This window comes from Caldicellulosiruptor naganoensis, assembly GCF_026914285.1.
Lineage (GTDB): Bacteria > Bacillota > Thermoanaerobacteria > Caldicellulosiruptorales > Caldicellulosiruptoraceae > Caldicellulosiruptor > Caldicellulosiruptor naganoensis.
This window is the reverse complement of record NZ_CP113864.1, coordinates 924214-981884: the sequence shown is the minus strand read 5'-3', so window position 1 is coordinate 981884 and position 57671 is coordinate 924214. Positions and strand designations below refer to the sequence as shown.

At 36.6% G+C, this 57671-nt stretch carries 47 protein-coding genes and 1 riboswitch (2 of these 48 only partly in view); of the genes, 18 read left to right on the top strand and 29 right to left on the bottom strand.

The features are described 5' to 3' along the window. The 13 genes from OTJ99_RS04515 to OTJ99_RS04455 all read right to left on the bottom strand — a co-directional run. On the bottom strand, window positions 1-1617 hold the start of the coding sequence (locus OTJ99_RS04515) for a PolC-type DNA polymerase III (RefSeq protein WP_045165060.1). Its footprint begins 2592 nt before the window's first position; 1617 of the gene's 4209 nt are visible here — the first part of the coding sequence; the start codon lies at window positions 1615-1617; its stop codon lies off the left edge, out of view. Next, window positions 1614-2282, bottom strand: coding sequence for a glycosyltransferase family 2 protein (locus OTJ99_RS04510; RefSeq protein ID WP_045165061.1), 669 nt, complete (start codon window positions 2280-2282; stop codon window positions 1614-1616). The genes OTJ99_RS04515 and OTJ99_RS04510 overlap by 4 nt, the downstream gene beginning before the upstream one ends. Before the next feature lie 10 nt (window positions 2283-2292). Continuing rightward, window positions 2293-3345, bottom strand: a complete 1053-nt coding sequence (gene ispG / locus OTJ99_RS04505; protein ID WP_045165062.1) for a flavodoxin-dependent (E)-4-hydroxy-3-methylbut-2-enyl-diphosphate synthase — start codon at window positions 3343-3345, stop codon at window positions 2293-2295. Next, window positions 3342-4394, bottom strand: a complete 1053-nt coding sequence (rseP, locus tag OTJ99_RS04500; RefSeq protein WP_235374625.1) for an RIP metalloprotease RseP — start codon at window positions 4392-4394, stop codon at window positions 3342-3344. The genes ispG and rseP overlap by 4 nt, the downstream gene beginning before the upstream one ends. Next, a complete protein-coding gene (locus OTJ99_RS04495) occupies window positions 4394-5557 on the bottom strand; it encodes a 1-deoxy-D-xylulose-5-phosphate reductoisomerase (RefSeq protein ID WP_045165063.1) in 1164 nt (387 codons plus the stop codon). Before OTJ99_RS04495 ends, rseP begins: the two co-directional genes overlap by 1 nt. Window positions 5558-5588: 31 nt before the next feature. Beyond that, window positions 5589-6374, bottom strand: coding sequence for a phosphatidate cytidylyltransferase (locus OTJ99_RS04490; RefSeq protein WP_045165064.1), 786 nt, complete (start codon window positions 6372-6374; stop codon window positions 5589-5591). An 18-nt stretch (window positions 6375-6392) separates the two neighbouring features. Continuing rightward, window positions 6393-7139 (bottom strand): isoprenyl transferase, encoded by a 747-nt coding sequence (locus tag OTJ99_RS04485; protein ID WP_045165065.1) that lies wholly within the window; start codon window positions 7137-7139, stop codon window positions 6393-6395. Window positions 7140-7236: 97 nt separating this feature from the next. After that, a complete protein-coding gene (frr, locus tag OTJ99_RS04480) occupies window positions 7237-7791 on the bottom strand; it encodes a ribosome recycling factor (protein WP_045165066.1) in 555 nt (184 codons plus the stop codon). Between the two features lies 1 nt (window position 7792). Beyond that, complete coding sequence (gene pyrH, locus OTJ99_RS04475) at window positions 7793-8512, bottom strand: UMP kinase (RefSeq protein WP_045165067.1); 720 nt, start codon at window positions 8510-8512, stop codon at window positions 7793-7795. Window positions 8513-8640: 128 nt separating this feature from the next. After that, entirely contained in the window at window positions 8641-9255 is a 615-nt protein-coding gene (gene tsf / locus OTJ99_RS04470; RefSeq protein ID WP_045165068.1) for a translation elongation factor Ts, read from the bottom strand. A gap of 52 nt (window positions 9256-9307) precedes the next feature. Beyond that, window positions 9308-10090, bottom strand: coding sequence for a 30S ribosomal protein S2 (gene rpsB / locus OTJ99_RS04465; RefSeq protein ID WP_045165554.1), 783 nt, complete (start codon window positions 10088-10090; stop codon window positions 9308-9310). Between the two features lie 256 nt (window positions 10091-10346). Beyond that, a complete protein-coding gene (locus tag OTJ99_RS04460; protein WP_045165069.1) occupies window positions 10347-11627 on the bottom strand; it encodes a nucleotide sugar dehydrogenase in 1281 nt (426 codons plus the stop codon). Then, a complete protein-coding gene (locus OTJ99_RS04455) occupies window positions 11620-12786 on the bottom strand; it encodes a glycosyltransferase (protein ID WP_045165070.1) in 1167 nt (388 codons plus the stop codon). Before OTJ99_RS04455 ends, OTJ99_RS04460 begins: the two co-directional genes overlap by 8 nt. Window positions 12787-12940: 154 nt before the next feature. On the opposite strand from OTJ99_RS04455, the gene OTJ99_RS04450 reads away from it, so the two are divergent. The 5 genes from OTJ99_RS04450 (at window position 12941) to OTJ99_RS04430 (ending at window position 18472) form a co-directional block, all read left to right on the top strand. Then, a complete protein-coding gene (locus OTJ99_RS04450; protein WP_045165071.1) occupies window positions 12941-13459 on the top strand; it encodes a DUF4330 domain-containing protein in 519 nt (172 codons plus the stop codon). A gap of 12 nt (window positions 13460-13471) precedes the next feature. Next, on the top strand, window positions 13472-13981 hold the full coding sequence (locus tag OTJ99_RS04445; RefSeq protein WP_045165072.1) for a hypothetical protein: 510 nt from the start codon (window positions 13472-13474) through the stop codon (window positions 13979-13981). Window positions 13982-14009: 28 nt separating this feature from the next. Continuing rightward, window positions 14010-15383 (top strand): O-antigen ligase family protein, encoded by a 1374-nt coding sequence (locus tag OTJ99_RS04440; RefSeq protein ID WP_045165073.1) that lies wholly within the window; start codon window positions 14010-14012, stop codon window positions 15381-15383. Window positions 15384-15400: 17 nt separating this feature from the next. Beyond that, window positions 15401-17158 (top strand): Rqc2 family fibronectin-binding protein, encoded by a 1758-nt coding sequence (locus tag OTJ99_RS04435; protein ID WP_045165074.1) that lies wholly within the window; start codon window positions 15401-15403, stop codon window positions 17156-17158. A gap of 66 nt (window positions 17159-17224) precedes the next feature. Beyond that, window positions 17225-18472, top strand: coding sequence for a 6-phosphofructokinase (locus OTJ99_RS04430; RefSeq protein ID WP_045165075.1), 1248 nt, complete (start codon window positions 17225-17227; stop codon window positions 18470-18472). 75 nt (window positions 18473-18547) lie between these two features. Here the strand turns inward: OTJ99_RS04430 and OTJ99_RS04425 are convergent, their stop codons facing one another. From OTJ99_RS04425 to OTJ99_RS04410, 4 genes are read right to left on the bottom strand one after another with little or no spacing between them, the layout of a single operon-like run. After that, window positions 18548-21040 (bottom strand): ATP-dependent Clp protease ATP-binding subunit, encoded by a 2493-nt coding sequence (locus OTJ99_RS04425; protein ID WP_045165076.1) that lies wholly within the window; start codon window positions 21038-21040, stop codon window positions 18548-18550. A 15-nt stretch (window positions 21041-21055) separates the two neighbouring features. After that, window positions 21056-22042, bottom strand: a complete 987-nt coding sequence (locus tag OTJ99_RS04420; RefSeq protein WP_045165077.1) for a protein arginine kinase — start codon at window positions 22040-22042, stop codon at window positions 21056-21058. Window positions 22043-22050: 8 nt separating this feature from the next. Beyond that, window positions 22051-22563, bottom strand: coding sequence for a UvrB/UvrC motif-containing protein (locus OTJ99_RS04415; protein WP_045165078.1), 513 nt, complete (start codon window positions 22561-22563; stop codon window positions 22051-22053). A 44-nt stretch (window positions 22564-22607) separates the two neighbouring features. After that, a complete protein-coding gene (locus OTJ99_RS04410; protein WP_045165079.1) occupies window positions 22608-23066 on the bottom strand; it encodes a CtsR family transcriptional regulator in 459 nt (152 codons plus the stop codon). Window positions 23067-23235: 169 nt separating this feature from the next. Between OTJ99_RS04410 and OTJ99_RS04405 the strand changes: the two genes are divergently transcribed. Continuing rightward, window positions 23236-24156, top strand: coding sequence for a polysaccharide deacetylase family protein (locus tag OTJ99_RS04405; RefSeq protein WP_052671490.1), 921 nt, complete (start codon window positions 23236-23238; stop codon window positions 24154-24156). A gap of 41 nt (window positions 24157-24197) precedes the next feature. On the opposite strand, the gene OTJ99_RS04400 is transcribed toward OTJ99_RS04405, so the two are convergent. Further along, the gene (locus OTJ99_RS04400) at window positions 24198-24494 is read right to left on the bottom strand and encodes a zinc-ribbon domain containing protein (RefSeq protein WP_045165080.1); all 297 of its coding nucleotides are present in this window, start codon (window positions 24492-24494) and stop codon (window positions 24198-24200) included. 125 nt (window positions 24495-24619) lie between these two features. Beyond that, entirely contained in the window at window positions 24620-26701 is a 2082-nt protein-coding gene (gene fusA, locus OTJ99_RS04395) for an elongation factor G (protein WP_045165081.1), read from the bottom strand. Between the two features lie 258 nt (window positions 26702-26959). Here fusA and OTJ99_RS04390 point away from each other — a divergent pair, with 258 nt between their 5' ends. Then, window positions 26960-28012, top strand: a complete 1053-nt coding sequence (locus tag OTJ99_RS04390; protein WP_045165082.1) for an HD-GYP domain-containing protein — start codon at window positions 26960-26962, stop codon at window positions 28010-28012. 23 nt (window positions 28013-28035) lie between these two features. On the opposite strand, the gene tsaD is transcribed toward OTJ99_RS04390, so the two are convergent. Next, entirely contained in the window at window positions 28036-29046 is a 1011-nt protein-coding gene (gene tsaD, locus OTJ99_RS04385; protein ID WP_045165083.1) for a tRNA (adenosine(37)-N6)-threonylcarbamoyltransferase complex transferase subunit TsaD, read from the bottom strand. A gap of 143 nt (window positions 29047-29189) precedes the next feature. On the opposite strand from tsaD, the gene uppP reads away from it, so the two are divergent. Then, the gene (gene uppP, locus OTJ99_RS04380) at window positions 29190-29984 is read left to right on the top strand and encodes an undecaprenyl-diphosphatase UppP (protein ID WP_045165084.1); all 795 of its coding nucleotides are present in this window, start codon (window positions 29190-29192) and stop codon (window positions 29982-29984) included. A gap of 482 nt (window positions 29985-30466) precedes the next feature. Here uppP and OTJ99_RS12470 read toward each other — a convergent pair whose 3' ends face one another. Then, window positions 30467-30805 (bottom strand): hypothetical protein, encoded by a 339-nt coding sequence (locus OTJ99_RS12470; protein WP_307188743.1) that lies wholly within the window; start codon window positions 30803-30805, stop codon window positions 30467-30469. 213 nt (window positions 30806-31018) lie between these two features. Between OTJ99_RS12470 and OTJ99_RS04370 the strand changes: the two genes are divergently transcribed. The 3 genes from OTJ99_RS04370 to OTJ99_RS04360 are packed head-to-tail and all read left to right on the top strand — an operon-like array spanning window position 31019 to window position 33440. Then, window positions 31019-31645, top strand: coding sequence for a DedA family protein (locus OTJ99_RS04370; protein ID WP_045165085.1), 627 nt, complete (start codon window positions 31019-31021; stop codon window positions 31643-31645). 54 nt (window positions 31646-31699) lie between these two features. Next, window positions 31700-32905 carry an aspartate aminotransferase family protein gene (locus OTJ99_RS04365; protein ID WP_045165086.1) on the top strand — a complete coding sequence of 402 codons (1206 nt, stop codon included), beginning with the start codon at window positions 31700-31702 and terminating at the stop codon, window positions 32903-32905. Next, window positions 32883-33440 carry a uracil-DNA glycosylase gene (locus OTJ99_RS04360; protein WP_045165087.1) on the top strand — a complete coding sequence of 186 codons (558 nt, stop codon included), beginning with the start codon at window positions 32883-32885 and terminating at the stop codon, window positions 33438-33440. The genes OTJ99_RS04365 and OTJ99_RS04360 overlap by 23 nt, the downstream gene beginning before the upstream one ends. Window positions 33441-33501: 61 nt before the next feature. On the opposite strand, the gene OTJ99_RS04355 is transcribed toward OTJ99_RS04360, so the two are convergent. Next, window positions 33502-35232, bottom strand: coding sequence for an S-layer homology domain-containing protein (locus tag OTJ99_RS04355; RefSeq protein WP_045165088.1), 1731 nt, complete (start codon window positions 35230-35232; stop codon window positions 33502-33504). Window positions 35233-35427: 195 nt separating this feature from the next. On the opposite strand from OTJ99_RS04355, the gene OTJ99_RS04350 reads away from it, so the two are divergent. Genes OTJ99_RS04350 through OTJ99_RS04340 form a run of 3 tightly spaced genes read left to right on the top strand, consistent with a single transcriptional unit; the run spans window position 35428 to window position 38541 of the window. Beyond that, window positions 35428-36573 (top strand): GAF domain-containing protein, encoded by a 1146-nt coding sequence (locus OTJ99_RS04350; RefSeq protein WP_045165089.1) that lies wholly within the window; start codon window positions 35428-35430, stop codon window positions 36571-36573. A gap of 46 nt (window positions 36574-36619) precedes the next feature. Continuing rightward, complete coding sequence (locus tag OTJ99_RS04345; protein ID WP_045165090.1) at window positions 36620-37351, top strand: MBL fold metallo-hydrolase; 732 nt, start codon at window positions 36620-36622, stop codon at window positions 37349-37351. Then, window positions 37348-38541 carry a sensor domain-containing diguanylate cyclase gene (locus OTJ99_RS04340; RefSeq protein ID WP_045165091.1) on the top strand — a complete coding sequence of 398 codons (1194 nt, stop codon included), beginning with the start codon at window positions 37348-37350 and terminating at the stop codon, window positions 38539-38541. Before OTJ99_RS04345 ends, OTJ99_RS04340 begins: the two co-directional genes overlap by 4 nt. A 74-nt stretch (window positions 38542-38615) precedes the next feature. On the opposite strand, the gene OTJ99_RS04335 is transcribed toward OTJ99_RS04340, so the two are convergent. Both OTJ99_RS04335 and OTJ99_RS04330 read right to left on the bottom strand, forming a co-directional pair. Continuing rightward, window positions 38616-38786: a hypothetical protein gene (locus tag OTJ99_RS04335; RefSeq protein WP_235374626.1), complete on the bottom strand. Its 171-nt coding sequence runs from the start codon at window positions 38784-38786 to the stop codon at window positions 38616-38618. A gap of 112 nt (window positions 38787-38898) precedes the next feature. Then, a complete protein-coding gene (locus OTJ99_RS04330) occupies window positions 38899-39036 on the bottom strand; it encodes a hypothetical protein (RefSeq protein ID WP_235374627.1) in 138 nt (45 codons plus the stop codon). A 137-nt stretch (window positions 39037-39173) separates the two neighbouring features. After that, window positions 39174-39270, bottom strand: a riboswitch (cyclic di-GMP riboswitch). A gap of 208 nt (window positions 39271-39478) precedes the next feature. Here OTJ99_RS04330 and OTJ99_RS04325 point away from each other — a divergent pair. From OTJ99_RS04325 to OTJ99_RS04310, 4 genes are all read left to right on the top strand, one after another. Further along, a complete protein-coding gene (locus OTJ99_RS04325) occupies window positions 39479-40831 on the top strand; it encodes an adenylate/guanylate cyclase domain-containing protein (protein WP_269015424.1) in 1353 nt (450 codons plus the stop codon). Next, complete coding sequence (locus OTJ99_RS04320; protein WP_235374629.1) at window positions 40792-41292, top strand: hypothetical protein; 501 nt, start codon at window positions 40792-40794, stop codon at window positions 41290-41292. The genes OTJ99_RS04325 and OTJ99_RS04320 overlap by 40 nt, the downstream gene beginning before the upstream one ends. Before the next feature lie 163 nt (window positions 41293-41455). After that, a complete protein-coding gene (locus OTJ99_RS04315) occupies window positions 41456-42562 on the top strand; it encodes a tetratricopeptide repeat protein (protein ID WP_269015423.1) in 1107 nt (368 codons plus the stop codon). Next, window positions 42511-42873, top strand: a complete 363-nt coding sequence (locus tag OTJ99_RS04310; RefSeq protein ID WP_235374631.1) for a tetratricopeptide repeat protein — start codon at window positions 42511-42513, stop codon at window positions 42871-42873. The genes OTJ99_RS04315 and OTJ99_RS04310 overlap by 52 nt, the downstream gene beginning before the upstream one ends. A gap of 472 nt (window positions 42874-43345) precedes the next feature. Here OTJ99_RS04310 and OTJ99_RS04305 read toward each other — a convergent pair whose 3' ends face one another. The 5 genes from OTJ99_RS04305 to OTJ99_RS04280 all read right to left on the bottom strand — a co-directional run. After that, window positions 43346-45049, bottom strand: coding sequence for an IS1634 family transposase (locus OTJ99_RS04305; protein ID WP_013431836.1), 1704 nt, complete (start codon window positions 45047-45049; stop codon window positions 43346-43348). Window positions 45050-45453: 404 nt separating this feature from the next. After that, a complete protein-coding gene (locus OTJ99_RS04295; RefSeq protein ID WP_045165092.1) occupies window positions 45454-47928 on the bottom strand; it encodes a rhamnogalacturonan lyase family protein in 2475 nt (824 codons plus the stop codon). Window positions 47929-48116: 188 nt separating this feature from the next. Next, window positions 48117-49460: a pectate lyase gene (locus OTJ99_RS04290; protein WP_045165556.1), complete on the bottom strand. Its 1344-nt coding sequence runs from the start codon at window positions 49458-49460 to the stop codon at window positions 48117-48119. Between the two features lie 95 nt (window positions 49461-49555). Then, window positions 49556-53086, bottom strand: a complete 3531-nt coding sequence (locus tag OTJ99_RS04285; protein ID WP_045165557.1) for a cellulose binding domain-containing protein — start codon at window positions 53084-53086, stop codon at window positions 49556-49558. A gap of 154 nt (window positions 53087-53240) precedes the next feature. Further along, window positions 53241-57671, bottom strand: the 3' portion of a protein-coding gene (locus OTJ99_RS04280) for a glycoside hydrolase family 48 protein (protein WP_045165093.1). The gene runs 1194 nt beyond the window's last position; the window shows 4431 of its 5625 coding nt (coding positions 1195-5625); its start codon lies off the right edge, out of view; its stop codon occupies window positions 53241-53243.

Sequence of the window (57671 nt, the reverse complement as noted above, 5' to 3'; positions counted from 1 at the left end):
TTCTGCATCAGAATCTGCCCTATGATGAGATTTGAGCTGGATATTCAAAAAATCTGCTACTTTGCTTAACTTATGGGAAGACAACTCGGTAAGTACTCTTCTTGAAAGCTCTAATGTATCAACGTATGTATAGTCAAAGATAAGACCACATTCCTGATAAGCTCTTTTCAAAAATCCAATGTCAAACTGAGCATTGTGTGCAACTAAAATACTGCCACTGCAGAACTTTTCAAATTCTAATATAGCATCTGCAAGCTTTGGTGCACTATCTACCATATCTTGGTGAATACCTGTCAGCTCAGAGATTCTGACAGGAATCTTTCCTTGTGGGTCTACAAATGTTGAAAATTTATCAACAATCTCACCATTTTCTATTTTGACGGCTCCAATCTCAATTATTCTATCTCTTTGGTTGTCAAAACCTGTTGTCTCAATATCAACAACTACATATGTAGCATCTAAGTCCTGGTCTTCTTTTGGATTGTAAACAACTGGTACACCATCGTCAATCAAATAGCATTCCATTCCATAGATGATTTTAACACCTTCACTTTTGCTAACTTCTTGTGCCTCTGGAAATGCTTGTACAACGCCGTGGTCAGTAATTGCAATTGCTCTATGTCCCCACTTTGCAGCAGTTTTTATAAGCTCTTCTGCTGAACACACAGCATCCATTGTAGACATCTTTGTGTGAGCGTGAAGTTCTACTCTTTTTTTCTCTGCTGTATCAAGCCTTTCAGGCTTAACAGCTCTGTTTATATTTTTTGCATTCACAACTGTTGCTTTTTCAAACTCATCAAACTCAACGTTTCCTTCAACTTTAATATAGTCTCCTACTGAAATAGAATTAGGAATGTTGTCTTTCTTGGCAACAATTTTAACATAGGTAGATGTAGTGTAGTCCGTAACATACAGTTTATAGATGAGTACATTTTGATTTTTTGTCTCCTTTATTTCAATATTAAACACTTCGCCTTCAATTATGCACTTGGTACCTACTTTTATTAAAGAAATTGGTGTAATTTCTTCTTTTTCATTTATTTTCTTACCAAATATTACATCTGGATCTTGTACAGAATCCTTTTTCTCTGTGTCTTTCGCTTCCTTTTCCTTTTTCTTCTCTTCGGACTCTTTCAAATAGTTTTCAATTTCATTATCAAGCTCAAAGTGAATATGAAAGTCTTTGATTTTAAACTCAACATCGCACTTTATGCCAAATTCTTCATTTAAAATATCCTCAATCAGCACATCTAACTTTCTTTCAAGCATTATGTCTCTAATTCCATTAGGGACCAAAAACACAAGTTTTTCCCCTTCAAAACAAATCTCACACTCTCTCAAGAATGCTTTAAGACCATTACATTTTTTTGAAATTTTATACATCAAAAACCATCTGTAGTTTTGCAAAAACTCCTGTATATTCACAACTTTTCCATTTAAAAGTTTAACTTCCACATCTAAACAAATATCCATGGAATTTTTGAACCTATTTTCAAGCTCAATGAGATTTATCTCGTTCAGCCCTTCAAGACTGTCCATATATATCTTAAGAAGCTTGCTTGCCTTGTCAAATTCAACCTTGACAGGTTTTAGTGGCAAAAAAGCAACCTCACTCATCCCTCATCCCTACTTTTCTTGAGATTGACATACCCTTTTAGAATTTCTTTGTACATCTTCATCCGGTGTTGAGCACCCTTCAAAAACCCAAGTTTTTCTTCTTTCATAACATGGGAGACTTGTGGTAGCGGTACAGTTTCAACTCTAAGTTTTAACTTTTTAGCATATTCTGTTAAGATAATCTCAATTGCATAGCCCAAATCTTTGATATCTTTTTTTGATTCCAATATTTTATCGAACACCCATCTTTTTATTGCTCTTTGACCAGATAAAAATGGAGAAATTTTTTGAGCCAAATCTGTAGAGAATCTACCTTCTGAAAATACGCCTACCGTCATGTCAGCTCTATCTTCTAAAACAGGCAAAAGAAGGTTTTCAACATCTTTAACCTTAAGATTTATAAGGTCAGCATCAAGCATTAAAACTATGTCACTTTGTGTATTCTCAACTCCATAAAAGATTGCAAAAGCTTTTCCCATATTTTGAAAAAGTCTTAAGACATGTGCACCTTTTTTTTCCGCAACCTCTGATGTTTTGTCCCACGAGCCATCGTCTATCACATAAATTTCGTCAATAAGCTTACTACTTTTTACAACGTCTATAACAGCTCCTACTCTTTCTTCTTCATTGTATGCAGGTATCAAGCAGACAACTTTATCTTTCATAAATTTCACCTCATGTCTTATAAAAAGAGTAAATCTCACGTATCAGCTCATCAATAAGTTCATCTTCTTTTACCTTCTTAACAATCTCTCCTTTTCTAAATAAAAGCCCTTCCCCAACGCCGCAAGCAATTCCAATGTCAGCTTCTCTTGCCTCGCCTGGTCCATTTACCGCACAACCCATTATTGCAACGTTAATATCCAAATCCAGATTTCCTACTCTATTTTCAACCTCATTTGCTATCTTTATTAAATCCACATTGCACCTTGCACATGTTGGACACGAGATAATATTCACACCCTTTCTTAATTTTAACCCTTGGAGAATCTTCTTTGCAACAATCACTTCTTTTTCAGGGTCATCTGTAAGTGAGACTCTAATTGTATCTCCAATCCCTTGAAGAAGCAGGTATCCTATTGCAATACTTGACTTAACACATCCAGAAAGAAAAGTCCCAGCTTCTGTAAGTCCAACATGAAGAGGATAGCTTGTCTTTTTTGATAAAATTTCATAGCTTTTGATAGTTGTCAAAATATCAGATGACTTTACAGATATCACAATATTGTCAAAATCAAAGCTCTCCAAAAGCTCAACTTGTTTCAAAGCTGCCTCTACAATTGCCTCAGGTGTGGGTGAGTGGTACTTTTTTAATATCTCTTTGGGAAGTGAACCGGAATTTGCGCCAACCCTGATAGGAATACCATTCTTTTTTGCCTCATCAACTATCTTTTTAACCTTCTCTGGCCCTCCAATGTTCCCAGGATTAATCCTTATCTTATCAGCTCCATTGTAGATAGCCTCGAGCGCAAGTCTGAAGTCAAAATGAATGTCAGCAACAATTGGAATATGAATCTTTGTTTTTATCTTTCCGATAGCCTTCGCACTTTCCATGTCAGGCACTGCCACTCTTATTATTTCACATCCCAAGCTTTCAAGCTTCAATATTTGATCAACCGTCTTTTCAACATCCTTTGTCTTTGTATTTGTCATTGATTGAATTTTAACCGGTTCGCCGCCGCCAATATAAATATTTCCTATTTTTATCTTCTTTGTCAAAAAGGTCACCTTCCGGACATTATAATGTTTTTAATATCATTGAATGTAACAATTACAAGCAGCAAAAGCAAAAGCACAAATCCAATAGTATGAATTAGCGCTTCCTTTTCCTTGTTAAATGGCTTTCCTGCAACTGCTTCGTATAAGTAAAATACAAGCCTGCTCCCATCAAGAGCTGGAAATGGAATGAGATTTATTACACCAAGATTTACTGAAATAAGCTGCATAAGCCACAGAATGTTCAAAAGACCGCTTATAAAGTCTTGTTTAAATCCGGCATTTGCTGCTTGTCCAATTGTTTTTACTATTCCAACAGGACCCATAACCTCAGAGCCTGAAACCTTCCCTGACAATATCAAAATAACTCCATAGATGGTTTCCTTTATCTCTGCATATGTTGCAAATATACTGTAATAGAGACTGTCAAAAAAGTTTTTTTGCGAAATCTTAGGCGATATACCTATACGCCTTGATTTTGTATTAGGATCATATCTGGGCGTTACATAAAACTTATACTCTTGGCCATCTCTTAAGATTTTTATTTCAAGAGGCTTGTCTTTATACAACATGTTATGAACAGCTAAATAGAAGCTCACCTGGTCCCAGACAAATACACGATTGCCATCAAGCTCAACTATTTTATCTCCCGGTTTTATCCCTGCATGATACGCAGGCATAGTAGGTTCTACTCTACCAATTGTATTTGTCCCAAAACCAACAAAATATCCTATTCCCATCATGATAACAATCGCAAGTACAAAGTTCATCAATGGGCCCATTAAAACCATTAAAATTCTTTTGTGAATCTTTGCTTTCCCAAGTGCACGTGGATGGTCCACTTCTTGGTCTTCACCAAGAGGTTTTACATACCCACCTATCAAAAATGCTCTTACAGAGTACTCCGTTTCTTTGCCCTTGATGCTGAAAATCTTTGGCCCAAATCCGATTGCAAACTCTTCAACAAGTACTCCTGATAACTTGCAAACAATAAAATGACCAAATTCGTGAATAAGTATTACAATTGTGAGTACCATTAAAGCTATCAAAAGATTTACCACTACAGTTCACCTTCCACCAATTTCTTTAATTCAAATCTTGCTATTTTATCAACCTCTAAGATATCCTCAACCGAATTAATCTGTTGTGGCTTGTGCCTTTCAACAACCTTTTTTACATAGGTCATTATATCAACAAAGGTTATCTCCCCTTCCAAAAAGAACTTTACAGCTTCTTCATTTGCCGCATTTAAAACAACGGGGTAACTTCCACCTTCTTTTGCACATTCATATGTTAGCTTTAACAAAAAGAATGTATCAAAGTCCGGCTCTTCAAATGTAAGTTGTTTTAATTTGCTAAAGTCAAGAGGTTCTATTAAACACATACCCCTTTGTGGATATGTCAAACTGTACTCAATAGCAAGACGCATATCAGGATTCGAAATTTGCGCTTTAATAGACCCATCGACAAATTCAACCATTGAATGGATAATACTTTGTGGATGAATCACAACATCAATCTCATCTACTTTTTTGTCAAAGAAAAACATCGCTTCTATAACTTCAAAACCCTTATTTATCAAAGTGGCAGAATCCACTGTTATTTTCTTTCCCATGTGCCAGGTAGGATGTGAAAGTACATCTTCTATTGTAACATTTTTTAGTTCTTCTAATTTTTTACCCCTAAATGGCCCACCTGAAGCTGTCAATATTATTCTTTTCACATTTTTCTTATCTTCGCCCACAAGACACTGCAAGATTGCACTGTGTTCAGAATCAACAGGAATTAAAATTTGATCTTGCCATCCTCCTACCTTCTCCTTAACCATCTTTTTTATAACTTCTCCACCAACAACAAGTGTCTCTTTATTGGCAAGCGCAACCTTTTTACCTGACTTTATTGCTTCAATAGTAGGAATCAACCCTGATATACCAACAAGTGCATTTACAATCAGGTCAGCATCTTGGTAAGTTGCAACTTCAACCAAGCCTTTATGCCCTGCTACAACTATTTTATCAGGAAACTGCTGTTTTAAAATTGAATAATAGCTCTCATCACCTATACAAATAATCTCGGGATTGAGATCTTTTGCCTGTTGTATGAGTTTCTCAACATTTTGATATGCAGAAAGCCCAACCACCTTTATTCCTAACATTTTTGCAACGTCTATTGCTTGACAGCCAATTGATCCTGTTGAACCTAAGATGCAAATTCTCTTTGTCATCCCTTTAACTCTCCTTTAAAGCAAGATAGGATCAAAGTATTCCCATCTTGGCAAAAAGGTATATTATTGGCGCGACCATTATCAGACTGTCAAACCTGTCCAGAACACCGCCATGCCCTGGTAAAACAAATCCAAAGTCTTTTTTGTTTTGGTCCCTCTTTAGCATAGAAGCAAACAAATCACCTGTGTGAGCAACAACTGAAAGACTACTACCTACAATTATACCTGCCAGAAAAACATTGAGATCAAAATTTGTGTGATTCATAATAACCAAATAAAACCAAACGGCAATCACGCCACCAGTTATACCACCTAAAAATCCTTCTAAGCTCTTTTTAGGACTTATATTGCTCCATATTCTTCGTCTTCCAATTGTTATGCCGATAAAGTACGCAAAGGTATCAGTTGCCCAGCATACAAGATAAGGAAGCCAAATAAGCTTTTTCCCATTTTCAAGCTCATATAGTGAAACTAAAAAGAAAATAGGCAAGACGATGTATATAAAAGAAAAAATGGAATACATTATGTTTTTCGCTGCAATCTCGTTTCTGAAGCTCTCTATAAATGAAAATAAAAATAGAGCAATGAAAACAATAAAGAGTTTTGTCAAAAAGTCAAATGGAGTTATAAAAAAAATAATGGCAAAAGCACAAGTTGTATAAATCATGTACTTTTCTACTTTATAAATCGTCAATAACTCATAAACGCTAACCAGTGCTACAGCAATTCCAAAAAGTTTAAGCACAATGCCACCTAAAAGATTGGCTGCAGCAACTAAACCTATTCCCCAAATAGCTGTAATTATCCTTTCTTTCATGACCTTGCCTCCAAAAAGCTATTTCACGCCACCAAATCTTCTTTCCCTTTTCTGGTAGTCTTCGATAGCTTTCAAGAGATGCTCTTTTTTAAAGTCTGGCCATAGCACATTTGAAAACCAGAATTCAGTATAAGATATCTGCCACAGAAGAAAGTTAGAAACCCTCATCTCGCCACTTGGACGAATCAGAAGGTCGGGGTCAGGAATGTCTTTTGTGTAAAGATAGTTTCTAAAAAGTTCTTCATCAATGGCTTCGATATCAATTTTACCACTCTTAATATCCAAAGCCAAATTTTTTACCGCATTTATGATTTCACTTCTGCCGCCATAGTTGAGTGCTATCACAACACAAAGGCCAGTTTTATCCTTTGTCCTCTCTTCAGCACTTGCAATTCTTTCTTGAATATCCTTGTCAAGTTTTGAAATATCTCCTATGACTCTGATTTTTATCTGTGTTTTATTGATGAGATTCTCTATCTCTGTATCAAAAAACTCTCGAAGAAGATTCATAAGATTTTCAACTTCATCTTTCGGTCTTTTCCAATTCTCTGTTGAAAAGGCATACACTGTAAGATATTTTAAACCAATTTCATCAGCAAACAAGACTATTTCTTTTAATTTTTGCGCACCAACTCTGTGCCCAGCTGAACGTGGCAGACCTCTTTTTCTTGCCCACCTACCATTTCCGTCCATAATAATTGCAATGTGCTTTGGCATTTTCTCTTTGTCAATAGAAATTTTCTTTTTTTTAAAAAACTCAAACATATCTTTCAAAAGCCCTCTCTTTCTTTTTCTAAACAAGCTTCAAAGTTTAAAAAAATAACGGGGATTTTAAAAACCCCGCCAAATGCTTTTTTAAATTTTATACCTCCATTATCTCTTTTTCCTTTGCACTCAAAAGCTTTTCAATCTGTTCTATGTATTTGTCGTGCAGTTTTTGCACATCCTCTTCAGCGTCTTTCAGGTCATCTTCTGTAATTTCATTGTTCTTTTTCATCTTTCTGTATTCATCAAGTGCCTCTCTTCTGATGTTCCTAATTGCAACCTTTGCATCTTCTGCCATCTTTTTTACCTGTTTTACAAGCTCTTTTCGTCTCTCCTCAGTAAGTTCAGGGAATATAAGCCTTATCACCTTGCCATCGTTTGCTGGGTTCACGCCAAGGTCTGCCTTTTGAATTGCTTTTTCAATCTCTTTTAGCATTTTTGCTTCCCAAGGCTGGATGACAATCATTCTCGCCTCTGGAACAGTAATGCTCGCAAGCTGAGGAATTGGAGTAGGAACACCATAGTAGTCTACCATAACTTTGTCTAAGATATGAGGATTTGCTCTTCCTGCTTTGACTGTTGCAAACTCTCGTTTCAAAGTTTCCACTGCTTTTTTCATCTTCTCTTCAGCCACTTGTATAGGCTCTGGCATATTATCTTTCCTCCTTTACATTTACTAATGTTCCTATGTTTTCACCCATAACAGCCTTAATGATATTTCCTCTTGCAAGCTCAAAAACCACAATTGGAATTTTATTGTCCATACACATAGAGGTGGCTGTTGAGTCCATTACCTCAAGTCGTTGGTTGATAACATCTAAGTAAGTTATAAAGTCATACTTTTTAGCATTTGGATTCTTTTTTGGGTCACTATCATAAACACCGTCAACTCTTTTAGCAAGCAAAATTGCCTCAGCGTCAATTTCGGCAGCTCTCAGTGCTGCTGCCGTGTCTGTTGAAAAGAAAGGATTGCCTGTTCCACATGCAAATATTACTACTCTTCCTTTTTCTAAGTGCCTTATTGCACGACGTCTAATATAAGGCTCTGCAATCTGTCTCATCTCAATTGCGCTCTGGACTCTTGTTGGCACTCCTCTTTTTTCAAGAATGCTCTGAAGTGCAAGAGAGTTAATAACAGTTGCGAGCATCCCCATGTAGTCAGCAGTTGCCCTGTCAATGTGATCAGCGCTTCTTCCTCTGAAGAAGTTACCACCGCCAACCACTACAGCAACCTCAACGCCAAGTTCCCTTACCTGTGCTATCTCCTCAGCAATAGATTCAACAACTTCCCAATCAATACCAAATCCCTTTTCCCCTCCCAGTGCTTCTCCACTTAATTTTAATATTACCCTTTTGTATTTAGGTTCAACCATTTTTTATCTTCTCCTTCTCCATGATAATATTTTACAAACAAAAGCATAGAGTTATCAAGAGTTTTTGCTCAAAAAAAGGGAACACCACTTTTAAAAATAGTGTTCCCTTCTCTTACTATATTTAAAGATTAGCAAGAAGTAGCCTTTTCAATTCCTTCTCCTCTTTCAAATCTTGCAAATCTTCTTATGACAATATTCTCTCCTATCTTTGCAATCTTCTCTGCAAGCAAATCCTTTATCTTCATATCAGGGTTTTTAATCCAAGGCTGCTCAAGCAAACATACTTCTTCAAAGAATTTTTCAAGTCTCCCTTCAACAATTCTGTCAACCACATGTTCAGGCTTTCCCTCGTTAAGTGCCTGCTGTCTTAATATTGCCTTTTCTTTTTCAATAACATCCTGAGGAATTTCTTCCCTTGATACATACTTTGGATTTGCAGCTGCAATCTGCATAGCAATATCTTTTGCAAACTGTCTAAACTCTTCATTTCTTGCAACAAAGTCTGTCTCGCAGTTGATTTCAACCAAAACGCCAATTCGACCATTGCCATGGATATAGCTTTCTACAATGCCTTCTGCAGCAACTCTTGATGCCTTCTTTGCTGCCTTTGCAAGTCCTCTTTCCCTAAGTAGCTCAATTGCCTTTTCCATATCGCCATTGGCATCTTCTAACGCCTTTTTGCAGTCCATCATTCCAGCACCAGTTTTCTCACGCAGTTCTTTTACCATTTCAGCACTGATCATGTTAAAAATCCCTCCTGTACTTTATTTTACCGCCGAGCACAAAAACAAATTATTATTCATCTATAACATCATCATTGTTATCTTCAACTTCTTGAGTTTCTTGAACTTTAGCCTCTTCCTTTTCCTTTTGACTTGAAGCAGGTGCAAACTGTTCTCCTTCTCTCCCCTCAATCACAGCATCTGCAATTTTAGAGGTAATTAGTTTTACTGCCCTTATTGCATCATCATTACCCGGAATTACATAGTCAATTTCATCAGGGTCACAGTTTGTGTCTACAATAGCAACTATCGGAATCCCAAGCTTTCTTGCCTCGAGCACTGCATTTCTCTCTTTTCTTGGGTCAACTATATATAAAATATCAGGAAGCCTTGGCATATTCTGTATTCCACCAAGGTACTTCAAAAGTCTTTCCTTTTCTTTCCTCAATAGGTTTACCTCTTTCTTTGGAAGAACCTCAAATGTGCCATCTTCTTCCATCCTCTGAAGTTCTTTTAATCTTTCAATTCTTGTTTTGATTGTTCTGAAGTTTGTTAAAAGTCCACCAAGCCATCTTTGATTGATGTAGTACATACCACATCTTTCTGCCTCTTCTTTGATTGTCTCCTGAGCTTGTTTTTTAGTTCCAACAAAAAGGATAATTTTACCTTCTCTCACCTGAGACTTTACAAACTCATATGCTTCGTCCATCTTTTTTACAGTCTTCTGAAGGTCAATGATGTAAATACCGTTTCTCTCTGTAAAGATATACTCTGCCATCTTGGGATTCCATCTGCGTGTCTGATGACCAAAGTGAACACCTGCTTCTAAAAGCTGTTTCATTGTCAAAACTGGCATTTTTCTTTTTACCTCCCTCAATTCGGTTTTTCTTCGAGCCGGAGAGAAAGGCATTTCGCCTTCCACCGAAGATTTCCGGCTCTGCTTTTTCACAAAACTGACAATATTATAGCATATTAATATTAACATGTTCAAATTTTTTTGCTATAATCTTTTTTGCAAAACCCCCCAAATTTTATTTTGAAAGTCTATATCCAAATGGGGTCTTGGCAATTTTGCCAAGACCCCATTTTTCATTCTTGACAGCTATTTTAGGTTATATTTTCTCAAGAGTAAACCCTTTTTCTCTTGCCTGTTGCTGGGTAAACACATCTCTTGTGTCAATTACAATAGCTCTTTCTGGTGGGATGAACTCAAAAATCCTTTCAAAATCTATTCCATGTTGTCGTGCTAAAATAAGAACAACTTCAACTTCTTCTAAAGCTTCCCTCATGGTCTCTACCTTAAATTCATATTCCTTTTTTACTGCAGGATCAAACGCTTTTACTTCAACTCCACGTTGTCGTAAAATTTCAATGATCTCAAGTGCAGGACTGAGCCTGTCGTCAGAAGAATAATCTTTCATGGCAATCCCAAGCACAGCAACCTTCTTTTTAGCCCCATACTTTTCAATTGTCTTTATCACAAGGTCCGAGATATAGGCAGGAATTCCTTCGTTGAACATTCTTGCTGTCTTAGATAGTTTCAATTCCACCCCTATCTCTTCTGCCTTTGCATTTAAATAATAAAATGCATTTGGAATACAAAAACCACCTACACCCGGTCCAGGATAAAGAAGATTTACTCTTTTGTGTGTATTTGCAACTTTTATGACCTCAAAGATATCTAAGTTCATAGCTTTTGTAAATCTTTCAAACTCGTTTACCATAGCAATATTTATATCCCTTTGAAGATTCTCAATTACCTTTGCAGTCTCCACAACCTCAAAAGAAGATGCAATCACAACTTCTGCCTTGCAAATCACCTTTATCAAATCAATAGCTCTTTTTGTGCTAACCTCACAAAAACCAGCAAGTGCTGTCGGCATATTCTCAAATTCTTCAAAAGCTCTGCCCTCTGCAATCCTCTCAGATGCATAAGCTAAATAGAAGTCTTTGCCACATTTTAGGCCACTTTCTTCTAATATTGGCAGGAAAATGTTTCTTGTTGTACCTGGCACAACTGTGGATCTGAGTAAAATCAGTTGATTTTTTCTCAAGTTTTCCTTTATTTCTTTTGCACATGAAATCAAGTACTCATAGTACGGTTTCCCACCGTAAACTGGAATTGGCACAGTAACTATAATGTCATCACAAGCTTTCATTGCCTCTTTATAATCAAGCATTGGTACAAAATTCCCATTTTGTAGCTGATCTTTTAAAATTTCTTGGATTGTCTTTCCTTCATAGCTCTCTAAATGATGAGTTTTCCCTCTTTGTAGCTCACAAATTAACTCTGGATTGCTGTCAACCCCGTAAACCTTATAACCTTTCATTGCAAAAGAAAGGGCAAGTGGCAACCCTACATATCCAAGTCCAATTACACATACGCTATTCAATATATATCCCTTCCCTCTTTAGTATCTCAAGTATCTGGCTTACTCTACTATCCCATGAGGTAAGCCTTGCGTATTCTATTCTTTTCAATACCTTTTCATCTTTGCCTTCGTTGACCTCTGAAATTGCTTCTTCACACTTTTGCAATATCTCATCATAGTCTTTCCCAATATATACAACATCTGAAAACTCTTCAACCTGAGGCATTGAGGTTGAGACAATTGGCTTTCCAGTTGCTAAATACTCATAAAATTTCAATGGGCTGACATTTTCTGATAATTTATTAACTCTAAAGAGATTTAAACACACGTCAAATTGTGAAACATATTGAGGCAATATTTGATGGTCAACTCTTCCTAAGAGATAAACATTCTTGTATTTCTTTAGATTATCTACATTCACACCCGCTCCAACAGGACCAATCAGGACAAATGACCAATCTTTCCTTTTTGATGCTAAATACTCTATTAGCTGTATATCAATCCATGTGTGAATAACACCTACAAATCCAAAAATAGGATGAGGTATATTCTTCATGATATCTGGCACAGAAAGCCTTTGTGCTGCCTTGTTAAAATGCTCAAACTCTGCACCATTTGGTACAAGGTATGTTTTTGAATTTAGATTTTTGAGTTTATTGTAAAGCCCCACTGTTGTTGTGAAAACTACATTGCTTTTTTTTGCAAGCTCATCTTCCATTTCCTCAACAATCTGTTTATTAATGAAACCTTGAAACTCTGAATGCTTGTCTATACAGTCATATATTAAAAATTCGTATGGAAGGTATTCCAAAATATCCACTGTGTTAGGCATATACGTCCATATAATAGGTGACTTCAAACCAAAGTTTTGATAAATGACTTCTTGCACAAACCTTGCTATCATTTTTTGATTGAATTTGTTTATTGACCTTTTTTTGTTGTAAAAAGGCATAATTGGAGGTAGTGCAAAGACATATAGATTTTCTTTGATTCTTTTTGGAGACTTTCTAAACTTTGTCAAATATGGCCTCAAGCTTGGGTCTTTTAATGGTCCAATGTAAGTAACTGGTGGGTCCAAGTAAAATATTCTGCAGTTTTCAGGCATTCTCTTCATTATCTGTTGTTTTCGTGTAGGTATTGGATCCCATGGTGTTGTTGAAAAACAAATTATGTCAATCATCCTTTATCATCCTTAACTTCTAGCATTTTTATTACAGATTTTAAGATACAACATTTTCGACAGTACAGTCAACAAAAAATTATAAAATCTCTTGACCAACCAAAATGATTTGTAATACTATGGTTTTGATAAATCTTATGTGGAGGGGAAAATAATGAAGATTGTGGACCAAAAAGGAAAGCTATTTGGAATTATCAACATTGTAGACCTCATCTTAATTGTGCTGATTGTAACCATTGCATGGGTAGGGTTTGCAAAGATTTCTTCACATGGGAAGACTTCTGAAAATGCGGCACAGGATGAATTTGTGGAGATCAAGCATGGTGAAGCAATTATCAATGTAAAGATACCTCTCGTTGACCCTGTCATGGCTGGTTCTTTACACAAAAATGATTTTCTGGTAACTGGAAACACTTTGACAAAATCGTACATCCAAGATATTCAAATCAAAGATGGAGTATACGAAAGAACTTCATCAGACGGAAAAATTGTGGTTGCAAAACATCCATACAAAAAAGATGTCTATGTTACAATCTATGGCTATGTAACACTTGAAGGAGCTACCATAAAATTAGACAAGCAAATAGTGAGAGTTGGCAAAACTTTTTATGTCAAGACAAGGACCACCGAGCTTGTTGGAGTTGTAACTGGTGTTGAAATTGTAAAAGAATAGGGATGTGAAATAATGATAAGGGAAAGTGTAGCATACAAAATAGCAGTAGCCCTCTATAAATTCTTAAAAGAAGGTAGAATTTACGAGCTTGTATCAAAGCTTTTTTACTTTTCCCGATACTCTATAGTATTCGAATTTGTAAGAAAAGAGGCAAAGAAAAAATACATAAGTACATCTTTTTTCTTGATGGCTGCCAAAAACCTCTATGGTTTCTGTATTACAAAATCTTTCAATATACTTCAAAAGTTCAGAAGGTTTTGGACAAACAGCTTTTTGGTCAAGCTTCTTAAAAGTCAAATAATCCTTTTTAAAAAAAGACCTATTTTCATCTTCATCTTTTACATATTTGCATTCTACGTAGGTTTCTTCATTGGTGAAGTAATTAAAAATAGAATCTCCTTAGCTAAAGTCTTAATTCTATTTATCCTGATATTCTTGAATTTTTTAAGCTTTCAAGAAAACATCAGCAAATACACAAAAAACAGCTTTATCCTAAGATTTTTCCATGAAATCTTTTCTTAAAAAGAAACTTTGTTGAAAGGTGAAAAAAATGGTTGAAAGAAAAAGTTTGTACTATATGGCATTTTTGATTTTTATATTTGGGCTTATAGGTAGCTTGGTGTCGTTAAAAATTGCTATTTTAGCAGTAGGTTTATTTTTACTTGTACTAATTATATTTGAAGACCCATCAAAGCTCTTATATGGTGTTGTCCTTTATGCGTTTGTAGATTTTGTTTTTAGAAAGGCTGGAGTACTTTCCACTTTTGCATCCATATGGGATGAAGCCCTCTTTATATTAATTGTTTTTGCGTTTGTCCTAAAGTCCATCTTGACTAATAATCCTAAACTGAGAGTATCATCATTAGATGTATATATCATTGTTTTTTTAATGGTATGTATTTTTTTGCTGTTAAAAAACTCGCCAAACATGAGGATTGCAATTGAAGGGTTCAGGGTATATGTTGAATATGCCTTGTGGTTTTTTGCTGGTTTGAACCTGCTCAAAAACATCGCTCAATTCAAAAGATTTATTTCAGTTTATATTTTTATGATATTTTTAATATCTTTATACGGCATCTATCAGTATATAATCGGCGTCGAAATTCCATCAAGTTGGATTGATAGCAGTTACGAAACGTATATAAGAACAAGAGTTTTTTCAATTATTGGAAGTCCAAATGTTTTAGGAAGCCTACTTGCAATGTCTATACCTTTTGTTCTTCCATTTGCATTATATGAAAAAAGCATCCCAAAGAAGGTTTACTACTCAACAGTTTTAATCTCAATGATTGTCTGCCTTGGTTTTACATTTTCAAGAGGCGCTTGGCTTGCGTTTTTAGCTTCTATGCTTCTTTATGGATTTTTTGTTGACAAAAGGGTATTGGGTCTGCTGTTTGCAACAGTAGCTGCTGTGCCTATTTTTGCTCCTTCAATAATGATGAGAGTACTTTATATGCTAAGTAGCAAGTACGCCGAAAGCAGTGCAAGAGCTGGTAGAATTGCACGGTGGACAAAAGCTTTTGAGATTTTAAAAGAAAATCTACTGTTTGGTGTTGGTTTTGGAAGATTTGGAGGTGCTGTAGCAAAAAGAAACATAGCAGGTTCATTTTATGTTGACAACTTTTACCTCAAAAGTGCGGTTGAAATGGGAATTATTGGTGTTGTTGTTGTGATATTGGTGTTTGTGATGGGTTTGCTACTATCAGCAAGAGTAATAAAACACTTAAACTCAAAAGAACTTAAAAAAATAGGCACTGGAATTTTAATTGGTCTTGCGACCACTTTAATACACAATATTGTCGAAAATATCTTTGAGGTTCCAATGATGACAACATATTTTTGGCTGTTTTTAGGATTTTTGTTTGCTTTTGAGTATATTGATTCTGAAAATGACCTATTGGATGGAAAAGATAATTTATCTTGAGATGGGGGAAGCTAAGGATGCCATTTGACGGAATTGTTCTTTGTGCGCTAAAGAAAGAGTTAATGGATGAGCTTGTCGAAGGAAAGGTCGAAAGAATTTATCAGCCCAATCAGTTTGAAATAAATCTATATGTATACAAGCTTGGCAAGACAAAAAAACTAATAATCTCCGCAAACCCATCACTTCCAAGAATATATATTACAGAAAAGCAAAAGAAAAATCCTGAAGTTGCTCCAAACTTTTGTATGATTCTTCGCAAAAACCTTCTTGGATCAAAGATTACAAATATCTATCAAGAAGGTTTAGAGAGAATAATAAGAATAGAATTTGAAACAAGAAATGAACTCGGGGATATCGAAAAGAAATACATTGTATTTGAGATGATGGGAAGACATAGCAATATATTTTTAATAGATTCAAATCAGAAAATAATTGATGCAATAAAGAGGATGTCCTTTGAAAACTCTCCACGCATAATTCTACCTGGTGCAAAATATAACTTACCACCCGTTTTAACAAAGAAAAATCCTCTCGAGGTTACATTTGAAGAATTTTGTTCCTTTTTTGAAAATTCGAACAAAAGCCTTGAAAATATCCTCACAGACAATTTGTCAGGAATCAGCAAACAGTTCGCCAATGAAGTTTTGTTGCATGCACAAGTTTTTGAAGAAAATGTTGAAAAAAGTAATTTTATCAAAAGGATTTTTGAATCATTAAGAGAATTATTATATTGTATAGTAGAAAAAGGTGAAATTCTACCCACATTGTACACAGATAAAGGAAATGTAGTAGACTTTTACGTGATTGATTTGAAAAGCTATGCAAATTTTTCAAAAAGGTTTTTCCAAAACCTCAACAGCTGCGTTGAGGAATATTATTCCAGAAAAGAAGAATATACAATCTTTATTGAGAAAAAGCAACATCTCCAAAAGGTAATCGAGCAAAATTTGAAAAAGCTTAGTCAAAGGTATGAACAAAACCTGCAAAAAATAGACGAGGCAAAAAATGCTGATCTTTTCAAAAAATATGCAGACCTCATCTTGGCAAACTTGTATCAGGTAAAACCCTCTTCTAATGATTTTATCGAAGTTACGGACTACTACAGCGAGGATCTGTCACAAATTAGGATTCCAATTGAAAAGGACAAAGACCTTAAGCAGAACGCAGAAAGGTATTACAAACTATACAACAAGTTAAAGAAGGCTGAGGAATATGCTAAAAGTGAAATTTCAGAGATTGAGAGTGAACTTGAATTCTTGTCCAGCTTAGATGCTCTTCTTGAGAAAAGCACAGATATGGAGGACCTTTTGAGCATTGAAGAAGAATTAGAAAAAGAAGGATATATAAAAACCCAGATAGAGGCAAAGAAAAATGAAAAAAAGAAAGATACAAAAAAACCTAATCCTCACCATTTTGTCAGTTCAGATGGTTTTGACATCTATGTTGGAAGAAATAACATTCAAAACGATTATCTGACATTAAAATTTGCCTCAAACAATGACATCTGGCTTCATACCCAAAAAATCCCAGGCTCACATGTCATCATTAGAACAAACAACAAAGAAATACCTGAGAAGACTTTGATCGAAGCAGCCTGCTTAGCCGCATATTTTAGCAAAGCAAAACATTCAAGTAAGGTACCTGTCGACTACACATATATTAAGTACGTCAAAAAACCACCTAAATCAAAACCTGGATTTGTCATATATGATAATTTCAAAACCATCATCGTAGATTCTCCAACATCTATAGACAATTTTAAAAAAGTGGAATAAGAATATGGCTTCTATGGCTAACATTAAAATAAACTAAAAATTTAACTAAAGCGGGAGGGATTCAAAATCCCAAAAGAGGGAAATTGTGTGGTAGCTCAATCGGGAGGGCCAACTGCCGTTATCAACGCTTCGCTCTTAGGTGTTATTGAAGAAGCAATGAAGCAGCATCCAATAAGAGCCATTTACGGAGCAAAAAATGGAATAATTGGCCTTATTGACGAAGAACTGTATGATCTTAGAATGGAAGACCCTGAAGAGCTGAAGCTTTTAAAAACCACACCTTCATCAGCCTTGGGTTCTTGTCGATATCAGCTAAAGCCTTTTGAACATGATGAAAAGGACTATGTTAAGATTTTCAACGTTTTTGAAGCACACAATATAAGATATTTCTTCTACATTGGTGGCAATGACTCAATGGACACAGCTGACAAACTCGCACGTTATGCAAAAAAGATAGGTTATGATATATCTATCATAGGAATCCCAAAGACAATTGACAATGACTTAGTTATGACGGACCACTGCCCAGGGTTTGGGAGTGCTGCAAAGTACATTGCAACATCTGTAATGGAGATAGCAAGAGACGCAGTGGTATATCCAACAAACATTGTCACAATAATTGAGGTAATGGGAAGAAATGCAGGCTGGCTTGCCGCAGCATCAGCACTTGCTTCAAGAGATATCGGTGCGCCTGACCTTATTTACTTGCCTGAGGTGCCATTTTCTGTTGATAAGTTTTTAGATGATGTTAGAAACATTCACAAAAAGACCGGAAAGATTACTATTGTGGTGTCAGAGGGTATTAAAGACAAAGAAGGAAAGTATATTGCTGATATGAGTCACAAGTTTGGAATAGATGCATTTGGGCATGTACAGCTTGGTGGTGCGGCGTTTGCCCTTGAGAACATTATCCGTGAAGAGGTAGAAAAGAGAGTAAAATCTATTCAATTCAATGTTCTGCAGCGAAGTGCTGCTCATATCATGTCAAAGGTTGATGTTGAAGAAGCGTACATGGTTGGAAGAATGGCTGTAAAATACGCAGTTGAAGGTGCAAGCGGATACATGGTTGCTATAAAGCGCGACAGTGACAGTCCATATTCCAGTTCAACAGAGCTTGTTGAACTGAGCAAGGTAGCAAATGCTGAAAAACTTGTGCCTATTGCATGGATTTCCCATGATGGAAACTATGTAAAAGATGAAATTCTCAATTACATCCAGCCCCTCATTGAAGGTGAAGTTGAGATCAAATTTGAAAAAGGACTGCCACGTTACGCAAAGCTCAGAAAGATAATGGTACCAAAGAAGGTTGTTTAAATAAAAGTAGTCATAAAATAAATGGGTGCAACCTCGAGAATATCTGAGAGGTGCACCCATTTTTTAATTAACTTACTATTTAGCCTGCTCAGTCTGAGCAGCTTCAGAGCTGCCACTTTTCTCTTTTTTGATTATTACAGTCTTGTCATTGACATAATCAACAATGAACTCATCACCCTGCTTTATCTGCCCTTCTAAAATAGCTTCTGAGATTTTGTCCTCTACCATGCTCTGGATAGCTCTTTTGAGCGGTCTTGCGCCAAATATTGGGTCAAATCCTTTTTTAGCAATTGCTTCGACCAGTGCAGAAGTAAATTCTGCATAATATTGGCTTGACTTTATTCTTTCTTTTAAATTGTTAAGTAAGATTTCAACTATCTTTTTGACATCTTCTTCGTCTAATGGATGGAACACTATAATTTCGTCTATTCTGTTCAAAAACTCTGGCCTAAATGTCTTTTTGAGCTCATTCATAACACTTTCCTTTATCTGCTCATATGTTCTTTGTTTTTCGTCCTCGGATGTTGAAAAACCTAACTTCTTCGGATTTGTAATAAGGTTTGCACCAATGTTTGATGTCATGATAATCACAGTGTTTCTAAAGCTCACAGTTCTTCCCTGGGAGTCTGTAAGTCTTCCATCATCAAGTATCTGCAAAAGTAGATTAAAAACATCTGGATGAGCTTTTTCTATTTCATCAAACAGCACAACAGAATATGGTCTTCTTCTGACCTTTTCTGTCAGCTGGCCACCTTCTTCATACCCGACATAGCCTGGAGGCGAACCGATGAGCTTTGACACATTGAACTTTTCCATATACTCCGACATGTCGATTCTTATCATAGCATCTTCTGTTCCAAACAATGCCTCTGCCAACGCCCTGGCAAGTTCTGTCTTACCAACACCAGTTGGACCCAAGAAGATAAACGAACCAATTGGTCTTTTCGGGTCTTTCAGCCCAACTCTTCCACGTCTTATAGCTCTTGCAACAGCTCTTACAGCTTCATCTTGACCAACAACTCGTTTGTGCAAGACCTCTTCTAATTTCAAAAGCCGCTGGGATTCATCTTCGGTAAGTTTATTAACAGGAATACCTGTCCAGCTTGAAACAATGTATGCAATATCGTTTTCTGTAACAATAGGCTGAGCTTTTTGCTGGTCGTTTGTCCAAGAATTTTTAATCTTTTCAAGCTCTTGACGAAGTTTCATAATCTCGTCTCTTATTTTGGCTGCTTTCTCATATTCTTGAAGTCTGATAGCTTCCTCTTTTTCTTTCTCCAGCTTTTCAATCTTTTCTTCATATTCTTTCACATGAGGTGGAAGTGTATACATTTGAAGTCGTACCCTTGATGCAGCTTCGTCAATCAAGTCAATAGCCTTGTCTGGCAAGTACCTGTCTGTAATATACTTTGTAGAAAGTTCAACAGCTGCCTTTATAGCCTCATCTGTTATCTTAACACCATGATGAGCCTCATACTTATCTCGAAGGCCTTTTAGAATTTGTATTGTTTCTTCTGGTGTTGGCTCACCAACTAAAATTGGCTGGAACCTTCGCTCCAGTGCAGCATCCTTTTCTATGTGTTTTCTGTACTCATCAAGAGTTGTTGCACCAATGACCTGAATTTCACCGCGTGCAAGAGCAGGTTTTAAGATGTTTGACGCATCAATTGCACCCTCCGCTGCACCAGCACCAATTATTGTGTGCATTTCATCTATAAAGAGAATGACATTCCCTGCTTTCCTGACCTCTTCCATCGCCTTCTTGAGTCTTTCTTCAAACTCGCCTCTGAACTTTGAACCAGCAACCATTGCAGAAAGGTCCAAAGCAACAACCCTTTTATTTCTCAAAAGCTCTGGAACATTCCCCTCAACAATCTTTTGCGCAAGCCCTTCAACTATAGCTGTTTTACCAACACCAGGCTCTCCAATCAAACACGGATTGTTCTTTGTTCTTCTTGACAGAATCTGGATGACCCTTTCAATTTCTTTTTCTCGTCCAATAACAGGATCAATTTTCCCCTCAAGCGCAAGTTGTGTTAAATCTCTGCTAAATTGGTTCAAAGTAGGTGTGTTTTGAGTCTGAAAGTTTATCTGCTGTTGTGGAGACACTCCACCCATGTTTTTTGCATCCTCGTTCAAAAGCTTCATGATTTCTTCGAAAAGCTTTTGAGGGTCCACACCCAAATCCATCAAAATTCTTACAGCAACACTTTCACCCTCGCGCATAATGGCAAGCAAAAGGTGTTCTGTGCTTATATATGTGCTGCCAAGTCTTCGTGCTTCCATAAACGCTATCTCAAATACCCTTTTTGTCCTTGGTGTAAAGCCGGTCGGTGGTTGTGGAAGCTGATAATCACCCCTGCCTATTAGCTCTTCTATCTCGTCTATCACTTTCTCTTCTGTAACACCTTGGCTTTGCAGAACTCTTGCTGCAATTCCACCACCTTCACGAATAAGACCAAGAAGTAAATGTTCAGTACCCACATAATTATGACCAAGCTCGGCAGCAGCCTGCTGCGCAAGCATTATCGCCTTTTCTGCTCTTTCTGTAAATCTTCCTTGGAACATTTTTTAAAACCTCCTTTAGTCTAAAATTTTTCTTATAAGCTCTGCTCTTTTTATGTCCCTTTCCTCGGGTGTCATTTCCCTTCCAAAATAGTCTTGTATCATAGCTGGTTGAATCAAGTTAAGAAGCACATCTATCTTATCTATTGTAACCTCTTTTATAATACCCATACTGATGCCCATTCTCACATCTGAAATTAATTTTAGTGCCTCATTTGAAGAAATATTTCTTGCATATTTTAAAATACCGTAAGACCTATATACTTTGTCTTCAATAAATGACCTATTTTCACTCAAAAGCTTTAGCCGTGCTTGGCGTTCTTGCTCAATTATCTGGTTTGTGATTGAAACAACATTCGCTATAATGTCTTCTTCAGGCTGTCCCAATGTAATTTGGTTTGAAATTTGATAGAGATTGCCTACAACCTCGCTCCCTTCACCATAAAAACCTCTTACGGCAATCCCCAGTTTTGTGATTGTCTCAATAATTTCCTTCATATAGCCAAGAAGAGTAAGTGCCGGAAGATGTAGCATGAAAGACGCCCTCAGTCCCGTCCCAACATTGGTAGGGCATGAGGTAAGATATCCCCATGTTTCGTCATAAGCATAAGGTAGATGCCCTTCTAAAAAGTCATCAATTCTGTTTGCATCTTCCCAAGCCCTCTGGATGTTTTGTCCCCTATACAACACCTGGATTCTCAAATGGTCTTCTTCGTTTATCATTATACTTATGTTTTCATTCTGGTCTATCGCAACAGCACTTTTTATTTTTGCCGAAACCAATGCAGGTGAGATTAGATGTTTCTCGATTAGAACCTGCCTTTTTAAAAAAGGTAATTTTTTAATCTCATAAAAGTCAAACTTATATTGCTTATTCTTGGAAATTACATCTCTTACCCTTTCTATTACAAGACCAGCATCATAATCGTTCATCTTTATGGTAAATGGAACATCTGAAAGATTCCGAGCAAGTCGAATTCTACTTGTAACAACAACATCATCCATTTTAAAAATCACTCCCGAGAAAGTTTCTTTTCAAGTTCTCTAATTTTGTCTCTAATTTCTGCAGCCCTTTCAAACTCCTCATTTTTTATGGCTATATTTAACTCTATCTTAAGCTTGTCAATTTCTCTTTTGATTGCAATATTCTCTCCCATCTTAGTAGGAATCTTCCCAACATGCTTTGTATTGCCATGGATTCTTCTGAAAATTGGATAGAGCTTTTCTGAAAAAGAGTTATAGCACATTGCACAGCCAAATCTACCGCTGCGTTTGAACTCTTCAAAGGTCATGCCACAACCTCTGCATGTAATTTGCATCTCAAAAGAAGGCTTTATCATTTGTGGTCCAAAAGCTGGCTCTAAAATTCCTGCTAAAAAGTTAGTAACAGAAAACGGCGCGTCAAACTCAATTGTCCCTTTTTGTTTTGCACACACCTCACAAAGATGCATCTCAGTTTTAACACCATTAATAATTTGAGTGTAGTGGACAGTTGCTGGACGCTTGCCACAATTTTCACACATCATTATAAAACTCACCGTCCTTTACAAAAACCTCTTCTTTATAAATATTACCCATTCACAAGAGAAATTATCATAGCCTTCAAGATCAGCATTCTTAAAGTATCTTTAAGAGGTTGATTTACAGGTAGAGACTTGTCATTCAGTGCTGCCTTCATTAAATTTGCCTCTCTTTGGTTTATAACGCCGTTTTCTAATAAGCACTCAACAATTTCATTTGCTTGGTGCTGAGTAACAGGCGAATTTATGTTATTGAGAATATTCTCAAGCAGGTTTGAACTATTTTCAAACTTTATCTTAACTATGCGAATTGAACCGCCACCGCCGCGTTTGCTTTCTATATAATACCCTCTATCAATGGTAAAGCGTGTTGAAAGAACATAGTTTATCTGCGACGGTGCACAGTTGAAAAAGTTTGCAAGTTCATTTCGCTGAATTTCAACTTCACCATCTTTTTTTTCAATTAGTTGCTTTATGAATTCCTCAATGATATCAGATAGCCTTGGCATATAAACCTCCCCCGCCTCAAAACTATACTGACTTTGACTATCTTTGACTTTGCAATTATATTCTAATATATTTCTCAATAAAATGTCAAGATATCTCATATTGTTAAGGTGTGATAAATATATTATAATGTTTTGTATAAAATACCTCAAAGAAGGGACCATCAGGCAGTTGAAAGTAAAAAAGTTCTTAGCAATAATTTTATTCTTCTTCATTGCTTTTTTAATAGTAAAAGTTGTTGCCATCAAAACTGAGCAAATACTTACACATATAATTTTAAACGGTCAGCAATGTCTTACCAAAGAAGCCAAATCCTCTTCTATTATTATATCAAAAAACCCGCAAAGAGTGATTAGCTTAACAAAGCCCTCGCAAAAAAATATAGAAACTGTTCCTAAAGCGGTTTACCCTGATGACAAATCATCCAATCCGATAAATCAGAAAAAAGACAGACCAAACACTAAAAAGATTGTATACCTTACAATAGACGACGGTCCATCGTATGAGACACCAAAGATACTTGAGATTTTAGAAAAGGAAAATATAAAAGCAACCTTTTTTGTGGTTGGATACAACTGCACAAAATATACAAACTTCCTCAAGCTAATCTCTCAAAAAGGACATTTGATTGGAAATCACTCATATTCACACAATTATAAGCTTATCTATAAAAGCTTCAAAAACTTTGTTGAGGATTTTAACAAGGCTCAGGATGTGATTTATAAGATCACAGGTAGAAAGCCCAAATATTATAGATTCCCTGGCGGGTCCTTAAATAGGGTATCGTCTCAAATAAAAGAGTTTCTTGACAAAAACAAGATAACCTACATTGATTGGAATGCTATAACTGGCGATTCAGCAAAAAATCATCAAAAACTTACCTACAAGGAGATAATTAAGATGACTTTTTCTACAACAAAGAACAAGAATGAGATAGTCTTGCTCATGCATGACAGCCCTACAAAGAAAAACGTCATTGAAGCTCTACCTTATATAATCAAGGAACTTAAAAACCAAGGATATGTATTTGAAACAGTAGACAAAATGCCAAAACCTTTGCAATTTAAAACAAAAGCCGCATCTTCCCACTGATGCGGCTTATTTAGCCCCATTTTATTTTAACCTGCAGCCATTTACCTTGTTGCTCTTACCTTAGCAAAGCAATCACTGCAGTATATGGGTCTGTCATTTCTTGGCTTGAACGGAACCTTCGTCTCTTTTCCACATGCGCTGCAAACTGCATCGTAAAGTTCACGTCTTCTTTCCTGTCTTGAATCTCTTCTTTGCATAGCCTTTCTCTGGTCTCTACACTCTTTGCACCTTGTAGGTTCGTTCTTGAACCCTTTTTGTGCGTAGAATTCTTGTTCACCTGCTGTGAACACAAACTCTCTTCCGCAATCTTTGCAAACCAATACCTTGTCTTGATACATTCTAAAATTCCCCTCACTTCATGGATTTAGATTTTTCCGACGTCTATTGTTCACTCTGAACAACCAACGTCCCTTTAATTATAACCTCATTTTCTCAATTTGTAAATAGCAAATTAAAAAATTTTTTACTTTTCTTCCTCGGTCATTTGAGCCTTTGCTGCCTCAATTACTTTCTGCGCAATGTGGCTCGGCACTTCTTCATATCTCACAAATTCCATTGTAAATGACCCTCTTCCCTGGGTCATTGACCTGAGGTCTGTTGCATACTTGAACATCTCAGCAAGCGGCACCTCTGCCTCTATCATTTCCATGTTTTTATCAACTGGCTCCATGCCCAAAACCCTGCCTCTTCGCCTGTTCAGATCACCCATTATGTCTCCTGTGTAGCTTTCTGGAACAATGACCTTGACATTCATGATAGGCTCAAGAAGCACTGGGTTTGCCTGTGCCAAGCCTTTCTTGTACGCAAGAGAGGTCGCAACCTTGAAGGCAAGCTCTGAGGAGTCAACAGGGTGATATGACCCATCAACAAGCGTTGCCTTGAGATTCATCACTGGGTAGCCTGCCAGAACACCTTTCTTAATACACTCTCTCAATCCTTTTTCAACAGCCGGGATATATTGTTTTGGCACAGCCCCGCCAAAGATCTTCTCTTCGAATACTAAATCTTCACTGTCGCTCGGTTCAAATTCAATAAACACATGACCATACTGACCATGCCCACCTGTTTGCTTTTTGTATTTTCCTTCACTCTTTACCTTCTTTTTGATAGTTTCTCTATATGGTACCTTAGGGTCTGAAAGGACAACTGACACACCAAATTTATTTTTTAATTTGTTTACAATAACATCAATGTGAAGCTCACCAATACCGTATATTATATTCTGTCCTGTTTCGTTGTTCTTTTCGATCTTAAAAGTCAAATCCTCTTCCATTAACCTGTGAAGTCCATTTGAAATTTTCTCTTCATCACCTTTTGCTTTCGGTTCAATTGCAAGCATAAGCCAAGGACGTGGGAATTCAATTGTCTCAACCTGTAATGGTCGCGACGGGTCACATAAAGTGTTATTGGTAAGAGTAGATTGAAGCTTTGTTACAACCCCTATGTCACCTGCTTTGAGCTCTGGAACTGGAATTTGTTTTTTGCCTCTTATAATAAAAAGCTGAGAAACCTTTTCTTGTCTTTCAGATGTGGTGTTATAAAGAGTCATATCTGGTCTTAAGGTCCCACTTATAACCTTAAGAAATGTAATTCTGCCAACAAAGGGGTCAGCAACTGTTTTGAATACAAAAGCACAAACTGGAAAGTTAACATCTGGTTTTAATAGAGTTTCACTACTGTTTTTTGTATCTTTGACCTTGTAATGTTTTTCCTGGGAGGAAGGTAGGATCTTTATAATCGCATCCAAAAGCTCTTTAACGCCCAAATTCTTAGAAGCAGCACCGCACATGACAGGAAATACCGACCTTGAACTTACTCCTAATTTTAACCCTCTGTAAATTTCATCTATTGAAATCTCCTCGCCAGTAAAGTACTTTTCCATAAGTTCTTCATCATTCTCTACAGCAGCTTCTATCAAACTATTTCTAATCTCTTCAACTTTATCACTCAGCCCGCTCGGAATAGGAACTTCCTTTGTGGAGTTGTTCTCATACACATATGCTTTTTTAGAGATGATATCTACAAAGCCTGCAAACTTACCATTTTCTACGATGGGATACTGAATTGGAATTGCCTTAGAAGTTAGGACATCATTAATTTTTCTTAACACCTTATCAAAGTCAGCATTCTCTTCATCCATTTTATTTACAAAAATCAAAACTGGCAGTTTTTTGGTCTCTGCCAACTCCCACCCTTTTTCTGTTCCAACTTGAACACCTGTTTTTGCACCAACTACCAAGATTGCAGCATCTGCCACATGGACAGCTTCACAAACCTCACCCACAAAGTCAAAATAACCAGGGGTGTCAAGGATGTTTATTTTATAATCTCCCCACTCAAGCGGCTCAACAGTCATTGAGATAGAAATTCGTCTTTTTATCTCCTCAGGGTCAAAATCAGAAGTAGTAGTACCCTCCTCTATCTTCCCTATCCTGTCAATACACTTTGCATTAAAAAGCATACTATCTGTCAAAATTGTTTTTCCATCCCCCCCGTGTCCAAGCAAAACCACATTTTTTATATACTGTGGAGCATATTCTTTCATATTACATTCCTCCTTGATTTGGAGTATCTTAAAGCTAAAGAATATTAATAAAAATATTCTACACAAAAAATGAAAATCCTTTTAAAACTTGACATCTTTTTAGACATTCTCGAAAAATTTTAGAGTTTTTAAACAAATCAAACTTCATGAGATTATATAAAAACACTGTTGATTTAATAAAAGTATTCCTTATAGAATTTTAATTAGTAACATCTTGCTTCACATTAGCAAAATCACTGAAAAAAGGAGCAGCTTGAAATGAAAAAAGTTAAAATCGACCAATTGCAAGAGGGTATGAAACTTGCAAGGGATGTACTTACTGAAAATGGCAAACTTTTACTGCCTGAAGGTTTTATTATAAAACCCTCATTTATCGAGAAATTAAGAGAATACAATATTGACAGTGTTTATGTGGAAGATGAAATAGTTAAAGATTATGTAAAGGAAGAGGTTATCTATCATGAAACATTTGTAGCAATTCAAGATTTAATGCTCTCGGCAAAAGCAGGTGAAGTTGTTGACCCTTTTGTGGCTCGCGAAATTGTCAATGACATCGTTGCTGAGATAATCAAAGAAGAGGATGTATTTTTGAAGATCGTGGGGTTCAGGGATATTGATAATTATACATATTTCCATTCGGTAGATGTTAGTATCTTTTCTGCAATAATAGGAAAGCTTTTGGGATTTGATAGAAAAAAGATAGAAGACTTAGCTTTGGCAGCACTTCTTCATGATTTTGGCAAAATGAAAATTCCTCATGAAATTTTAAATAAACCAGCAAAACTTACAGATGAAGAATTTGAAGAGATGAAAAAGCACACAATCTATGGATATCAAATAGTTAAAAACATGGAAGGAATTTCAGAAGAGATTGCAGAAGTAGCACTTTTGCATCATGAAAGGCTTGATGGGTCGGGCTATCCTCTAAAACTAAAAGGTAATAGGATTCCCATTTTTGCAAGAATTGTAGCAGTTGCAGATGTGTATGATGCTCTCACTGCTGATAGAGTTTATAAAAAGAAGATTGTACCTACAAAGGCTGCTGATTATCTTTTAAAATATGCAGGAGTTCAGTTTGACAAAGAAATTGTTCAAAGGTTTTTAAAGATGGTAGTAAAATACCCTGTCGGATGTTTTGTCATTCTGAATACAGGCGAAATTGCAATTGTATACGAAGAAAATCCATTTAATAAGACAAGACCCATTGTCAAAGTGGTTTCTCGAAAAGAGGGTCCTCCTGTACTTACTCCATATTATATTGACCTTGCTCAGGACCAAAAGAGAGAAATCATTGATGTTATAAACTATTAAATAATACAACAGCCTTGCGAATTTTACTCTTTTTTGCTCACAAGACTGATATAAGGTACCGCATTTGTATTGTAACTTGAGGTGTGTCCTTTTATCAATTTAAAATATCCAGCTGACGCTATCATTGCTGCGTTGTCTGTACAGTATTTAAAATCAGGGACATAAAGCTGTATATGATGCTGCATACATTTTTTTGAAAGTTCTTCTCTGAGTTTTGAGTTAGCTGCAACCCCACCTGCAATGGCGATTTTTTTTATATTTGTCTCAAGAGAGAGTTTTACTGTTTTTTCTACCAAGGTATCCACAACTGCCTTTTGGAAGGATGCTGCTATGTCTTCAATCCTAAACTCCTCACCCCGCTGTTGTAGCACATGTACATGGTTTATAACAGCAGATTTTAAACCACTAAAACTAAAATTGTACTCATCAACATCAGCTGAAGGATATTTATATTTTTGTTCATCTCCCCGTTTTGCTGCCTTATCTATCGCCGGTCCCCCTGGGTACCCCAAACCTAAATATCTTGCTACTTTATCAAATGCCTCACCTGCTGCATCATCTCTTGTCTTTCCAACAACCTCATATCTGTCAAAGTCTTCTAAAATAATTAGATTTGTATGCCCGCCTGAGACAACCAAAACTATCAAAGGTGGCTTGAGGTCAGGATAGGTAATGAAATTAGCGTATATATGTCCTTCTATATGATTTATGGCAACAAAAGGTATCTTTTTGGCATATGAAAGAGCTTTGGCAAACGAAAGTCCAACAAGAAGAGAACCAACAAGCCCAGGTCCATATGTTGCTGCAATAGCATCTATTTTATCAATCTCTATATTTGCCTCTTTTAAAGCCATGTCAGCTACATACGAAATCTTCTCAACATGTTTTCTTGATGCTATCTCGGGAACAACTCCACCAAATTGATTGTGAATCTCAACCTGAGAATATACAATGTTTGAGAGAACCTCTCTGCCATCTTTTACAATGGCTGCTGCTGTCTCATCACACGATGTTTCAATGCCGAGTACAAGCATTTTTAATTTGCATCTCCTTTTGAATAGTCTTTTGAAATTAGCCATTTTATTATATCAAATTTTTAACACTTTTTTAATAAACTCAAGCCACTCTTTTGGTATAATATAAGAGTCTATTAAAACTTTCAAAGGAGGCGTGGCTTTTGAGCACTTTTCAAGCAATCTTTTTGGGAGCTTTACAAGGCCTTGGTGAGTTTTTGCCAATTTCAAGCTCTGCTCACCTTATCATTTTCCCTTGGTTTTTTGGATGGAAGGAGCAGCCGCTCGCGTTCGACGTAGCACTGCACTTAGGTACGCTTTTGGCTGTGCTTGTGTACTTTTGGAGAGATTACGTTGAGATTATAGTAAAAGGTTTAACAGAACCAAAATCAGAAAAAGGAAAACTTTTTTGGTTTATAGTCATCGCTACAATCCCCGGAGCGCTTTTTGGATATTTTCTGGAAGACATTGTAGAGAATGTGTTTAGAAAACAATACCTTTTAATTGCCATTGTACTTGCTCTCTTTGGTTTTATTCTGTATTATGTCGATAAAACTGCTAAAAATAGAATAACCATTTCAAACATGAATATACTCCATGCAATACTGATTGGAATCTCTCAGGCATTTGCTCTTTTTCCGGGAATATCTCGTTCAGGCATTACAATGACAACAGGACTTTTGCTGGGACTTAAAAAAGAAGCTGCTGCAAAGTTTTCCTTTTTGATGTCGGCACCAATCATCTTTGGAGCTGGGGCTGTGTCGCTTTTGAAAAATATACATGACGTTGCAAACCAGCTCTCAAGCTTTGCAATAGGATTTTTTACATCAGCAGTTGTTGGTTTTCTGGCTATACACTTCTTGCTTGAAATTGTGAAAAAAAGTGGATTTAAGATATTTGCTTACTATAGATTTGTACTTGCAAGCATCATTTTGGTTGTCTTTCTTCTGAGAATGTAGACAGAAACATTATCACAATTACTCCAATGCCAATGTAGCCCATGAAAGAATACAGGCTTCTCAATAAGTTTTTAAAATCATTAAGACCAAACAACAAAGCAGCAAAAATTGTAATCAACTGAACTTTTAGATTTTTTATTGAATAACAAAGTCCAATATAGTTTGCTAAAACTGTTGTAAGTATTTCTAAAAATGTACACAGAATGAGAATTCTCCTTAATAGATGGCTTTCAGTAACTTTTAAAAGGGGCATTTGAGAATTTTGAGAAGAAGAATTGGAAAGTATGATCGTGTTTATAAGGCTCAAGAGAATAAAGACCAAAATAGAAGCAATTAAAACTCCAATTTTGAGTTTTCTCTTGTGGGGTCTACTTTTAAACTGATATATTACAGGAAATGCTAAAAGTGAATTGTACGTAGCATATAAAATGGGAGACAATATATTCAAATAAAAAGAGTTGCTAAAAGTGCCTCTGAGTATATTAAACTTTACTGCTGCTTTTTTTTGAAAAGGTTTCTTTTAAGAAAGCTATAATTATTGTACCAAACAGCATACTTACAACTATCTTATTCACCTTTATAATTGAAGTAAATCCTTGTTTGTAGATTGCAATGCTCAAAACAAAGCACACAACTGTAAATAGATATTTGTTTATTCCTAAAAACTCTAACCCAAGCTGTCCAAAGGCTGAAAACATTACAATCAAACTTATAAATGAAAACAGAAGGATATATACTTTCAATATTTTATTCACAATACCATTTTCAAAAGTAGTATTTGAAAAATACAGCAAAATCAAAAATATCAGGATCGATGACAAACCAATATACCAAATGCTTATACATTTGTACTGAGAAAAAAATACAGAACTTCCTGACCCGTTGAAAAGCCAGCACCAATGATAGAGCCAAGGATTGTTGATGCAATTGCAAAAATCTGTGCCATGGTTATATTTTCTTACCTTATTTTCAAATTATAATGTATTATGTTCTTTGGATTAATATGAATACAAAACTACTGGAGGAAAAAGGAAATGGAAGTTCTAAAACAAATCTTTGTTTCAATTGCTGAATATTTATCACAATTTGGATATTTAGGAATATTTATTGGTATGACTCTTGAGTCTGCATGCATTCCTATTCCTTCTGAGATAATCTTACCGCTTGGAGGATATTTGGTTTACAAAGGTATTGGGAATATATTTTCTATGAGTTTAGTCGCAACACTCGGAGGCTATGCAGGCTCTGTAATTGTATACCTAATAGGATATTATGGTGGTCGACCCTTTATCCTAAAATATGGTAAATACTTTTTTATCTCAAAACACGACTTTGAAAGAGCAGAAAAATTCTTTCAAAAAAGAGGAGAGATTACAATATTCATAAGCCGTCTTTTGCCAGTAATAAGGACGTTTATCTCACTTCCTGCTGGAATTGCAAGGATGAATTTTGTTAAATTTTCTGTGTATACAATCTTAGGTTCGTTTCCCTGGTCTTTAGTATTTGTATACCTTGGCAAAAAGCTTGGAGACAACTGGAGAATAATTGAAGAGCACCTAAAAGGCTTAGACTATTTTATTTTGGCCATTTTGATAATTGCTATTTTAGCATACGTAATTATCAAGTTAATACGGTCTAAAAAGAGGGTTGATGTTGAATAAATATTAATATTTGGTGTATAATTATAAAAAATTTGATTGGTGAGGTAGGAAAATATGAAGATAGATGAGATTATTTCTTATGATAAACAGTACTATGTAAATGTTTTTGGAGACAGAATTCCAATTGCCTTTGAAAAAGGAGAAGGCTGTATACTTTATGATACAGAAGACAGAGAATATCTCGACTTTATCTCTGGAATTTCTGTGTGCAATTTAGGTCATAGTCATCCGAAATTTGTTGCAGCCCTGAAAGACCAAATTGAAAAATTAATACACACATCAAGCCTTTTTTATATAGAAAATCAGACTCTTTTGGCTAAAAAACTTTGTGAAATTTCACCTTTTGACAAGGTATTCTTCTGCAATTCAGGTGCTGAGGCAAATGAAGCTGCTATAAAGCTTGCAAGAAATTATTTTTATAAAAAAGGAAGTAATCGATATAAAATTATAACACTTACAAACTCATTTCATGGAAGAACTTTAGCAACAACTGCTGCAACAGGACAAAAGAAGTATCAAAAACCATTTGAACCAATGCCAGAAGGATTTTTGAATGTTGAAGCTGATATTGAGAAAATAAGAAGTGCAATAGATGACAAGACAGCAGCTATTATGATTGAGCTTGTGCAGGCGGAAGGCGGAATCAAGGTTCTTGAAAAAGAATTTGTAAAAGAAATTTATACTCTATGCAAGGAAAATGATATGCTTTTTATAATCGATGAAGTACAAACCGGAATTGGACGATGTGGAACTCTATTTTGTTTTGAACAGTATGACATTGTGCCAGATATAATAACACTTGCAAAGGGACTGGGAAATGGTGTTCCAATTGGTGCAATGCTTTGCAAAAAAGAGGTTGCAAGCTTTGAACCTGGTGAGCACGGTTCTACATTTGGCGGGAATCTTTTAGCAACAAGAGCAGCTTTAGAGGTATTGAAGATAATTGAAGAAGAAAATATAATCGATAATGTAAAGAATATGGGAGAGTATTTAAAACAAAAGCTTTGGGAATTAAAAGAGTCTTTCAAATCAATTGTAGATGTCCGTGGTTTAGGGCTATTGATTGGAGTGGAATTTTCTTTCCCTGTTAAAGATATGGTAAAAGAGCTTGCATTAAATGGGCTTTTGACAAGCAGTTGCGGTGGGGGTAATGTTGTAAGGTTTGCCCCGCCTTTGATTGTTCAAAAAGAACATATTGACAGAGCGATAGAAATCTTCAAAGAAGTGGTGAAAAGGTATGACAACATGGGAAGAGCTTGAAAGAAGCTGTCTTTCTTGCACAAAATGCCCAATTTCAAAGGACAGGACAAATGTTGTAATTGGAGATGGCAATAAAAACGCAAAGCTAATGTTTATTGGCGAAGCACCGGGTGAAGAAGAAGACAAACAAGGTAAGCCGTTTGTTGGAAGAGCAGGAAAGCTTCTTGATCTTGCGCTGGATGCTCTTGAACTTTCACGTGAAAATGATTTTTATATATGCAACATCCTGAAGTGTCGACCACCCAACAATCGTGTACCTACAGAGTATGAGGCACAAAATTGTTTACCATTTTTACGGGCGCAAGTAAAACTTGTGCAGCCCAGAATAATAGTCTGTCTTGGCGCAACTGCGATGAAGTATATCCTTGGTAGAAATCTTAAAATCACCCAAGACAGAGGTAAGTGGTTTCAAAGAGGAGAGTTTCACATTATGGCTACATACCATCCAGCAGCACTTTTAAGAGACCCGGGCAAGAGAGAGGATTTTTACAAGGATTTGAAAAGTGTAAAGGAAAGGCTGGAGAAAATAAAATAGTTGCCAGAAAAAAGTATAAATGAGGGGCAAACCACTTTTTGTGGAATGCCCCTTTAGCTTCTTATGGTATCTTTATTCTAATTACATTGCCGCCCACTATTCTATCTGAGTAGATTGCATAAACTGTGAAGTAATAGTAATGTCCTCTCTTGAGTTCCTTATATTCCCCATTGATCAAATACTTATCTTTTGCTTTGACATTTATTGAAGTAATGTTCTTATCTGATATTGTTGCCAGCAAACCGTCTTTATAGAAGTCAGGTGATGAGTTTGTATCAGATACAACAACTCTGTACCCCTGAAGCTTATCGTTGTCTATTTTGTCCCATCTTAAGTTGATATACGACTGTCCCCACCATCTTACTGTTTTTGCCTGCAACTTTGGTCTTAACTTTGCAATCTCTAAATTGGAGTAATAAATGGCCTTGATGCTATTCCCAGGGATAAGTCTATCTTGATACTGAGCTGTCACACTAAAATAATATTCCTCACCATCTTTTAAATACTCACCAAAATCTCCACCTTTGTAAGGAATTGTGTTGTTAATAACAATCTGAGTTGTATTTTTGTCATTTATAAAGACAAGATAACCGTTGTCTGGATACTTTGGTTCCTTTTTCTTTTTTGATATAACCACCCAGTATCCGACAAGCCGCGAATCATCTATCTTTTGCCAGCTTAATACAAATTTATTGTCTTTATATTCATACTTAACAGATGGTTTTTCGTAATAATTTGGTATTGAGGGTATCTTCATTCTTACAGCATTTCCTTTTACATAAACATTACCTTCGTAAATTGCTGTTATACTGAAATAGTAGTCTTCTCCGCCCTTAAGATATGACCCAAAGTCACCGCCGTTATATTTTGAATTCACACCTATTTCAACATACGTTGCATCTCTATTACTAAGTTTTTTTAGATAACCATCCTGCGGATATGCAGGTTGGCTGTTGTTTTTTGATATGACAACAGCATATCCTTTCAACCTTTTATCATTTATTCTATTCCAGACAAGTACAACCTTATCGCCTTTTGTATATGCACCGACATTTGGTATTGTATAGCTGTTTGGTTGTGTAGAGCTTGTAGAAGAATTGTCATCATAAGTAACCTTTTCTTCACTTGTTCGAGTATTAACTACATTGAATAATAATACTGCTGCCTGTGCGCGTGTTAGAATTCCTTGCGGGTCAAACTTGAGCTGATTTGAATTTGGAACAGGACTTCCCACCATAATACCTTTTGCGATGGCAATTGCAACATACTTTGTAAGGTTCTTTGATATCTGGTCTTTGTCAATGTAATTGTTCAAAATATTCATGTCAACATTTTCATTTTGAAGCCCCTTTGCCTTAACAAGCGCAACCGCCATATCTTCTCTAACTGCATAATCCGACGGTTTAAAATAGTCACCGTTAGAACTTCTAAAACCAGTCAAATAATATTTAGCAGTTTCAACATAAGGGTATGCCCAGTGGTCTTTTGGAACATCTTTAAATGAAGGGTTATCTGTTACCTTGATTGGAAGGTTTAATGCTACCACCATTATTCTTGCAAATTCAGCACGTGTTACAGGATTGTCTGGTCTGAAAGTATTGTCTGGATAGCCCGTAATAATTCCTCTTTCAACCATAAACTTTACAGCATTATAAGCCCAGTGATCTTGCGGTAAATCTGAAAAAATAGGACTTGATGCGCCTTGCGCAAAAGCAATTGAAGAAAAAATTTGTAGAATAGCAAAAACCAACATCACACATATCAGCAATAGACGTTTTTTAAATACTTTCATCCTCCTCTGAACCCCTTTCTTAAATTAATTTTGCTTATGATACTTCCATTATAACCATAATTTTTATAATTTATATTATCAAATGATTACGAAATTGTGTAATTCATTTCTAACCTTATTTTTGATTGATTTACCAACTAAATTTTGCGATAATTTTAATATAGCGATTTTCTCAAAAGTGGTGACTTTGACATTATGATAGAACTTTATGACCAAATTTCGAAATTACGAAATATTCTTGAGAAATTGAGCTCTTATATATTATATGTCTCAACTGAAAAAAATATAGAGGATATTTTCCTTCAAACCATTGATATATGTTTAGATCTTACAACAAGTGATGGTGCCACAATTTATCTTAAAGAAATGATTGAAAACGAGGAAAAACTTGTAATCAAAGCTACAAAAAATCAATCAGTCAATTTTGAGTTCTACTTGGGATACTCACTGCCCATAAATTCTATTAGTTTAGCAGGATATGTTGCTTCTAACCGCAAACCTGTGATTATAAATAACATTTTATCTTTAGAAAATCATGAATATAGGCATTTCAAATTTTTTGACAGGAGTTTGCATTATATTACAATTAACACTATAACAGTACCAATTTTTGATTACACAAACAGTGTTATAGGAGTTTTGCAAGTTGTTAATAAGAAGGCAAAACCTCAATTAAAACTTGAAGAAAATAATGCTCATCTATTTACTATTGACTATACTGATAACGATGCAAGAATAATATTAGCAATCTCGGCACTTTTAGGAATCATTTTAGACAGAATTTGGCTTTATCAAAAAAATGATCAACTGATAACAAATACTCAAAAGATGCTAAGTAATATTTTCGACTCGGTAAAAAAATCAATTTTGACTTTAAACGATATAATGCTGACAGGTCAGCAAAAGTTCATAGAGTATCTTCAAGCTGAGAAAAGAAAAAAAGTTCTTGAGTTTAAGGATGGACTTGAACTTTGTAAAAAACAAATTGAACTCTCAAAAGTTACTGAGACAATTATAACTGTATGTTATTTATCAATCGAAACTTCAGATAATAAAGTATCAAATATATTCTATGAAGTACTTTCATCAGAAATAAGAATATATGACATTCCTGTAATGGTAAAAGAAAATGAGTATGTCCTTCTACTTTACAACGTTGACTTGATAAAAGCTAAAATGATTGCCAAAAGGATAGAAAGAAAAATGATTGAAAAGGCAAATTCACAAAACTATAACTTTTCATTCAAAACCAAATGGAGTTTCTATGAAATAAAGCCTTCAGAAGAAAAAACTCTTGAGGAAATATGTGAAGGTTTAAAAAGTACTGGGGCAGAGCTTTAAATTGCTTTTAAGCTGTTAATTAATAAATGGTGGTGAAGAAGAAAAAATGTCAAAGGAAAACCCTTTAAAATTTCTGGGAATTGGAAGTGCTTTTAATCCTAATTATAACAATATCTCTGCTTACTTTGATTTGGAAGATAATCTTTTTTTAATTGATTGTGGTGGAGGTATATTTAACTCCCTTTTGAGTTTGAAACTACTTGAAAAATATTTACATTTAAATGTTTTAATAACTCATACACACCCTGACCACATTGCAAGTTTAGGTCAATTAATCTTGTATTGTTATTATCAACTAAGCAAGAAAATAACTCTTATCTTCCCTCAACCTGAAATAATATCAAATTTACTTGACTATATGGGTATCAGAAATGAGATATACACTTTGAAAACCCCTCAGGACTTTGTTAACTATCTCAGTAAACTTACGGTAATTTCCTTAGAACAAGTTCATGTAAATGAATTGCCTTGTTTTGGATATCTAATTTACTTGAATAATGTAACATTATATTACAGTGGGGACTCAAAATCAATTCCTCTTTATATCCTAACCAAATTTTTGGAAGGCGAAATAGATTTTTTATTCCAAGATACTTGTTCAGAAAATCATAACCATCATCCCCATCTTTCCATAAAGGAACTTTCAGAACAAATACCACCCTCAAAAAGAAAACAGGTTTATTGTATGCATATTGATGAAAGGTTTGATGTAAATTTAGCTAAAAATTTAGGTTTTAATATACCTCAAGAAATTGTAGCTGAGAGGGATGCAAAATGATCGAATATAATAATCCACAAGATTTAAAAAGACTAATCAGAAAACTCAATAAAATTGGAATTACAATTTCACGGGAGAAAAACGTCGATACCATTTTAGAAATGATCTTAAATGAAAGCATTGACATCACAAATAGTGATGGTGGTACCCTCTATATCGTAAAAGAATTCGAAGGACAAAAATATTTAGTCATCACACTTGCCAAAAACTACTCAGTTGATTTCAATTACATTGGTTATAAAATACCTATAGATAATCAAAGCATTGTCGGATACGTTGCCCAAAATGGCATTCCTGTTACAATTAACAACATTCAAAATATCCAAAATTCTCACCTGCAGCAGTTTAAACTTTTCGACCAAGCTTTACATTATAAAACCCTAAATCTTATGGCAATACCCATGATTGATTATCAAGGCAATGTGATTGGTGTTTTGCAGATAATAAACAAAAAGAAAGACAAGTCCATTAAGCTAACAGAAGACAACATCTACCAAAATATTGTTGACTTTACAAAAGAAGATGAAGAAATTATTTTGTCACTTGCATCTCAAGCGTCTTTATTAATTGAACGAATTCATCTTTACCAAAGGATAGAAAAAAATATTGCAAACACTCGTTATGCTCTAATCAGTTTATTTAATTCTATGAAACAAGTGATTGCAAACTTGAGTGAAGATATTTTAATTGAACAAGAAGAGTTTAAAAAATATGCATCTTTGGACGACCTGACAGGTCTGTTTACGCGAAATGAAGGAATGATTTATTTAGAAAAGCAGATACAACTCTCCAAAATGAATGAAACACACTTTGTTGTTTGCTTTATTGATGTCGATGGATTAAAACAAGTAAACGATACATTTGGCCACCAAATAGGAAATGAACTTTTAAAAAGCTTTGCTCAAATTCTAAAAGAAAGTATCAGAAGTTATGATATAGCATTCAGATATGGCGGAGATGAGTTTGTGTTGATACTTTATAAAGCAACAATAAGAGAAGCTAATATTGTTCTTGCAAGAATCCAAAATAAAATCGACGAGTTTAACGCAAAAGTCCAAAAGCCCTATAAGATTCAAATAAGCTATGGATTTGCTGAATATTCCCCAACTTCCAATTTGAACTCCGAAGACTTGATTAAAATAGCTGATGAGAATATGTATAAGGTCAAGAAAGAAAAGAAAAAAAGTTGACCCTCATATTAATTATGAGGGTCGTTCAAAATATATAAAGGAGTTCGAGGGGTTATGAGGATAGAGGGATTATCTTAGAATGACCATACAAACCTTGAAAAATGATCTGTTTTTAGCTGTTGTTTTTTAAGTTTGACATAAATATTCTTCCCCGCAGACCTATCATAGATGTACCCTTCATATCCTTCACATCTTAGGTGCACATCTTTTTTGAATTTAGCATCTGGTGAAAATTCAATGTACACAGTTCCATTTTCAGCATATATCTGTGCATAAAAGGTAATTGCATCTATTCCATCAGGTAGCGAGTCTTTCTTAAAATCAATTTCTACAAAGCCTACCTGGAATTTTCCTCCCTTAATTTGTTACAGTAAAACTACCACTAAATTGAATAGGAGTTGCATCTTGTGCAAAAGCAATGCTACTCAAACCCAATGATAAAATAAATACCAAAAGTATAGCAATTGACCATTTCTTCAAAACATGAAGCTTCATAACTTTTTACACTACCTTTAAGTTGAGCAAGCAAAGCCTTGCTCATTAATATATCAAAAGGCACCTGACTCTTCAGCCAGGTGCCTCTCTGTCAAAGGTAAATACTCTTTTTACTCCTTTTACCCTTGGACATATGTTTCGGCAGCCTGGCAATCATAGGAAAAGGTAAAACCCTTTTCCGACAGACCCATGGCTTTGCGCCCCTGCCTTTCGACAGGTTTGCCTTTATCGACATATGCTTCACTTATTTTTAAAAGCTCTGTTCAAATTAGCATTCTTTGTGTATAATTTTTATGTTGTTTTCTAATTATATTATCGCATAAATTTTTAAATTTTCAATAGCTTTTTAAAAAAATTTTTGGGTTGTGAAAAACTATGATTTGTTTTAACTGTGGCAATAAAATTCAATCTCCTTAATGCTGAAAAATGTATCTTTTGCGGAATGAAATTTAAGGGTGTGTGTCCATCTTGCGATTCATTATTACCTACCTACATTAATTTCTGCCTTAATTGTGGGGAATTTGTAAGACAAGGTGAAGCTAATCAACAATCTGCTGACGAACTAAAAAAGGTACCCGTGCTATTTGCAGATATATCAGGATTTACTAAGCTTTCCGAAAAAATAAGCCCTGATGAGGTTAATAATATAATCAATGAATTTTTTGAATATATTTTAAAGCCTGTTTACTGCTATGAAGGTACCATAGATAAATTCATTGGAGATTGTGTTATGATACTATTTGGTGCAAAAAGTTCTCACTTGGATGACCCAAAGCGTGCTGTGTTGTGTGCTCTTGAAATGTTAAAGCTTTGTAACGAGTTTTCAGTACAAAAAAATTTAAAAATATCAATGAGTATCGGCATAAATTATGGTATAGTTGCAATTGGCAAAGTCGGAGGATATTATGAAAAGGATTATACTGTTATTGGTGACGTCGTTAATGTTGCTCAAAGATTACAAGCAGCAGCACCTGAGAATACTATTTATGTATCAGAAAGTATTTATAGGGAGATTTTTGATTTATTCCTATATTCAGAGGCAAAAGAAATTTATGTTAAAAATAAAAGCAATCCCATAAGGTGTTATATACCTTTAGAAATTATCAATGAAGCTACAACATTTGATGTAATTTCTCGTATCCAGGATAGCTATTTATCAAAACTATTTAATATAATCGCATCAAAAGATACAAATAGCGTTCTTTTACTGGGGCCAAACGGTGTTGGAAAAACTTCTCTTTTAGAAAAATTAACTAATCATTTAGTTGCAAACAATATAAAAACGTATTACATTAGATGCAGTTTTAATAATTATTCGCGTCCTTACTTGTTAATTTCGCAAATAATATGTAAAGTATTAAATGTAAGTGTAGACGATGTGCAAACCATAAAGCAACATCGATTAATCTCTTTTCTTGACTTTTTATTTAAAGATGACTTAGAAAAAAAAGAAACCTGTTTCAAATTTCTTTCTATCATTCTGCAATTAGATATAGAGGATGATTTTAGAAATATTGTGTCATCCATGACCCAAGGAGATTTGGAATTTGAAATTCGGCAAAATGTACTTCTATTTTTTGATGCTTTTTTAAGCTCAAATTTTTCTATTTTTTTAACAGATGACATCCATTATGCTGACATTGAATCAATTCAAATCCTGGAATATTTAAAGACAAATTTGTATTGTGATAAAGTAATCTTTATTATAACTTCAGAAAATGAAAGTATCCACCTCAATGCCGAAAAACCATCTATATGCAGAAATTATCATCTCAGGAAACAAAGGAATTTCTGAAATTTTTCTTTAATGTTAATACTGTTGATGAAAAATTTACTCAGCTAATGGTGGACATATTAGAAGGAAAAATTTCTTATCTTAAAGAGGTTTGTAGATGGCTTTATTTGAATCATCAGTTGCTCATTCTGAACAATAAACTGTTTCTTCAAAACACTAATATAAATGCTTCAGAAATATTTTATAAAATTGTTGAACACAGACTTTCTCAATTTGATAAGGAATTAATACAATTTTTGAAAATAGCTGCTGTTTTTGGACAAAGATTTAATTTACGTATAGTATTAAATGTTCTAAAACCTTTAAAATCTGAAAACGATATCATCTTAACTCTTTCAAAAAGTAATTTCATTAAATTTGTTGACATAACTTATCAATCTTCAACAGCAGACAAAATCTTCGAATTTGCAAATAATATTATTTTTGAATACAGTCCTGAGGTCAATACCAAAAAGTACTAAAATAAGTCTTCATCTTAAAATTGCCAAATCTATTGAAAAACTATTCAGAGAAAATACTAGTTATTATTACGAGCTTTTGATTTATCATTACCGTGAAGCGAACGATATAATAAATTCTTCCAAATATTGTATATTGCTTGCAAATTATTATAAAAAGCAGCTTTTGTACAAGTACGCAGTAAAATACTTTAAAATTGCAATTGAAATGTTAGAAAATTACAACCAACAAAAAAACAATCTATATACAAGAGCACTTGAAGAATTATCAAGTTTAGAAAAACAAATGGGTAACTATGTTGAAGCTCTTAAGTACTTAAATATCTTAGATAGTGTAGCAGATGCCGAAAAAAGTCTATTTATAAAATGCGAAATATGTGAATGTCTCATCCTTACTGCTGAGTATGCTAAAGCGAAGGAAATACTCATAGGGCTTGAAAAAAATATTGACAGGAATAGTACCTTATATTCAAAATTAGTCTACCTCAAGAGTCTATTTCAATGTTATACTGGGGCTTCAGACATTAACCAAATTTTGGAAGAGGCAGAAACTATAATAATGCAAGATAATAAGATTGAGAATCTTGTGAAAATCTTTAATGTAGTTGCATATACATTTTATAGAAACTATGGAGATATTAATAAGGCAATAAATTACTTACAAAAAGCTAAGTCTGCCGCAATTAAAACTAACAATATTGCTTTACGTGTCAAACTTACCAGTAATCTTGGTATTCATTATTTTCAAACTGGTCAAATTAATAGCGCAATACAAAATTTAACATCAGCCTTAGAAGAAAGCAAAAAAATTCCCGATAAACATACACAAATTTATATTTTGATAAATTTAGGGATAATTTATACAAAGAAAGGACTTCTTAAAAAAGCATACGAATATCTAAACCAAGCTTATGAAAATGCTGGAAAATGGAATTTCTCGTATGAAGAATGTGCTTGCCTACTTAATATAGGCGAAATCTACATTGAAAAAGGTTTATTAATACATAGCTATGAATTGTTTTTAGCCTCACTAAATATCAGCGAAACAAAAATGTTTACTGTCGAAAAAGCTTTGAGTTTTATAAATCTCGCAAAAGTTTTGATCCTTATGAAAAATTGGCAAGCTGCTGACGAATTTCTTAATAAAGCAACAAGTTTTATTGAAAATTTAAAAGACATAGATATATCTTATGAATATCACCTAACTAAGGCAGAGTTTTTTTGTCGTCAAACAATTTTTGGGATGCAGAGAGAGAAATTGATATTTCATTAAAGTTTGCAGAAAAAAACATATTCAGACAAATAGAATGCATAAGAAAGAAAGGAGAGATACTTTCTGCTGCTGAAAAGTACAGTGAAGCAATAGAATACTTCAAAAATGCAGTAAAACTTAGTGAAACAAGTGGTTCTGCCCTAGAACTCGCAAAGTGCTATTTTCTCTTAGCAAAAACTTATCTAAAAACTTTGCAAAAAGACCAAGCAAAGTATTATTTTGAAATGTCAGAAAAATGGAGCAAATTAATTGATGATGAGTGCAGTATCAAGACTGAAATAGCTTCATTTAAAAAGTGTTTGATAAGTTGAATCAACTGCATTGTTTGAGCAAAATGTATTTTACTAATGTAACATTTCCTTAAAAAGCAAAAATTAACATCTCAATTAAGCATGAAATAACAGGAAAATAAAGTCTAACTAATCAGAACTTGTATGAATATGTAGGAAAGATGGAAGAACAAAGAAACACTATGAAGACTATAAGATAAACCTAAAAATAGAAATAAGAAATAGGCTACACAAACTAATTTTATGACGAGATTAAATCAAAATTTGTCATAAAAAGAGAGTTATAATCAGAAGTATTTACAGGTATTCAGAACCACAAGATAAAAATAAAGCCATAGCTTCGTATACATATTTTGTAAAATTTTATATCACCAATATTACACATGGTTCGAAGCTATGGCTTTAATAATTTTCTTGACTTTGTCAGTTTGAAGCTCAAAAAGCTTGGGAGGACTGGGATTGACAAAATATGGACCTCAATTTTGTCACTACATCATTTGCTAATACCAATAAATTCTAAGCCTTCCTCATATGTCATGAAGTTTTTTGGACCCTTTATCTTCATTACATTCAGTATATCTCCAGCTCCTCCCTCAATTCTTTGCTTTATCAAATATTTCTTCCCTTTTATCTCTATTTCAAAAAAGTTCATTGAATATATTGCTTCCATTATCCTTTCACTACTTATTCCTTTACCTTTTCTCCTCAAAATATATTCCAATGTCCTTTGCAGTAAAAATGCCAAAAAACATATCACAAAATGTCCTTTTATTCTGCTTTCTGTAAAGTGATATATCGGTCGCACTTCTAAACAGCTTTTCATTACTCTGAATGACTGTTCTATCTTCCATAAATCGTGATATGCTCCTAAAACCTCTTCTACATCCATATCCTTTTTGCTCGTTTGAATTGCATAATAACCGTCAAATTTCTCATCTCGTTTTATCGCTTCCTCATCCAATACATATTCTTCTGATTTTGATTTCTTCTTCAAATATTTCCTTGCACCTTTCTTTTCTAAGGCTGTTATGCTTCCTTTGTTCTCTAAAAGCTCTTTGGCTTTTCTTACCAATCTCTCTCTGTCTTCTTTGTCTTTCTTGGCTCTCTTGCTTGAATACGTTATTATCAAATTCTCTTCTATTTTGAACTCTTTACCCTCTTCATCCTTGACAATATTTGTTCTTTCCAATACCTTATATTTGAATTCATCACCATAAATTTCTTCAGCATTCAAACATCTTTTGCCATCAAGTCTTTTATATCCTTCTTCATTAAAAACTTCATCTAAAATTTCTTTACTTGCATTCTTTAATCTGCTTGCTACTATATAGTCGTACCCAGCTTCTTTTATCATCTTTAAATTTATTCTGCTGTTAAGCCCTTTGTCTGCTACTATTATTATCTTATCTATACTAAATTTTTCCTTCAGCTTCCTCAGTATCTTTACCATCGTCTTGCTATCTATCGTATTACCAGGAAAAAGTTCATACCCTATCGGTCTGCCTTCTTTGTCCACCAAAAGCCCTAATACAACTTGCACTTCATTTACCTTGTTGTCTTTGCTAAACCCAAAATTTTTAAGTTCATCCGCTCTACAACTCTCAAAGTATATTGTCGTCACATCATAAAACACTACATCAACTACCATCTTAAATAAGTCTTTATTTCTCTGATACAGGTATGTCTCTAAATCTTCTTTTACACTGTCAAGAAAATCTAAACACCTGTACAATTGATTCAAATCTATATCCTCTTCAAATCCAAAATATTTGCTTCTCTGATGATAAGTTCTTAGTTTGCTCATTGGCTCTATCAATCTCTGTATGGTCATTAAAAAACTTACTTTGTCTACATCAAATTTTATCTTTCTCTCTTTTGCTGCTTTCCCTTTTAAAAACTTATCAATTTCAAGCTCCTGCCATAACTTTCTGTATACAATGTATCCCCAGTTTTTTACAACTGCATCCGAAATATCTTCTTCAGATTCAATAGTAACAGCTTTTGCATTCTCAGTAGTTGTTTCAGCGACAATATCAGATAGTTTTTTTACAATGTTTTTAAAAGCGGGGTCATCTTTGAGAATATCAAGTCTACCAAAGTTAAATAGTACTCTTTGCTTTACTTTACCATTTTCACGGTAATTTTCGACTAACCTAACATACTGATAACCGCCAGCATTAGTAATTTTGACAAACATATGGCAACTCCTTGAAGATAGTTTGTTATATTGTACCACAAAATATTTAAAAAGTCAAGCAAATTCAGTATATATTAAGCTAAAATTTGTCCCTACATTTTTTAAAATTTTTTATTTTTCTCTTCTTGAAACCCGCATAAATTAAGACTTTGTTATTTTTTGTTAGCTCAAAAACACCTCTTAACTGACAAAGTCAAGAAAAGAGAGTTATAATCAGAAGTATTTACAGGTATTCAGAACCACAAGATAAAAATAAAGCCATAGCTTCGTATACATATTTTGTAAAATTTTATATCACCAATATTACACATGGTTCGAAGCTATGGCTTTAATAATTTTTATCCGTTGCATTTTTAATTTGCAGTTAACAATTTTTTGTCATTAAATTATTTTCTATAAACCTATTATTTTGGTTCTTGCCCCCATACCAGCACCCCATCTACATACGCCGTTACCTTCACATTCTCTCCATAACTCGTCATGCTCTGTATCCATGACCAGTCATTCCCCTGATTGTAATTGCTCCAGTCACTCTTGTTAAACCTTATCTGTATCTCTCCTGTGTCCTTCCCAGGCTGCAACTGCCCTGCTCCACTCTTAAATCCTATCTCTAAATAATAGTCCGCTCCTTCTACACTGTTGCTCAGCTTCACAAACTTGAATGTTATATTGCTTGCCCCTATCTGTGCCCAGTCTGATACCGCACTCTGTGCTCTCTCACCATCCACCGTGTACCAGTACCTTATCGTTACCCTGCTCAAATCTATCGCACTGCTACCACTATTTACTACCTTCAACCATGGCCTTATCGTGTTTGTCGTGCTGTTTGTCTCCTTGTTAGCATACAGTACCTTTATCTGCCTGCTTGTCACAGGGGTACTAACAGGCGTCGGGGTTAGAGTTGGTGTTGCTGTTGGAGTTGGCGTATATGTTGCAGTTGATGTTGGCGATGGAGTTGATGTAGGCGTTGGTGTTTTTGTCGGGGTTAGCGACGGTGTAGCAATTGGTTGTTGCCCATACCCTTCAAAATATTGATATATGTTATTCACATTAGTCTCATACCCTAAATAAAAACTTACGTGAGGTGGTTGATTATATGCAACGTTCTGCCATGCTATAGACACTCTATATTGCCTGTTATGCATAAGCGTAGGTATCTTATAATTTGTCAATGTGGTGGTTGTATATATCCTGATTGCATTGTTATCACTAGTCCTAAATATAACCTCTTCTCGCCAATCTCCAAATATATCTGCACTCAGGCAGGGCGTTGCCTTTGTGTTGTTATTTGATGAACATCCACTTGCTGTAAATATAGTATTTGTTCTATTATTGTTATAATCCCATTCGTAAATATATGTTTTATCCAATAATTCTCTGCCTAAATCCCCGTCCCACCAAATTGCAAAGTTACATGGTGGTGTCGCATTACTGATTACATTTCCCTTACAATCTCTAATACTTACCCCTGCTGCCCACACTTCTAACCCTTTATATCTCGGATCAACGTCTGCCGCCAAAGCACGCCCACAATCTCCAGATGTTAAAACCCTTACTAATATCTGCCCAGTCTTCGCGTCTCTTAGACTCGCTCCTGTGCTTCCTTCATGACACTGCCAAACTTCTAATCCAGGCCTGTCTGGATTAATATCTGACACATGCATTGCATCACCATGACCTAATTTGGTTGAATATAACGGTGCTCCATTATCATCTACTGCCATCGCGCCGTATATTATTTCATCCTTACCATCATTGTCAACATCAGCTACACTTAAATTGTGATTTCCTTGCCCTTCGTAATCATCTCTATATCCATCTTTAATCTCTCCTGTGTCAAATTGCCATAACTTTGTTAAATCGCCATTTTGCCAATTCCAAGCAACTATATATGTTTTTGTGTAATATCCTCGGCACATAATTAAGCTAGGCCTCTTCCCATCCAAATAAGCTACTGCTGCTAAAAACCTGTCAACCCTGTTTCCATATGAATCGCCCCATGATGAAACATTTCCACGTGGCGGAATATAATTAACTGTCTTTATTGCTCTTCCTGTCGCACCTTCAAATATAGTCAAATATTCAGGACCTGATAAAACATAGCCAGACGAATTCCGCCAATCAGCATTTGGATTTCCTATCACATTGCCTTGTCCATCTATCGTTCCATCAGCTGTTTTACATGCAACTTCAGCTTTTCCGTCACCATCTAAATCATATACTATAAATTGTGTATAATGTGCTCCTGCTCTTATATTCCTACCCAAATCAATTCTCCATAAGAACTTGCCATTTAATTTGTAAGCGTCTAAATACACATTGCTTGTATATCCAGCTTGTGAGTTATCCTTTGAATCACTTGGATCCCATTTCAGAACAATCTCATATTCCCCATCACCATCTAAATCGCCGACACTTGCATCATTTGGCGAATATGAAGCACCGAGTGGAGAATTCGCTGGTTTATTTAATTTTATTTCAATATAATTGCTATTAAGCACACTTACTTCTTCAGATTGTTCTACCTCTGCCCCATTTATCACTGCTCTTACATAATATCTCGAACTGGTTGTTCCATCAGCATCAACATAGTTTGTGCTGTTCTGAATTGGTGCTTTAGTTATCTTTGCTCCATTTCTGTAAATATTAAATCCTATATTCGCTGGATCTGAACCAAACATTCTCCAACTTAAAAATACTCCGTTTGTCACTTTTATTGCAATTAATCCTCTATTTAACTTCTCAATTTGACTTCCTGTTGCAGCCATTGCTAAATTACTTTTGCTCACATTTATCTGCCCATTTAACAATATAACACTTATAAAAAAAATAATTGATACAAAATATACATACTCCTTAAGCTTTTTCTTAGTTAACATTGAACTCCCCTCCAAAACCTTTCTCTTTATCTTCAATTGTAATAACCTACAAAAGACTCATCCAAAAAAGTGGCGTGTGATGAATTTGAGGACTTCATATAAATATCAAATTCATCACACGCACTCTTATCTACTTTTTTCTCTATTTTACTCACTAAAACGTCATTATTCCTTTCTTAAATGAACAATTAGTATTGATGTATCTGCGATTGGGACGGAAATTCAAATAATGTTTTGCAATTATTTACATTCAAGTTATGATACCACAGTTCTGATACTGGACTATCAGATTTTGCAACACAGCTTTTTACATTGTTTAATGTTACATCTTCAAGATAAATAACTACTTTGAAAGTAGTACCACCATTTTGCCTTACAAGCTTTCCTATATTTGTAGCTGTGAAGTTTTTTACTTTGAATGTACACGGTGCATTAAGTTGGAACACCTTGTCAGCAGCTTCTTTTGCTGAACCACCAATAACTTCCACTACCCCCTCACCTCTTACAGTCAACGCATCCTCTCCAACATCTTCCCATACAACATTTTCAACCACATTATCACCATAACAATGTACCCCGTCACAACCTGGCGCTCCAATTATTACATTTTTCAACTTTGCCCCTTTTTCAAGTTTAAATATGGGCTTTTGATTTTCAGATTGACTTCCATCACCCATTCCTTGAGCTATTATTTTTATTCCTTTACCATCATATGTTTGACCGGATTTAACAATTATTGTATCTGTAATAACTAAAACACCACCAGTATTTGGGATTGGAGTAGGTGTTACTGTTGGAGTTTGTGTTGGTACTGGTGTCGAAGTTGGAGTAGGTGTTTTGGTTGGCGTTGGAGTTGACGTTGGTGTTGGTGTCACTGATGAAGTCGGTGTTGGTGCCGGAGTAGGTGCTGGACCGCTCACACTTGAATTTACAATAACATCATCAAATTCAGCAACACACCTGTCAGCTATTAAACCTGCTTTCCCTGTCGCAATCGATGAATCACTTGCACTTAATACTTGACTCCCATTAACATATCCAATTAACTTGTTCCCATTTACTTCTAATTTCACATTATACCAGGTATCCTGCTTCAACGCAAACGACTTGAACGCCAATGTACTCCTACTCCCGTTTACCTTCTTCACTATCTCTATCTTTGAATCTCTCAATACCAACGCATAAAAGTTACCTGAGTTCTTATATCTCACTATCACTCCCGCACCTGAACTCAAATCCTTCACACCCAATACCTTAACTTTCGCTTCAACTGTATAATTGCTCCAGTCAGATGAACCAGTATACGCTCTCGCCTCAGATCCTGTGCTAGCCTGCTTTAAAACCTTGCTCCCATCCACTACTACACTCCAGCTACCGTTCGAGGTCGACCATCCATCCCTGTTGCCATCTTCAAAATCATCTGTCAAAAGTGTCGCCGCCTTTGCAACTTCATTACGCAACCCAATCCCTGTAAACAATGATACAACCATTATCAAACTGACTATAATGGCTAAAATCTTCTTGTTACTCATCACCCAAACCTCCTCTTTTTTATTCTTAGATTTCATCCTTCCCCTCTCCGCTTGACCTTTCTATTTTTTGCTTTCAAGCGGAGAGGGTAAGGTAATTACCTTGCTCCTATTCCTTCTAAACCACTACCAGGCTTTGGCTTTAAAAAGTCTCCTAAGTTTAAACTCCCATCACTATTCCTTGTTATAGTTGGTGTTAAGCTGTAAAAGTCATTATCGGTTACCAGTTGACCATTTGGCTTTATTGCTTGCCTATTACTCCACAAAACACAATTAATTATCGTTCCACTTACCAAATCACTCGATGCACTCTCTTTGTATGATAAACAATTCTTCAACACGTGTGTACCTTCTTCAAAATAAAAGTTCCTTCCACTTACCTTTAAACCGTTATTATAGCCCGTACAATTTTCCACTGTTATGCTACCCGGATTACTATTATAAGTAAATCCATGTTTGTTGTTATTAAATGCTATACATCTTCTCACTGTATGATTGACCTTTATATTACTGCCTCCTAGCTTAAAGCCATTTCCATCACTGCTAGATGTGGCACTTCCGTTTGATGTTTGCCCGTGACCATATGCCACACAATCCTCAATTAATACTTCACCAATAGCTCCTGTCTCACTTTTTGTGTATAAATCCCAACCATCATCAACATTGTAGTACGCTACACAACCTCGGAACACATTTCCTGGTCCTGCTGTTAGTTTGCATGCAAAACCATCTGCATCTTCACCGTTATCTGGATCCATATTGTCATGTGATGTACAATTCAATATCAAGTTATAACTTGGCCACTCATCTCTGGTTGCAGAACTTATATACCTGCTTATCTGCAAACCTGAATCTCTGTTATGATGAATTTCACATTGTTCAATTATATTGTAGCTGCCTCCTACGAAGATTCCGTTGTCCGCAGCTCCCATGACTTCTAATCCTTTTATGTGCCAATAGTTCCCATTAATCTGTAATCCTCTTGGATTTGAGTCCACACTCCCATATGGTTGAGATGAAAAGTCCAATATTGGCCTTTCATTTGGAAATGCATAAATACATTTTCTTGCATTGCTTGTACCACTATTATTTCTTTCAATTGTGATCTGCACAGAATACTTATACGTCCCACCTCTCATGTAGATTATCTGCCCAGGTTGTACTATCGTGATTGCTTTTTCTAATGTAGTAGGTCGATCAATGGTACCAGGATTATCTGGGCTTCCACTTGGTGCCACATAAATAGCATTCACCCCAGGTACAGGTGTCGGGGCAGGTGTTGGAACTGTCGTCGGCGTCGGGGTCGGCGTCGGTGTTACCGTCGGTGTTGGTGTTGGTGTCGGCGTCGCTGTCGGAGTCGGTGCTGGTGTCGGTGTCGGTGTTGGTGTTGGGGTTGCTGTTACTGTCGGTGTCGGTGTCGGTGCAACCGTCACTGTCGGTGCAGGTGTCGCTCCACTCGGCTCCTGACCCCATACTAACACTCCATCTATATACGCCGTTACCTTTACATTCTCTCCATAACTCGTCATGCTCTGTAACCATGACCAGTCATTCCCCTGATTGTAATTGCTCCAGTCACTCTTGTTAAACCTTATCTGTATCTCCCCTGTGTCTTTACCAGGCTGCAACTGCCCCGCTCCACTCTTAAATCCTATCTCCAAGTAATAGTCCGCTCCATTTACGCTACTGCTCAGCTTCACAAACTTGAATGTTACATTGCTTGCTCCTATCTGTGCCCAATCTGATACCGCACTCTGTGCCTTGTCTCCATCCACCGTGTACCAGTACCTTATCGTTACCCTGCTCAAATCTATCGCACTGCTACCACTATTTACTACCTTCAACCATGGCCTTATCGTGTTTGTCGTGCTGTTTGTCTCCTTGTTAGCATACAGTACCTTTATCTGCCCGCTTGTCGCAGGTGTGCTGCTCGGCGTCGGTGTTGGTGCTGTTGTCACTGTTGGTGTTGGCGTCGATGTCGATGTTGGCGTTGGTGTTGCAGTTGGGGTTGGGGTTGGCGTCAGAGTTGGGGTGGGTGTTACTGTCGGTGTCGGGGTCGGTGCAACCGTCACTGTCGGCGCAGGTGTCGCTCCACTCGGCTCCTGACCCCATACCAGCACTCCATCTATATACGCCGTTACCTTCATATTCTCTCCATAACTCGTCATGCTCTGTAACCATGACCAGTCATTCCCCTGATTGTAATTGCTCCAGTCACTCTTGTTAAACCTTATCTGTATCTCCCCTGTGTCTTTACCAGGCTGCAACTGCCCCGCTCCACTCTTAAATCCTATCTCCAAGTAATAGTCCGCTCCATTTACGCTACTGCTCAGCTTCACAAACTTGAATGTTACATTGCTTGCTCCTATCTGTGCCCAATCTGATACCGCACTCTGTGCCTTGTCTCCATCCACCGTGTACCAGTACCTTATCGTTACCCTGCTCAAATCTATCGCACTGCTACCACTATTTACTACCTTCAACCATGGCCTTATCGTGTTTGTCGTGCTGTTTGTCTCCTTGTTAGCATACAGTACCTTTATCTGTCCGCTTGTCGCAGGTGTGCTAACAGGTGTCGGTGTCGGGGTCGGGGTTGCTGTTACTGTTACTGTCGGTGTCGGGGTTGGAGTTACTGTCGGCGTAGGTGTTGGTGTAGAAGATGTACCAATTGCATTGGTTTTATACCATTGTCCCCATGGAGTTGGATTATTGGGGTCCCAATTGTTTACCATGTCCAAGTACCCTACATAGCTTGAATTGCCACACCAAGACCAGCTAAAAAGTCCTATCTTGTATTGTTTTGCATACCTGACAATAGCTTCCTCGTCAGGATCACCATCTGTATGCTGATGCCCAAACTCCCCAATAACTAATGGCAGCCCTTTCTCCACAAATGACTTGATATATTCTTCTACCTTGCTTGCTGTATTGTATACACCGTACATATGAATCGAAAATACCAAATTGCGCAGCGGATCTGCTTCCATTATGCTCTGAGCATTGTCTCTCATAGTATTAGACCAATCCTGACCCCAGTTCGGCGCATCCACCATTATCATGTGCTTGAATCCCGCATCCCTCAGCGCTTTTATAGCATTCTTCGTGTCATTAACCCAGTTTTGATAGTTATTGTTCCCATACGGCTCATTACCAATGTTTATAATTACAAAATCTTCGTTACCGTCTAATACACTCTTTATCTCCTTCCAATATTCCACTGCTTGCGCCAATGAACATGCTGCCCCGTCCTCACCATATCCTGTCGTGTCGTGAACTTCTAATACTATAGCTCTGAACCCAAGACTTCTTGATAATGATATAATATTTGCTACTTCACTTGCTGGTATCTTCGTCCATCGGTAACCATTACTTAGCACTACCCTCACAGAGTTCATACCCCATGACCTTATTCCTCGCAATGCCGTCTCCAGTTTATCTCTGTACCAGCAATGTGCGTGATTGGTTCCTATTAACGTGCTTGTGTCTATCTTCACTACTCCATCATTAGATGTAGCCGCATTAACTTTGGGTAAATTCGTTACATTTGCTATAAACAAAATGTTCAATAAAAAAACAACTGTACATAGTATGCTCAACCATTTCTTTCCTATTTTTGTTTTTACTCTTATCATAAAACCTAACTCCCTCTTTTTTATGCATTTATGCCATTATACTTCTTTATTTTTTGTACTATTTTTTGAACACCTCTATACAGGATTTTAGCGAGGCAGCACACTATACCTATAGATGTGCTACCCCGCTAAATTTTCATTTACCTACTTATTATTGATTGCCGAACAGAATTTCATATGTTGCATTAGCAATTGCTATGTCGCACTGTGCCCAGAACCTGTGATATCTGAACTCCGGTACCTGCCCTGACTTGTATGCCGCCTCTAACTTCGGCCAATCAGGATCTTGTTTGTACTTGCTCCTTATGTCTATAAACTTAACTCCACTCTTTATTACATCTCCATTCGGCATCTTCCCTGTCCATCCTGCCGGAATGTATACCTCTTGCTCAAAAAATCTCTTGTAGTCCGCTCTCTTCTCTGGCGCTGACAATCCCTTGTCATCCCTGTACAACTTCCACATCCTGTCCAGCAATTCCTTCGCTAAATTCTTCGCTTCCTCATCAAATACCCCATACTTCTTCGTCCCTGCACTGTAATAAAGTAGTGCATTCGCAAGTGATGCCGTTATTCCTAAATCCGTACCATAATCTACTACCTTCACATGCAAGTTCGGATTACCTGTATATGTCCCATTCCATGTGTCTGGCTGCCCACTCCAATCAAGCGTCGATGGTATCGCAAATGTACCATCACTGTTCAACTTCACTACACTCTTTATCCAGCTTACCCACTTCTCAAGCAGTGCACCTGCCTCCTTATCTCCTGTCACATAGTAATACTCCGCTACCCTCTGCATCGACCATGCCTGGAATCCAAACCATGTGTTGCTGCCAGGATCTCGATATACCGGGTTCGGGTCATACGCCATTCCATAAAATGTCGCTGTACCTGCCGGATATTTCTCGTACCTGCCATTCCATGAATTTGTCGCGCCTCCTGCTATCGCTCCCTCCGCTGACTGCAACCACCTGTAAAATTCTATCTGCCTCTTCAAACTCTTCGCCCAGTCACTCGCTCCGTTCGGTGACTTCGGCTTCATATCACTATCATTCGCTAATGCCCATGCAGCCATCGGATTCTGATATCCAAAGTGCACATGGCTGCAACCTATCTTCCATGACCATGCTCCATCCAATGCTCCGCCCCATGCATAATACCATGATAACAGATAATGTGCACTGTCATACCCTGTTCCTCCAGCCGCATTCTTGTCCTGACATCCTAATGGCTTGAAATACTTGTCAAACATCGCATACCTCAAATAGTCACCCATCTTCGCTGCCTTCGCTACATAGCTGCTTATCTCATTAAACTTACCTTGCTCCTTCGCCCATACCTTCGCCCAGTAAGTAGCCTGAATAGCTCTCGCATCCGCATCAGGTGCATTCGTGTATCTCCACTGCTTCGAATAGTTCTGATCCTTAATAAACAGATCTAAAAATCCATTCGGTCCGCCCCACTTGAAGTCCTCCCAGCTCGGATGCGGTACAGTCTCCCATACAGACTCCTCAGGCCCTCTCTGGAACGTGTTGATAAATGATGCACGGCTCACTCCGTCCCCTCTCTTGCCATATCCATACCAGTTGTCTACGTCCATCAACCAGTGCATACCATACATCAATGTGCTACCATATGTGCTCACAAGCTCATTATGCAATGGGTCTTTGCCAACAGGTACATTAAACTCAAGCGGCGATGGATACTTGTCCGGTGTCTCCCACTCACCTGCATACGTCGCTGGCTTGTTAGGATCATATGTCCTCATCGGCTGATCTTCAGCCGACGGTATCATATACTTCTCTAATGTGTCCCATGCCGTCTTAAATTTGCTCCAATCACCTGTTAACTTCCCATACACTGCCTCAAGCCATACATAGTACGAAAATGCTTCACTCGTGGTCAAATGACCATAATCAGGTGCTTCGCATATCAATGTCTCTACCGAATGATATGGTATCCCATCCTGGTTAAAATACCCGTTCGCAGGATCATGTATCTTGTTCCATAACCACATAAACCTCTGCCCATATTCGCCAAGCCCGCTCGGTGTGCTGCTCGGCGTCGGTGTAGGCGCAACTGTCTGCGTCGGGGTCGGCGTCGGTGTTACCGTCGGTGTTGGTGTTGGTGTCGGCGTCGCTGTCGGAGTCGGTGCTGGTGTCGGTGTCGGTGTTGGGGTTGCTGTTACTGTCGGTGTCGGTGTTGGGGTCGGTGCAGGTGTCGCTCCACCCGGCTCCTGACCCCATACCAGCACTCCATCTATATACGCCGTTACCTTCATATTCTCTCCATAACTCGTCATGCTCTGCAACCATGACCAGTCATTCCCCTGATTGTAATTGCTCCAGTCACTCTTGTTAAACCTTATCTGTATCTCCCCTGTGTCTTTACCAGGCTGCAACTGCCCCGCTCCGCTCTTAAATCCTATCTCCAAGTAATAGTCCGCTCCTTCTACACTGTTGCTCAGCTTCACAAACTTGAATGTCACATTGCTTGCTCCTATCTGTGCCCAATCTGATACCGCACTCTGTGCCTTGTCTCCATCTACCGTGTACCAGTACCTTATCGTTACCCTGCTCAAATCTATGCTACTGCTTCCCGTGTTCACTACCTTCAACCATGGCCTTATCGTGTTTGTCGTGCTGTTTGTCTCCTTGTTAGCATACAGTACCTTTATCTGCCCGCTTGTCGCAGGTGTGCTAACAGGTGTCGGTGTCGGTGTTGGTGTCACTGTTACTGTCGGTGTCGGTGTTGGCGTTGGAGTTGGTGTTACTGTTGGTGTAGGTGTCACTGTCGGTGTTGGTGTCGGTGCAACCGTCACTGTCGGTGCAGGTGTCGCTCCACTCGGCTCCTGACCCCATACCAACACTCCATCTATATACGCCGTTACCTTCACATTCTCTCCATAACTCGTCATGCTCTGTAACCATGACCAGTCATTTCCCTGATTGTAATTGCTCCAGTCACTCTTGTTAAACCTTATCTGTATCTCCCCTGTGTCCTTCCCTGGCTGCAACTGCCCCGCTCCACTCTTAAATCCTATCTCCAAGTAATAGTCCGCTCCACTTACGCTACTGCTCAGCTTCACAAACTTGAATGTTACATTGCTTGCTCCTATCTGTGCCCAGTCTGATACCGCACTCTGTGCCCTCTCACCATCCACCGTGTACCAGTACCTTATCGTTACCCTGCTCAAATCTATCGCACTGCTACCACTATTTACTACCTTCAACCAAGGCCTTATCGTGTTAGTTGTGCTATTGGTCTCCTTGTTCGCATACAATATCTTTATATGCCCACCTGCAACCGGACTGCTGCTCGGTGTTGGTGTCGGTGCCACCGTCACTGTCGGTGCCGGCGTCGGGGTCACTGTTGGGGTTGGGGTTGCAGTTGGCGTCGGTGTAGGTGTCGGGGTGGATGTTACTGTGGGAGTCGGTGTTGGAGTAGGTGACGCAGTTGTTGTTGATATCGGCGTTGATGTTGGAATTGTAGCACTATCAGCAATTTCACCCCATTTTATTCCTAAACCATTAGTAGCAACGAATACTCTTCCATATACTCTTGGGTCTCCAGTAATGTCTGCATTAGCACAACCAAATTGATTATTATCATCATTTATTCTTACCCAACTTGCACCTGCATCATCAGATCTAAATATTCCTCTGATTCCACTTATCTTTGCATAAGTGTAGATTGCCGGATATGTTTTTCCCTCTGCAGGTTTACCAAACCCAATACTTGCTGCTTCCTCTACATTTGCAATTTTTGTAAATGTATAACCACCATCAACCGAATGCCACATTCCATTATTGCCGACTAACCATATATCACCTTCACGACCAGGAACAGCCTTAAAGTTCCCGCTTGTTGGCAAGCCAGAAGCTGGTGATTGAACAAAGGTTTTTCCTTTGTCACTACTAATGTAGAATTTCCCATCTTTAAAAGCATAAAACTTGTTTGGATTTACTCTATCAGAGTATACAATCGCTCCGGAAGGTACATTAGCACATTGATACCATGTATTACCATTGTCTGTGGAATAGGATACAGGAGCACCTTTTGGTGCCCACACAACTACACTAGCATCAGCAGCTGCAGCAACTGTTCCACCTTCTGTCATTCCTTGAGGTTCTTGATTACCTTGGAACCATGATTTCCCACCATCATATGAAAAACCAATTCTGTTTGTGTTTGGATTCCATGTTTTGTCAACGTTCCCTACGCGCACCATAAAGTTTGGATTCAATTCAGCGTAATCTATATCAGTAGTCGAACCCATATTGGGTTGAGTATATGTCCAGTTGGGTGCTTTCTCCAAATCATCATGTCTAAACCCTGCGATATCGTATATTGCACTAAATAAATGTGGTCCGATTGGCGGGCTTACTAATGCTGCAACTGATGTTTCTTCTATCCCAATTCCTTTTACTTTAATTGTTATCTTTTCACCTTTATCCCATTTGGTTAAATCATCACACCCATATAACGTAGCACCTGTCCCATATAACATTCTATCAGAGTTAAATGGATCAATCTCAAGGGTTGCAACCATCCAACCAAGCTTTGGACTTGTCTCGGGAGG

Coding starts and splice junctions, on each gene's coding strand:
- OTJ99_RS04510 (WP_045165061.1), bottom strand. CDS start 2,282: ATGAAAGATAAAGTTGTCTGCTTGATACCTGCATACAATGAAGAAGAA.
- OTJ99_RS04495 (WP_045165063.1), bottom strand. CDS start 5,557: ATGACAAAGAGAATTTGCATCTTAGGTTCAACAGGATCAATTGGCTGT.
- OTJ99_RS04490 (WP_045165064.1), bottom strand. CDS start 6,374: ATGAAAGAAAGGATAATTACAGCTATTTGGGGAATAGGTTTAGTTGCT.
- OTJ99_RS04485 (WP_045165065.1), bottom strand. CDS start 7,139: ATGTTTGAGTTTTTTAAAAAAAAGAAAATTTCTATTGACAAAGAGAAA.
- frr (WP_045165066.1), bottom strand. CDS start 7,791: ATGCCAGAGCCTATACAAGTGGCTGAAGAGAAGATGAAAAAAGCAGTG.
- pyrH (WP_045165067.1), bottom strand. CDS start 8,512: ATGGTTGAACCTAAATACAAAAGGGTAATATTAAAATTAAGTGGAGAA.
- tsf (WP_045165068.1), bottom strand. CDS start 9,255: ATGATCAGTGCTGAAATGGTAAAAGAACTGCGTGAGAAAACTGGTGCT.
- rpsB (WP_045165554.1), bottom strand. CDS start 10,090: ATGCCAGTTTTGACAATGAAACAGCTTTTAGAAGCAGGTGTTCACTTT.
- OTJ99_RS04455 (WP_045165070.1), bottom strand. CDS start 12,786: ATGATTGACATAATTTGTTTTTCAACAACACCATGGGATCCAATACCT.
- OTJ99_RS04450 (WP_045165071.1), top strand. CDS start 12,941: ATGAAGATTGTGGACCAAAAAGGAAAGCTATTTGGAATTATCAACATT.
- OTJ99_RS04445 (WP_045165072.1), top strand. CDS start 13,472: ATGATAAGGGAAAGTGTAGCATACAAAATAGCAGTAGCCCTCTATAAA.
- OTJ99_RS04440 (WP_045165073.1), top strand. CDS start 14,010: ATGGTTGAAAGAAAAAGTTTGTACTATATGGCATTTTTGATTTTTATA.
- OTJ99_RS04435 (WP_045165074.1), top strand. CDS start 15,401: ATGCCATTTGACGGAATTGTTCTTTGTGCGCTAAAGAAAGAGTTAATG.
- OTJ99_RS04425 (WP_045165076.1), bottom strand. CDS start 21,040: ATGTTCCAAGGAAGATTTACAGAAAGAGCAGAAAAGGCGATAATGCTT.
- OTJ99_RS04420 (WP_045165077.1), bottom strand. CDS start 22,042: ATGGATGATGTTGTTGTTACAAGTAGAATTCGACTTGCTCGGAATCTT.
- OTJ99_RS04415 (WP_045165078.1), bottom strand. CDS start 22,563: ATGATGTGTGAAAATTGTGGCAAGCGTCCAGCAACTGTCCACTACACT.
- OTJ99_RS04410 (WP_045165079.1), bottom strand. CDS start 23,066: ATGCCAAGGCTATCTGATATCATTGAGGAATTCATAAAGCAACTAATT.
- OTJ99_RS04400 (WP_045165080.1), bottom strand. CDS start 24,494: ATGTATCAAGACAAGGTATTGGTTTGCAAAGATTGCGGAAGAGAGTTT.
- fusA (WP_045165081.1), bottom strand. CDS start 26,701: ATGAAAGAATATGCTCCACAGTATATAAAAAATGTGGTTTTGCTTGGA.
- OTJ99_RS04390 (WP_045165082.1), top strand. CDS start 26,960: ATGAAAAAAGTTAAAATCGACCAATTGCAAGAGGGTATGAAACTTGCA.
- tsaD (WP_045165083.1), bottom strand. CDS start 29,046: ATGCTTGTACTCGGCATTGAAACATCGTGTGATGAGACAGCAGCAGCC.
- OTJ99_RS04370 (WP_045165085.1), top strand. CDS start 31,019: ATGGAAGTTCTAAAACAAATCTTTGTTTCAATTGCTGAATATTTATCA.
- OTJ99_RS04365 (WP_045165086.1), top strand. CDS start 31,700: ATGAAGATAGATGAGATTATTTCTTATGATAAACAGTACTATGTAAAT.
- OTJ99_RS04360 (WP_045165087.1), top strand. CDS start 32,883: ATGACAACATGGGAAGAGCTTGAAAGAAGCTGTCTTTCTTGCACAAAA.
- OTJ99_RS04355 (WP_045165088.1), bottom strand. CDS start 35,232: ATGAAAGTATTTAAAAAACGTCTATTGCTGATATGTGTGATGTTGGTT.
- OTJ99_RS04350 (WP_045165089.1), top strand. CDS start 35,428: ATGATAGAACTTTATGACCAAATTTCGAAATTACGAAATATTCTTGAG.
- OTJ99_RS04345 (WP_045165090.1), top strand. CDS start 36,620: ATGTCAAAGGAAAACCCTTTAAAATTTCTGGGAATTGGAAGTGCTTTT.
- OTJ99_RS04340 (WP_045165091.1), top strand. CDS start 37,348: ATGATCGAATATAATAATCCACAAGATTTAAAAAGACTAATCAGAAAA.
- OTJ99_RS04330 (WP_235374627.1), bottom strand. CDS start 39,036: ATGAAGCTTCATGTTTTGAAGAAATGGTCAATTGCTATACTTTTGGTA.
- OTJ99_RS04325 (WP_269015424.1), top strand. CDS start 39,479: ATGAAATTTAAGGGTGTGTGTCCATCTTGCGATTCATTATTACCTACC.
- OTJ99_RS04320 (WP_235374629.1), top strand. CDS start 40,792: ATGCAGAAATTATCATCTCAGGAAACAAAGGAATTTCTGAAATTTTTC.
- OTJ99_RS04305 (WP_013431836.1), bottom strand. CDS start 45,049: ATGTTTGTCAAAATTACTAATGCTGGCGGTTATCAGTATGTTAGGTTA.
- OTJ99_RS04295 (WP_045165092.1), bottom strand. CDS start 47,928: ATGTTAACTAAGAAAAAGCTTAAGGAGTATGTATATTTTGTATCAATT.
- OTJ99_RS04290 (WP_045165556.1), bottom strand. CDS start 49,460: ATGAGTAACAAGAAGATTTTAGCCATTATAGTCAGTTTGATAATGGTT.